A 57,671-nucleotide genomic window follows, 5' to 3' on the forward strand; every position below is an offset into this window, starting at 1 on the left:
TCGTCCGAGGACGTTAAGAATCCATGTCACTTTGAGTGCCCACACAGATTGTCTGATAAATTGTTAAAGAGCAGTGCAACGCGGCTTTCGCTCACCGTTGCGAGGTGGCGTATATTACGCTTTCCTCTTTCAGAGTCAACCCGTTATTTCAGGATTTTTTCTCTTCAACCGACCGGGCTGTTTGTGAAGAGATTCACATCCGCCGTGTCGATGGAGGCGCATTATAGGGAGCCGCCGAGGAATGACAAGCGGAAAAATGCATTTTTATTTCAACCGCTCACCTTTTCACCAAAAAGGCTATTTTTGGTGCTTTTTAATCTCTTTTGGCAGATCGGCCAGACTATTAATCACCCAATCCGCCGCATTCTCAGCCTCTGGCGTCACTGGCTTGCCGGTACGCACTAATATTTTAGTCCCTACACCCGCGGCTGCGGCTGCCTGCATATCTTCCAGTTTATCGCCCACCATATAAGAAGCCGCCATATCAATGTGCAGGAACTCCTGCGCAGAGATAAACATCCCCGGATGCGGCTTACGGCAATCACAGGTCTGACGATACGCTTCTACGGTTCCCTGCGGATGATGCGGACAATAGTAGATACCATCGAGATCCACACCGCGGTCGGCAAGTGACCAGTCCATCCATTCGGTCAGCGTCTCGAACTGCGCTTCGGTGAATTTACCGCGTGCAATACCAGACTGGTTCGTCACCACCACCAGCGCATAGCCCATCTCTTTCAGCTGGCGCATGGCATCTATTACGCCCTCGATAAACTCGAACTCATCAATCTCATGGACATAACCGTGATCCACATTAATAGTGCCGTCACGATCGAGAAAAATTGCGGGTACTGATTTTGCCACCGGTTTGCTCCTGAAAAAGGCATGTTCAGCTAGTATCTCATGAATCGCAGCGCAATAAAGTGCTCATCGTACAGAGTTGGATTGATTTAGACGTCTGGATGCCTTAACATCCGTTTTGTTTACGGTCATCACCCGTATCTGGCAGAAGAAAATGCCACGGCTAACTTACATACGATAAAAATAATCTAATGATTAAACTTTCCAATATCACCAAAGTGTTCCAGCAGGGGAACCGAACCATTCAGGCGCTGAACAACGTCAGCCTGCATGTTCCTGCTGGTCAAATTTATGGCGTCATTGGCGCATCGGGTGCAGGTAAAAGTACGCTGATCCGTTGTGTTAACCTGCTTGAGCGCCCAACCCAGGGCAGCGTAGAAGTTGGCGGCCAGGAACTTACCGCCCTTTCAGAAAAAGAACTCACCAAAGCGCGTCGTCAGATTGGCATGATCTTCCAGCACTTTAACCTGCTGGCTTCCCGCACCGTGTTCGGCAACGTTGCCTTACCGCTTGAGCTGGATAACACGCCGAAAGAAGAAGTGAAGCGCCGCGTCACCGAGCTGCTCGACCTCGTGGGTCTGGGCGACAAACAGGATAGCTACCCGGCAAATCTCTCCGGTGGGCAAAAACAGCGTGTGGCCATTGCCCGCGCGCTGGCAAGCAATCCTAAGGTGCTGCTGTGTGATGAAGCCACCAGCGCACTGGATCCGGCAACCACGCGTTCTATTCTTGAACTGCTGAAAGACATTAACCGTCGTCTGGGCCTGACGATCCTCCTTATTACGCACGAGATGGATGTGGTGAAACGCATCTGCGACTGCGTGGCGGTCATCAGTAACGGTGAACTGATCGAGCAGGACACGGTAAGCGAAGTGTTCTCGCATCCGAAAACCCCGCTGGCGCAGCAGTTCATCCAGTCCACGCTGCATCTGGATATTCCGGAAGACTATCTGGAACGTCTGAAAACAGAAGCAACAGCTGACAGCGTCCCGATGCTGCGCATGGAGTTCACCGGTCAGTCCGTTGATGCTCCCCTGCTTTCCGAAACCGCACGTCGCTTTAACGTGAATAACAACATCATCAGCGCGCAGATGGATTACGCCGGTGGCGTCAAGTTCGGCATCATGCTGACAGAAATGCACGGCACACAAGAAGAAACCCAGGCAGCCATTGCCTGGCTGCAAGAACATCACGTAAAAGTAGAGGTACTGGGTTATGTCTGAGCCGATGATGTGGCTGCTGGTTCGCGGCGTTTGGGAAACGCTGGCAATGACCTTCGTCTCTGGTTTCTTTGGTTTTGTGATTGGCCTGCCGGTCGGCGTGTTGCTGTACGTGACGCGTCCGGGTCAAATCATTGAGAACGCGAAGCTGTACCGTACGCTCTCTGCGCTGGTGAACATCTTCCGTTCTATCCCGTTCATTATTCTGCTGGTGTGGATGATTCCGTTTACCCGCGTGATCGTCGGAACGTCTATCGGTCTGCAGGCGGCGATCGTTCCGCTGACCGTTGGCGCTGCGCCGTTTATCGCCCGTATGGTGGAAAACGCCCTGCTGGAGATCCCAACCGGTTTGATCGAAGCGTCCCGCGCGATGGGCGCCACGCCGATGCAGATCGTCCGCAAGGTTCTGCTGCCTGAGGCACTGCCAGGGCTGGTGAATGCGGCAACCATTACGCTTATCACCCTGGTCGGTTATTCCGCGATGGGCGGTGCCGTAGGCGCGGGCGGTTTAGGTCAGATTGGTTACCAGTACGGCTATATTGGATATAACGCGACCGTGATGAATACCGTTCTGGTATTGCTGGTTGTTCTGGTTTACTTAATCCAGTTCTCTGGCGATCGCATCGTCCGGGCTGTTACGCACAAATAACGTTACACACAACATAAACTCTACGAGTTAAGGATAAAACATGGCGTTTAAATTAAAGACCTTCGCAGCAGTAGGCGCGCTGATCGGCTCTCTGGCACTGGTGGGTTGCGGTCAGGATGAAAAAGATCCGAACCACATTAAAGTGGGCGTTATCGTAGGTGCAGAACAGCAGGTTGCAGAAGTTGCTCAGAAAGTGGCGAAAGAGAAATATGGCCTGGACGTGGAGCTGGTGACCTTCAACGATTATGTTCTGCCGAACGAAGCGCTGAGCAAAGGTGATATCGACGCGAACGCCTTCCAGCATAAACCATACCTGGATCAGCAGATCAAAGATCGCGGCTATAAACTGGTGGGCGTGGGTAATACCTTCGTTTATCCAATTGCCGGTTACTCTAAGAAAATTAAATCCCTGGACGAACTGCAGCCGGGCTCTCAGGTTGCCGTCCCTAACGACCCAACTAACCTTGGTCGTTCCCTGCTGCTGCTGCAGAAAGTGGGCCTGATCAAACTGAAAGACGGTGTTGGCCTGCTGCCAACCGTTCTGGACGTCACCGAGAACCCGAAAAATCTGAAAATTGTTGAGCTGGAAGCACCGCAGCTGCCACGTTCTCTGGACGATGCGCAGATTGCCCTGGCCGTTATCAACACCACGTACGCCAGCCAGATTGGCCTGACCCCAGCTAAAGACGGTATCTTCGTTGAAGATAAAGACTCTCCATACGTAAACCTGATCGTGACGCGCGAAGACAACAAAGACGCGGAAAACGTGAAGAAATTCGTACAGGCCTATCAGTCTGACGAAGTTTACCAGGAAGCCAACAAAGTGTTTAACGGCGGCGCTGTTAAAGGCTGGTAATCTCACCTCAGTGTAATATCATCAGGACGGGCTTATGCCCGTCTTGTCATTTGTGCAGTCAACTGATTCAATATCTGACGTTTTGATTATCCATTGAGGAAATATTATGCGTGCTTTACCGATCTGTCTTTTAGCACTCATGCTGAGCGGCTGTTCTATGCTAAGCAGATCTCCCGTTGAACCTGTTCAAAGCACGGCAACCCCGCCAAAGACCGAGCCTGCGAAACCGAAAGTGGTTCGCCCTGCGCCGGTTCGCATTATCACGAAAGCGGATGAACTCGTCGGTAAACCGTTCCGTGAACTGGGCGAAGTGAGCGGCGAATCCTGTCAGGCGACCAATCAGGACTCACCACCGAATATCCCGACTGCGCGTAAACGCATGCAGATTAATGCCGCAAAAATGAAAGCCAACGCGGTCCTGCTGCACAGCTGTGAAGTCACCAGCGGCACGCCGGGCTGCTACCGTCAGGCGGTGTGCATCGGTTCTGCGCTGAACATCACGGCGAAATGAGTGCATTTCAGTTCGAGCAGATAGGCGTTATCCACTCTCCTTACAAAGAGAAGTTCGCCGTCCCCCGCCAGCCCGGTCTTGTCACCAGCGGACGCGGTGAGCTTCACCTGATTGCGCCTTACAATCAGGCCGATGCGGTACGCGGGCTTGAGGCGTTCAGCCACCTGTGGGTGGTGTTCGTGTTTCACCAGACGATGGAAGGCGGCTGGCGTCCTACCGTGCGTCCTCCTCGTCTTGGCGGCAATGCGAGAATGGGCGTCTTTGCGACACGCTCGACCTTCCGTCCAAACCCGGTTGGCATGTCGCTGGTTGAACTGAAAGGCATACGCTGCCAGAAAGATCGGGTGATACTGGAGTTAGGTAGCCTGGACCTGGTAGACGGCACGCCGGTGATCGACATCAAACCCTATTTGCCCTTCGCCGAAGCCCTTCCGGACGCGCGTGCAAGCTATGCTCAGGACGCCCCACAGGCGGACATGCCTGTATATTTTACGCCTGAGATAACCGCTCAGTTCGGCCAACTGGAGAAACGCTATCCTCGCTTACGGGATTTCATCACCGAAGTTCTGGCACAGGACCCGCGTCCGGCCTACCGTAAAGAAGAGGAAGCAGGTAAAACGTACGCCGTCTGGCTGCTGGATTTTAACGTTCGCTGGCGCGTCACCGGGGCAGGTTTTGAAGTGTTTGCCCTTGAACCCAGGTAATTTTGTTCTCCTCTCTTTTGGCATCTTTGCCACACTGGTAAACTAAACCACTTTTTTTGTGTCAGGCTGGTGTTTCAGCCTGTTCCAATCGTCGAAATGGAACCGTAACAACATGCGTACTAGCCAATATCTGCTCTCCACTCTGAAGGAGACGCCTGCCGACGCCGAAGTGATCAGCCATCAGCTGATGCTGCGCGCCGGGATGATCCGCAAGCTGGCCTCCGGGTTATACACCTGGCTGCCGACCGGCGTGCGCGTCCTGAAAAAAGTCGAAAACATCGTGCGTGAAGAGATGAACAACGCCGGTGCTATCGAGGTGTCCATGCCCGTGGTTCAGCCCGCTGACCTGTGGCAGGAGAGTGGCCGCTGGGAGCAATATGGTCCTGAACTGCTGCGCTTCGTCGATCGTGGCGAGCGTCCGTTCGTTCTCGGCCCAACGCATGAAGAAGTCATCACCGACCTGATTCGTAATGAGCTGAGCTCTTACAAACAGCTGCCGCTGAACTTCTTCCAGATCCAGACCAAGTTCCGTGACGAAGTTCGCCCGCGTTTCGGCGTCATGCGCTCTCGCGAATTCCTGATGAAAGACGCCTACTCTTTCCATACCTCTCAGGAATCCCTGCAAGAGACCTACGACGCAATGTACGCGGCGTACAGCAAAATTTTCTCCCGCATGGGGCTGGATTTCCGTGCTGTGCAGGCTGATACCGGCTCCATCGGCGGTAGCGCATCTCATGAATTCCAGGTACTGGCGCAGAGCGGTGAAGACGATGTGATCTTCTCTGACTCTTCCGATTACGCGGCGAACATCGAATTCGCAGAAGCGCTGGCACCAAAAGAACCACGTGCTGCGGCAACGCAAGAGATGACGCTTGTTGATACGCCAAACGCGAAAACCATTGCCGAGCTGGTTGAGCAGTTCAACCTGCCGATCGAAAAAACCGTGAAGACGCTGCTGGTGAAAGCCACCGAAGGGAGCGCTTACCCGCTGGTTGCCCTTCTGGTGCGTGGCGATCACGAGCTGAACGAAGTGAAAGCAGAGAAGCTGCCGCAGGTCGCCAGCCCGCTGACGTTCGCCACGGAAGCGGAAATCCGCGCCGTGGTCAATGCTGGCCCAGGTTCTCTCGGTCCGGTGAATATGCCGGTTCCTGTTGTTATTGACCGCACGGTAGCCGCGATGAGCGACTTCTCCGCCGGTGCGAACATCGACGGTAAACACTACTTCGGCATCAACTGGGATCGCGACGTGGCGACGCCGGAAGTAGCAGACATCCGTAACGTGGTCGCAGGCGATCCAAGCCCGGACGGTCAGGGTACCCTGATGATCAAGCGCGGCATTGAAGTCGGTCACATCTTCCAGCTGGGTGATAAATACTCTCGCGCGCTGAACGCCGCTGTTCAGGGTGAAGATGGCCGTAACCAGATCCTGACCATGGGTTGCTACGGTATCGGGGTGACGCGCGTGGTAGCTGCTGCCATTGAGCAGAACTATGACGAGCGCGGCATCGTCTGGCCAGACAACATCGCGCCGTTCCAGGTTGCGATTCTGCCAATGAACATGCACAAGTCTTACCGCGTGCAGGAGCTGGCCGAGAAGCTGTATGCCGAGCTGCGTGCGCAGGGTATCGAAGTGCTGATGGATGACCGTAAAGAGCGTCCGGGCGTGATGTTTGCCGATATGGAACTGATCGGTATCCCACACACCGTCGTGATCGGCGACCGTAACCTCGACAGCGACGAGATTGAATACAAATACCGTCGCAGCGGCGAAAAACAGATGATCAAGACCGGCGACATTCTTGATTACCTGGTGAAAGCCATCAAAGGCTAAACAAAAAACCCCGCTCAGGCGGGGTTTTTTAATGGCTCAGCGTCAGCTTATTTACTGTTACAGTCTTTACCCGCAACAAACTTCGCGTCTTTATCTGCCACCAGCGTTTTCACCATCTCGCCGCTATCCGGGTTTGGCTCCAGCGTAAAGTGACCGTCAACCGTCAGCAATACCGGCTTGCTGTCATTGCCGCGCGCAACCGCGTAATCACGCTCCAGCTGCGCATTGTTTGCTACGCTGACTTTCCTGCCGGTTGCGCAGTCGGTAAAGATCGCCGCGTCGGCCATATAGAAGTACATCCCCCGCATCGCCATCGGCGTCGCGGGCAGAGCCGCTTTTACCGGCGCCAGCGTGTAGTTGAACTGGGATTCAATTGGATTGCCTTCACGATCCAGCATCTCCATCCCCTCGCCTTTGGCGCGGAAATAAGTTTTCTCGCCAGCGGTATCCGTCAGAACCAGCTTCTCCGCCGTTCGCGCCCATGTTCCATAAGTTGCAAAAGAAGAAGGCTCTTTTGCGCCCTGATAGCGCTGGTTCATCACCCAGGTGCCGTCTTTTTGCAGGAACAGTGACGTTTCAATGCCTTCACAGTCCGCGCAAGGCAATACGCCGCGCCAGCTCTGCTGCATCGGTTTTAATTCTTCCGTCTGCGTGGGTTGTAAAACCTGCGTTTCGGAGCGGTTGTTACACCCGAAAAGCGCAAACAGCGTACTCACTGCCAGCGCTGACCATAATGCTTTTTTCACAATGAATTCCTTATGAAAAGTGTGTTCCCTTTCGTCACTCTGTGGGGCGACGAACTTTACCGCGTAGTGCTTTCACTGTGGATTTTTGGGCCTTCGAGGCCAGCCGACGCTCTTTCGATGCGCGGGTTGGCCGCGTTGCCCGGCGGCTTTTTTGTACTGCCGTTAATTCTTTGATGACCGCCACCAGCCTGGCGATGGCCGCTTCCCGGTTGAGCTCCTGGCTGCGGTATTCCTGGGCTTTGATCACCATCACGCCATCGCTGGTGATCAGGTGATGGCTGGCAGCAAGCAGACTTTCTTTATAATACTCTGGCAGGCTTGAGGCCCGAATGTCAAAACGCAAATGGATTGCCGTTGAGGCCTTGTTGACGTGCTGCCCACCTGCCCCCTGAGCACGGATGGCGGTGATCTCCAGCTCGTTGTCCGGAATGCTGACGTTTCGGGACAAGACGATCATGAGGCCGGTTGCCACGCCGTCAAATGAATTTCCAGATTATTCTGAGAATCAGAGAGCCAGATGGCACCGTCCTGAATCGTCGCCTGCAACACCATGGTCCGGCTGGCAAAGTCGCTCAGCTGCGCCAGTTGCTCATCATCCAGATACCAGACCGTGAGATTTTTAAACTGTCCGCACTTGCTTTTGTTTTGCTGCCACCAAATCTCCGCAGCGCGCTGATTATACGCGAATAAGGCCACTTCAGCGGACTGAGTGCAGGCCTTCTTAATTCTGCGTTCGTCCGGCAGTCCAAGTTCGATCCACAAATCAATACCCAGATGATCGTTGCGCAGCCAGGCTTCTGGCTCGTCTTCTGCGCTTAACCCACGGGTAAACTGCAGACGCTCGTCAGCGTACTTAATCCACGCCAGCAGGCGCAGCATCATGCGCTCCTGGGTTTCGGAGGGGTGGCGAGCCAGCGTCAGCGAGGCGTCCAGGAACTGGTTGCGATCGAGATCGGCCACATTGACCACTGCTTTATAAATTGTCGCTTTCAGCGCCATGAGAGAACTCCATTCGAATCAGGCGCTCATTGTAGCGAAAACCGCGGCAAAAGGCTGTTGTAGGGTGATAAATACACCGCTATCAAGGCGCTGATATTGCTTAAATGAGTATGGTATAGTCACCTTGCTAAACCGAGTTTATCTTCGTAGGCTTAATGATATCTCACAGTAAGTCAGTGCGCTGGCGGGAGGGGATGTGAATAATTATTGTGAGTTAATTCGCAAACGGTATGCGGAAATCGCCAGCGGAGATCTGGGGTATGTCCCGGACGCGTTGGGCTGTGTATTGAAAGTGCTTAATGAAGTGGCCTCTGATGAGAGCCTTTCAGAGTCGGTCAGGGAAAAAGCAGCGTATGCTGCGGCGAATTTACTGGTGAGCGATTATGTCGATGAATGATACTTATCAACCCATCAATTGTGATGACTATGACAACCTCGAACTCGCCTGCCAGCATCATTTATTACTGACGCTGGAGCTAAAAGATGGCGAAGTGTTGAAGGCGAAGGCCAGCGATCTGGTTTCACGTAAGAATGTGGAATACCTGATAGTGGAAGATGCCGGTGCGACGCGTGAGCTGCGCCTGGATAAAATAGCCAGCTTCAGCCACCCGCAAATCGGCACCGTCGTGGTGAGCGAATCCTGATGACATTAACGGGCAGCCTGGCTGCCCGTTACGCTTTCTGCCACTCAAACCTGACCCCCTCTTCCGCCCATCCCGCTTCCGTGATGAAAATGCCCGCAGCAGCAATCAATGTTTCACCATAGAACAGCAGCGGCGTGGTGTCGCGCAGCCACGGCGGCACGTTGCACTCCTGCCAGATTTTCTTCAGCTTGCGTCCCCCGTTGCGCCCGACAATATGCAGCATGCCGCCAGCCTTAAAGCGTACCGTTACCGGTTCTCCTGCCTCTGGCAGCCTCACATGACCAGACGGTATAAGAGAGACACGTCCTGCCTCACCGGGCAATATCAGCGGAAGCGCAGGAGAAAGCCAGTCGAGCACCACACTGGTCAGTGAGGACGTTGATTTTACCCACCAGAGTTCCCCTTTGTAGCGCCTTACATCAAAACCGTTCAGGTGGACGCACGGGGAAGCATCCTCCCGCGCCAGGGCAACCTCGTCCCAGATACGGTTTAGCATCGCCCGCGACGGCATCGCGGCGTGATGAGAGGCCAGCCAGCGCCGTATCAGTGCGGCGCGACGCACCGGGCTCATCGCTTTCAGCGGTGCAATCGCCAGCGCTCCGTCTTCAGAAATCAGTTCAGCCAGCTCGTCACTCAACAGCTCGTCCAGCAGCGATTCCTGTTCGGCGCACAGCATAGCACTTCTTGCCGTCGCGTCGGCGAAATGCGGCCAGCGCTCGCTCAATAGCGGGAGGACGCGCAGACGCAGAAAGTTACGGTCATAGCCATCATCCTGGTTGCTCTCATCTTCAATCCAGTTCAGCTGATGTTCTCGCGCCCAGGCCTCAAGCGAGGCGCGCGTCTCGCCAAGCAGCGGACGCAGTAACGTTGTACCGGCAAACTCAGAACGCTCAGGCATGGCTGAAAGCCCTGCCGGTCCGCTGCCCCGCTTAAGCGCCAGCAGAAAGGTTTCACACTGATCGTCCAGGTGCTGGGCCGTGACCAGCGCTTCTCCTGTACGCAATGCCCCGGCAAAGGCGGCATAGCGGGCTTTACGCGCCTGCGCCTCAATGCCCAGCCCTTCCTCTGCAAGCGTGACGCGCTCGACGAGAAGCGGGATCGCCCACGCCGCACACAAGGCTTCGCAGTGCGCCACCCACTCCTCTGCGTGAGGACTTAATCCGTGATGAATATGTATCGCCCGCAGCTGGACGTCAGGCTCCCGATCGCGCCAGCGCTTAAGGCGATGAAGCAGAACGGTGGAATCCAGGCCACCGCTAAACCCCACCAGCAACTGGCGGTACGGTGAAACGGCTTGCGCAATAGCGGGTAAGGTCATAGGGAATTACACATAAAAAATGCCCGAACTGAGCGGGCATTATCACACAGGATGGCGCTTACTGCTGATAAAGCTCCAGCGGCAGGCCGTCCGGGTCGTTGAAAAAGGTAAAACGCTTGTCGGTGAACGGATCGACGCGGATTGCTTCACACGTCACGCCGTGCGCTTCCAGATGTTTTACTGCGCTATCCAGGTCATCGACGCTGAAGGCAAGATGGCGCAGGCCACAGGCTTCCGGGCGGGACGGACGCGCAGGCGGAAAAGGAAAAGAGAACAGTTCAATCACATACTGCCCGTTTAACGCCAGGTCGCCCTTCCAGGAGTCGCGCTCCTCACGGTAGGCCTCGCTCAACAGCGTAAAGCCGAGAATGTCGCAGTAGAAGGCCTTACTCTTCGCGTAATCGGTCGCAATGATCGCAATATGATGAACAGCTTTTAAACCCAGCATAGCTTCTCCTTTTTATGATGCCTGAACGTTACAACCGAAAACCCGCACCTGGCAAGCGGTCACTCTTATTTTAGGACTCGCACCCAGTACACGCCGTTTTCGTCGCGCTTCGCACCGTGGATATCCGTCTCAAAACCGGGATAGTGACGCCCTACCGAACAGAGCATCAGCAGGAAATCGAGCACGGCCCGACTCTCTTCGGTAATCATCTCTCCCGGCATGAGGAGCGGTACGCCCGGCGGATACGGCAGGATCATGTTTGCCGATACGCGCCCAACCAGATTTTCCAGCTCGACGGTTTCGACCTCCCCCCTCACCTGGCGCTGCCACGCCTTGTGCGGGGTAAACTTCATCTCCGGCAACACATCGAACGCCTGTAGCATCAGACGCGGCAGATCGTGCTGACGGATCAGCCTGTGGATCCCCTGGGCCAGATCCTGAATACGCATATTGCGGTAGAAGTCAGGATCTTCCGCGTAGAGATCCGGCAGCATGTTCTTCACCCGCAGGTTGAGATCGTAGGCGCGCTTAAATTCCATCAGACCGCGCAGCAGCCCCATCGCCCGGGTTTTATCGATCCCGATGCTGAACAGAAACAGCAAATTATAGGGGCCTGTTTTCTCCACCACCACGCCGCGTTCATCAAGGAACTTCGCCACCAGCGCCGCCGGGATCCCTTCCTCACCCATCACACCCTGCTCATCCATACCCGGCGTCAGGATCGTCACTTTTACCGGGTCGAGGAACATATGGTCACTATCGGCATCCCGGAAGCCGTGCCAGTCTTCGCCGGGCGAAACCGGCCAGCATTCTGCTTCATCAATCTCTTCCGGCTGCCAGATATCAAAGAACCAGCCGTCGGCTTCCTCTTTCAGCCGCTGAACCTCTTTACGGAAATGCAGCGCGCGCTCCACAGAGCGATTGATAAGACGTTTACCGGGATTGCCGCGCAGCATCGCCGCAGCCGTTTCGATAGACGCCACCAGCGGATAGCTTGGTGAGGTGGTGGTATGCATCATAAAGGCTTCGTTGAAGGTCTCTTCGTCATATTCGCCTTTGATGTGAATCAGCGAAGCCTGGGAAAACGCGGCCAGCATTTTGTGCGTCGACTGCGTTTCGAAGAACACTTTACCCGGCACGCGTTCACCGCTCATGCCGCTTTTACCCGCGTAAATCGGATGGAAATTGGTGTACGGTACCCACGCGGAATCGAAGTGGATCGACGGCACGTCCAAAGTCTTTTTGATCCAGTCCGTGTTGTACAGCAGACCGTCATAGGTCGAGTTGGTGATCACCGCATGGACAGGCCAGCCTGCGCCGGGCACTGCCGCGACCTTGCGTTCAATGGCTTCATGCGTGAACTCCCGCCGCGGAATACCGCCAAGAATGCCGAGCGCGTTGCGCGTGGGCGACAGCCAGAGCGGTACAACGTCGCTCATCATCAGCAGGTGCGCCAGCGATTTATGGCAGTTACGGTCAATCAGCAGGGTGCTCCCCGCAGGCGCGGCATACATTCCGACGATTTTGTTCGAGGTCGAGGTGCCGTTGGTCACCATATAGCTCTGCTCGGCCCCAAAGGTGCGGGCGATATACTCTTCGGCTTCCAGATGCGGTCCGGTATGATCCAGCAGCGAGCCTAATTCGGTGACTGAAATGGACACGTCCGCTTTCAGCGTGTTGCCACCAAAGAAATCATAGAACAGGCAGCCCACCGGGCTTTTTTGGTAGGCCGTTCCCGCCATATGCCCAGGCGTACAGAAGGTATATTTCCCCTCTTTCACGTAGGTGAAGAGCGCCCGGGTAAAGGGCGGCGTAATGTTATCGAGATATTCATTCGTGTATTGCTGAATTCGGGTCGCAATGTCTTCCGCCACGCCGAGGGAATATTCAAAGAACCACAGCGCCATACGCATATCATTGGCGCTGACGTCCATGGTTGAGTGGGTATTAATAAACGCGTACAGCGGGAGATATTCGTTCAGCTTGTTGATATCGCTGCACAGTTCGAGGTCATATTCATCCCAGTCGAAGATCACGCCGCAGATACGCGGGTTATGCTCGATGAACTTCAGCAGATCGGCGCTGTTGTGCGGCCAGATTAGCTGATACCCGCGCGACTGCAGGGCGTGCTCCAGCTCCTTAATCGGCTCATCTTTATAAAAGACGCCGTGTGGCCCCATAACGGCAATGATATTCATGGGCTTCCTCCTTAAAAAACATTAGCTAAGCATAGTCCGGCTAAACCGCAGGTATAAAAAAAGCCGCAACATTGTGCGGCTTTTCAGATAATTGTGAAGCTTACGCGTAGCCGTAAGTCATCAGACGCTGGTAACGGCGGTTGAGCAGATCTTCTTTGCTCAGCACGTCCAGATCTGCCAGATCGGCCAGCAGCTGCGCTTTCAGGGACGCAGCCATCACTTCCGGCTTACGATGTGCACCACCCAGCGGTTCAGGGATGATGGAATCGATCAGCTTAAGCTCTTTCAGGCGTGGCGCAATGATGCCCATCGCTTCGGCAGCCAGAGGCGCTTTGTCAGCACTTTTCCACAGAATGGACGCACAGCCTTCCGGGGAGATAACGGAATAGGTGCTGTACTGCAGCATATTCACTTTATCGCCCACGCCAATCGCCAGCGCGCCACCGGAACCCCCTTCACCGATAACGGTACAAATGACCGGCACTTTCAGACGAGACATCTCGCGCAGGTTGCGTGCGATGGCTTCAGACTGACCGCGCTCTTCCGCACCCACGCCAGGGTAGGCACCCGGGGTGTCGATGAAGGTGATGATTGGCATGTTGAAACGCTCAGCCATCTCCATCAGACGCAGGGCTTTACGGTAGCCTTCTGGGGCTGGCATACCGAAGTTACGACGGATTTTCTCTTTGGTTTCACGACCTTTCTGATGACCAATGATCATCACCGGGCGTCCGTCCAGACGCGCGATACCGCCAACGATAGCTTTGTCGTCAGCGTATGCGCGATCGCCTGCCAGTTCGTCAAATTCGTCAAACGCCAGGCGGACATAATCCAGGGTGTACGGACGCTGTGGATGGCGTGCCAGCTGGGCCACCTGCCATGCGCCGAGATCGGCAAAGATTTTGCGCGTCAGCTCTACGCTTTTCTCGCGCAGACGATGCACTTCTTCGTCGATGTTAATATCCAGTTTTTCATCCTGACGGCTTACCGCTGTCAGAGAATCGATTTTCGCTTCCAGCTCAGCAATCGGCTGTTCGAAATCAAGGAAATTCAGACTCATAGTATTCCTGTATTAGTCAAACTCCAGTTCCACCTGCTCCGAACCAATGAGGCCACGGAGATCGTTCAGTAAACGATCGCTCGGAGAGACACGCCACGTTGCACCAAAGCGCAACCGCGCACGTGCATCCGCCCTCTGATAGTAGAGATGTACTGGAATTGTCCCCGAGCGGTGGGGTTCCAGAGACTGACGGAGTCGGTTTAAAAGCTGGTCATCAATTTGCCTGTCCGTCAGCGAGATAGCAAGCCCGCGAGCATATTTTTCCCGGGCTTCGTCAATGTCCATCACTTCGCGGGCGGTCATTTTAAGCCCCCCACTGAAGTCATCAAAGCTGACCTGTCCGCTGACGATAAGTATGCGGTCTTTTTCCAGCAATTGCTGGTATTTATCCAGCGCATCGGTGAACAACATCACCTCCAGACGCCCGGAACGGTCATCCAACGTACAGATGCCGATACGATTGCCGCGCTTGGTGACCATAACCCTTGCAGCAATCACGAGCCCCGCAGCCGTGGTGATTTTACCACGTTCTGTCGGATGCATGTCTTTTAGCCTGTGGCCGCCGACATAGCGCTCAATTTCTTTAATGTACTGGTTGATCGGGTGACCCGTCAGGTACAAACCTAACGTTTCACGCTCGCCGTCCAGCACCACCTGTTCTGGCCACGGCTGGCAGTTGGAATACGACTGCTCAATCTGCTCCGGCTCTTCCGCCAGCACCCCGAACATATCCGCCTGGCCAATGGCTTCCGCTTTTGCGTGCTGATCCGCCGCTTTCAGGGCGTCGCCCAGCGAGTTCATCAGCGCGGCGCGGTGCGGCCCCAGCCTGTCGAACGCGCCGGACATGATCAGTTTTTCCAGCACGCGGCGATTCAGCTTTTTGGTATCGGTACGGGCGCAAAGATCGAACAGCTCGCGGAAATACCCGCCGTTATTGCGCGCTTCGATGATCGCCTCGATCGGCCCCTCGCCCACGCCCTTGATCGCGCCGATCCCGTAAACGATCTCCCCGTCGTCGTTGACGTGGAAATGGTAGAGACCTGAGTTAATATCCGGCGGCAGGATCTTCAGCCCCATGCGCCAGCACTCATCCACCAGGCCCACCACCTTCTCGGTGTTGTCCATATCGGCGGTCATTACCGCCGCCATAAACTCCGCAGGATAGTGTGCCTTCAGCCACAGCGTTTGATACGACACCAAAGCATAGGCGGCTGAGTGAGATTTGTTAAATCCGTACCCGGCGAATTTCTCCACCAGGTCGAAGATTTTCATCGCCAGCTCGCCGTCGACGCCGTTTTTCTTCGCCCCGTCTTCAAAGATGGAACGCTGCTTGGCCATCTCTTCCGGCTTTTTCTTACCCATCGCACGACGCAGCATGTCCGCGCCGCCGAGCGTATAGCCGGAAAGCACCTGGGCGATCTGCATCACCTGTTCCTGATACAGGATGATGCCATAGGTTGGCTCCAGTACCGGCTTCAGGCTTTCGTGCTGCCACTGAACGTCCGGGTAGGAAATCTCTTCTCTCCCGTGCTTACGGTCGATAAAGTTATCTACCATCCCTGACTGCAAAGGGCCCGGACGGAACAGGGCCACCAGCGCGATCATATCTTCGAAGCAGTCTGGCTGCAGGCGCTTAATCAGATCTTTCATGCCACGGGATTCAAGCTGGAAGACGGCGGTGGTCTCCGAGCGCTGCAGCATGTCGAAACTTTTCTTGTCGTCCAGCGGGATGGCCGCGATATCCAGCGGCGGCTCGCCGTTCTTCTCGCGGCGGGCGTTGATCATCTCCAGCGCCCAGTTGATGATGGTCAGCGTACGCAGGCCAAGGAAGTCGAACTTCACCAGCCCGGCGTATTCTACGTCGTTCTTGTCGAACTGGGTGACCGGATGCTGGCCCGCTTCATCGCAATACAGCGGCGCGAAGTCGGTGATTTTGGTCGGGGCGATAACCACGCCCCCCGCATGCTTACCGGCGTTACGCGTGACGCCTTCCAGCTTGCGCGCCATGTCGATCAGCGCTTTGACCTCTTCGTCCGCTTCATAGATTTCCGGCAGCTGCGGTTCAGCCTCAAAGGCTTTTGCCAGCGTCATGCCCGGATCGGGCGGCACCAGTTTAGAGATGCGATCGACAAACCCGTAAGGGTGGCCCAGCACGCGGCCCACGTCGCGGATAACCGCTTTCGCCGCCATCGTACCGAAGGTAATGATCTGCGATACCGCATCACGACCGTACATGTCGGCCACGTGCTCGATCACCTGGTCACGTTTCTCCATGCAGAAGTCGACGTCGAAGTCGGGCATCGAGACACGTTCCGGGTTGAGGAAACGTTCGAACAGCAGGTCGAACTCCAGCGGATCGAGGTCGGTAATTTTCAGCGCGTACGCCACCAGCGAGCCTGCGCCGGAACCACGGCCCGGTCCAACCGGCACGCCGTTATCCTTCGACCACTGGATGAACTCCATAACGATCAGGAAGTAGCCCGGGAAGCCCATCTGGTTGATCACCTGGAGTTCAATGTCCAGGCGTTCGTCATACTCCGGACGACGCTTTTTACGCTCTTCTTCATCCGGGAACAGGAATTCCAGACGCTCTTCCAGACCTTCTTTCGATTTCATGACCAGGAAATCTTCCGTGGTCATGTCACCCGTCGGGAACTGCGGCAGGAAGTATTCGCCAAGGCGGACGGTGACGTTGCAGCGCTTGGCAATCTCTACGCTGTTTTCCAGCGCTTCGGGGATATCGGAGAAGAGCTCACACATCTCCTCCTCGCTGCGCATGTACTGTTGTGCGGAGTAATTGCGCGGCCGCTTCGGATCGTCGAGGGTAAAGCCATCGTGGATCGCCACGCGAATTTCGTGAGCGTCAAAATCGCCCGCCTCAAGGAACCGCACGTCGTTGGTGGCCACTACGGGCAACCCGCGCTCTTCTGCGAGCGCCACCGCGGCATGAAGATAGCTCTCTTCATCCTGACGGCCGGTACGGATCAACTCCAGGTAATAACGATTAGGGAAATATTCTTCATAGAACGAGACGCATTGTTCCACCAGCGCGCTGTTACCGCGCAGCAGGGATTTGCCGACGTCCCCCATCCGGCCGCCTGAGATCAGGAGCAGCCCTTCGTTCAGTTCAGCCAGCCAGTCGCGGTCGATCCACGGGCCCAGCGCACCATATCCGCGCTGATAGGCTTTTGAGATAAGCAGTGTGAGGTTTTGGTAACCCGTGTTGTTCATCGCCAGCACGGAGATTTGCGTCAGTTCATCCCCGATGAGGTCGCTCTGCACGTGGAAATCTGCGCCGACGATCGGCTTCATCCCCGCGCCGTGCGCCGTTCCGTAGAACTTCACCAGACCACACAGGTTGGTAAAATCGGTGATCGCCAGCGCAGGCATGCCAAGCGAGGCCGCCTTTTTTACCAGCGGCCCGGTCTTCGCCAGCCCATCGATCATGGAGTAGTCGCTATGCACCCGCAGGTGTACGAAACGTGGTTCAGCCATCTTCAGATTCCGCGTTACTTAATTGCTTGCGTAATGATTCAGGACACCCGTCCCAGGGCGCGTTTTACCGGGCCAAAACTGCGCCGATGGTGTTCGGTTGCGCCATGTTCAGCCAGCCTCTCCAGGTGGAAAGGTGTGGGATATCCCTTATGCTGGGCGAAACCATACTGAGGGTAAGTGAGATCCAGCGCGGCCATTTCGGCGTCGCGTGTCACTTTGGCAATAATAGAAGCTGCGCTAATTTCTGCGACCCGGCTATCGCCTTTGACCACTGCCATTGAAGGCATGGGCAATGCCGGACAGCGGTTGCCGTCAATCAGGACATATTCAGGGGAAATTTTCAGCCCCGCCACCGCACGCTGCATCGCCAGCATCGTGGCATGCAAAATATTCAGCTCGTCTATCTCATGCGGTTCAGCACGCCCGAGGCTCCAGGCCAGCGCTTTCTCCTGAATCTCACTAAACAGCGCCAGCCGGCGCTTTTCAGACAATTTTTTTGAGTCATTCAGCCCGACGATCGGCCGAGCCGGATCGAGGATCACCGCAGCGGTCACCACGGCTCCCACTAACGGACCACGACCCACTTCGTCCACACCCGCCACAAGGTGGGTGTGAGGATAAACAAATTCCATCATTTTGCTAACTCCAGCACCGCATCGGCCGCTTGCTCATCAGCATTACAGCGGATCAGTTGATGCAGTTCGCGGAAGGTATCGTGCATCTGGTGGCTGGTTTTACCGTTGGCGAGCAGCGGCAGCAGGGCCTCCGCCAGCGCCTGTGGCTGGCATTCATCCTGCAAGAGCTCTTTCACCAGCTCGCGACCCGCAAGCAGGTTTGGCAGGGAGACGTAATCTGTTTTCACCAGACGTTTTGCCAGCCAGAAGGTAAACGGCTTCATGCGGTAACCGACCACCATCGGGCATTTCGCCAGCATACACTCCAGCGCCGCCGTGCCGGAGGCCAGCAGTGCGGCATCGCTCGCATACATTGCTTCCCGCCCTTGCCCGTCCAGAAGACGGACGTGAAGATCCGGGGCGACGTCTGCTTTGATGCGCTCAAACTGCTCGCGGCGTTTGGCATTCACCAGCGGCACGACCACTTCGAGATCGGGGTACGTCTGGCGAAGAATTTGCGCTGTCTTGAGGAAATCAGCGCTCAGCATCTCAACTTCTGCGCCACGGCTGCCTGGCAGTAAGGCCAGACAGTGCACATCATGCGGGATGCCCAGCGCGTCGCGCGCCGCGTTTTTATCCGGATCCAGTGGCATCGCATCCGCCATGGTATGACCGATAAAACGGCACGGAACATTAAATCTGTCGTAAAACGCTTTTTCGAAAGGCAGGAAAGCCAGCACCAGGTGGGTGGACCGTCCGATTTTGAAAACGCGTTTCTGTCGCCACGCCCAGACGGACGGACTGACGTAGTGAATCGTCTTAATGCCCTGCTTTTTCAGATTCCCTTCGAGGGTAATGTTGAAATCAGGTGCATCGATACCGACAAACACATCGGGTTTGAGTTCGGTAAAGCGGCGGGTGAGATCGGCACGGATGTGCAGCAAACGGCGTAACCGTCCCAGCACCTCAACGATCCCCATCACGGCCAGCTCTTCCATTTCATACCAGGCTTCACAGCCTTCGGCCTGCATCAGCGGGCCAGCAACACCGACAAAGCGAGCATTGGGTACGCGAGCCTTAAGCGCACGGATGAGACCGGCACCAAGAATATCGCCGGAGGTTTCTCCGGCGACCAGGGCTATCGTAAGCGGACGACTGTCGACCATTAACGAATCAGACCCCTTGTTGAACGGTCAAAGAACTCCATGAACGCGTCCACTTCCGGGTGCTTTTTCGCCAGTTCGGCAATTTCCGGCTTCGCCTCTTCCAGCGTTTTACCGCTACGGTACAGCAGTTTGTACGCGTTGCGGATGGCAGTAATCGCTTCGCGACTAAAACCACGACGCTTGAGGCCTTCGATGTTCACGCCAAACGGCGTGGCATGGTTGCCCTGCGCAATCACATACGGTGGGACGTCCTGCGCCACACCGGAGCATCCGCCGACCATCACGTGCGCACCAATGATGCAGAACTGATGGACTGCGGTCATGCCGCCAATAATTGCGAAGTCATCAACTGATACGTGTCCTGCCAGCGTGGCATTGTTGGCAAGGATACAGCGGTCACCCACGGTACAGTCGTGCGCGATATGCGCATTCACCATAAACAGGTTATCGCTGCCCACCTTCGTCAACCCACCACCCTGTACTGTTCCACGATGAATGGTGACGCTTTCGCGAATACGGTTACGATCGCCGATTTCCACACGGGTCGACTCACCAGCATATTTCAGATCCTGGTTAACTTCGCCGATGGAGGCGAACTGATAGATCTCGTTATTGCAGCCAATGGTCGTGTGACCATTCACCACAACGTGAGATTTCAGCACTGTACCCTCACCAATTTCGACATGGGGTCCAACAATACAAAACGGGCCAATGTGGGCGTTAGCACCAACGATGGCACCCGTTTCCACAATGGCGGTAGGATGAATAAAGGCGGATTTATCAATCACGTATCAGGACTCCCGGCTACGAGCACACATCATCGTCGCTTCGCAAACAACTTTACCGTCAACCAGCGCTACGCCTTTGAAGCGAGTCAGGCCACGACGCGTTTTTTCAAAAGTGACTTCCATGATCATCTGATCACCAGGCACGACAGGGCGCTTAAAGCGCGCTTCGTCAATACCCGCGAAGTAATACAGCTCACCGGGTTCCAGTTTACCGACGCTTTTAAACGCCAGAATACCGGTAGCCTGAGCCATCGCTTCCAGAATCAACACACCCGGGAAGATAGGTTTACCAGGGAAGTGCCCCTGGAAGAACGGCTCATTCACGGAAACATTTTTCACTGCGCGCAGAAAACGACCTTCTTCAAAATCCAGCACACGGTCTACCAGCAGAAACGGGTAGCGGTGCGGCAGAAGTTCTAAAATCTCTTCAATATGCAGAGTATGAGTGTCAGTAGTCAAAATACTCTTCCTGTCAAAATGTACTGATAACAATAATAACACGGCCTGCCGGTTTATTAGAAAGCCGACAGGCCGGGAAAAATAGCGTTAAACGGATGACGCTTAGTCTTGTTGATCGATCTTGCGCTCAAGGGACTTGAGGCGCTTGCTCATATCATCAATGTTCATCACCAGAGCTGCTGTTTTACGCCATACCTTGTTGGGCTGGAGCGGAATGCCGGAGGAATAGACGCCAGGTTCAGTGATAGGACGCATTACCATGCCCATTCCCGTCACGGTCACCTTGTCGCAGATTTCCATATGGCCATTAATCACGCTCGCACCGCCAATCATGCAATAACGGCCAATTTTCAGGCTGCCCGCCATGATGACGCCACCCGCAACCGCGGTATTGTCGCCAATCACAACGTTATGCGCAATCTGGCACTGGTTATCGATGATAACACCATTGCCAATGATCGTGTCGTCAAGCGCGCCACGGTCAATGGTGGTACAGGCGCCGATCTCCACGCGATCGCCAATAATAACGCGACCAAGCTGCGGGATCTTAACCCAGTTACCGCGATCGTTAGCGTAACCAAAGCCATCAGAACCAATCACGGTGCTGGATTGGACGAGGCAGTTTTCGCCAATTTCAACGTCATGGTATACGGACACATTCGCCCATAAACGGGTCCCGGCGCCGATTTTCGTATTTTTCCCAACGAAGCAGCCCGGGCCAATGACGACGTTATCGCCCAGCTCGACGCCGGATTCGATAACCGCATTCGCACCAACGGCGACGTTGTTACCCAGCCTGGCCGTCTCATCAATCGCTGCGCTGGCAGCAATGTTCTGGGCCGGTTGCGGCGTGGTATCAAGAATTTGAGCCATGCGTGCATACGTCAGGTAGGGGTTTTTCACTACCAGCGCGCTTACAGTGGCAAATGGAAGATCGTCCTGCGTCAGAACAACAGCTGACGCCTGGCATTGAGCCAGTTGCTCACGGTACTTAGGGCTTACCATGAAGGTAATCGTGCCAGCTTTAGCAGATTGCATGGACGCAACAGCGGTGATGACGATATCGCCATCACCGTGTAATTCTGCATCCAACTGCTGAGCTAAATCAGCCAGTCGAATTGAAGGCATTACTTATTTAACCTGTTTCAGAACGTCAGCAGTGATGTCTTTAACATCTTTGCTGTTGAAAGCGACGGCGTTCGCATCAACAACCAGATCGATGCTCTGATCGGCAGCCACTGCTTTAACAGCGGTCTGAATGCGAGTCACCAGCTTGCCGCGTTCTTCGTTAGAACGACGCTGACGATCCTGCTCGAAAGCCTGCGCTTTCTGGGAGAACGCCTGGCGCTGAGCCATTACGTCTTTTTCCAGCTTGCTGCGGTCGCTTGCCTTCATGGTAGAACCATCACGCTGCAGACGCTGCATTTTGGACTGAAGATCGTTTTCCATACCCTGCAGTTCGCTTGCACGGCCTTTGAATTCGTTTTCCAGCGTCGCAGAAACACCTGTTTTCTGTGCAACCTGCTGGAACAAATTACCCATGTTGACGATTGCAATTTTGTCTGCTGCCTGAGCAGAAGTTGCCATCGCTAAACCGAGACCTGCAGCTAATAACCACTTTTTCACAATTAACTCCTTACCATCCCATTGGCACCAGAAGGTACCGTTCTTTGCGTGGCAAGGCGACCGTGTTACCGATCGCCAGTTGTCAGCGCTACACTGCCAACGCATTCCTTTGCAGCGGATTATTACCAGGTTTTACCAATGTTAAACTGGAATTGCTCCGCTTTGTCTCCATCATATTTCTTAAACGGCTGGGCGTAAGAGAAGACCAACGGCCCCAGCGGTGACATCCATTGTAATGCGATACCGGCAGACATGCGAATATTGCTCGGATCGCTGTAGTCAGGAACGCCAGCTGCACGCATCTGGGCAGTGTTCTCCCAGTTGGTATCCCACACCGTACCCGCATCCCAGAAGAAGGATGTACGGACGGAGTTCGCATATTTATCACTAATAAACGGCGTTGGCGTGATGAACTCCAGGCTGGCAACGGCCATAGCGTTACCGCCGACTGCGTCATCAGAACTACAGACTTCTGATGAGGAAGACTTATCGCAGTTATCTTTGTCGTTCCCGCCGTAGTAAACCGCTTTCGGACCAATGTTGTTGGACTGGAAGCCACGAACGGTACTGGAACCACCGGCATAGAAGTTTTCATAGAACGGCATCTCTTTGCCGCCTAAACCATCACCATAGCCCCAACGGGTACGACCCAGAACCACCCACTTGTGATCGTCATCGATCGGGAAGTAGGACGCAGTATCCAGCGTCACCTTATAGAACTCGTTATCGGAACCCGGGACGGTAACTTTACCGTTCAGGTTGACGCGAGAACCTTCCGTTGGGAAGTAACCACGGTCGAGACGGTTATAGGTCCAGCCGTAGTTGAAGGTGAAGTCATCTGCAGCGAAACCGTTGTTATCGCTGTTTTTGCTCGCCGACTGGCCAATAGAATCCAGGTAACGCCACATGGCCACCTGCGGTTGCATATTGGACAGGTCGTTATGCACGTAACCTAAGCCCGCTCGCAGGGTGTTGTATTCGTTAATCGGGAAGCCAAGCGTACCGTCCACACCGTAACTCTTGTTGGTGTAGGAGGACAGATCCGCATCGTCTGCTTTAAAGTCGTTGTAGAAGATACGACCGCCCAGGCTCACACCGTCAACGGTGAAGTATGGGTTCGTTACAGAGAACTCAGAGTAGGTCTGGTAGTCGTTTTTGGTACCGTTAATTCCGACAGAGTAACCCGTACCCAGCCAGTTATCCTGCTGCACGCCAACCTGGAAGCTGACGCCGCTTTCAGTACCGTAGCCCACACCAAAGTTAAAGCTACCGGTGTTACGCTCTTTCACTTTATAAACGACATCAACCTGATCCGGGCTGCCCGGTACGCGCTGGGTATCAGTATCAACCGTTTCAAAATAGCCCAGACGGTTCAGACGCTCTTTACCCTGATCAACGAGATCGCTACCTAACCATGCGCCTTCCATCTGACGCATTTCGCGACGCAGAACGGAGTCTTTGGAGGTGTCGTTACCGACGAAGCGGATCTTACGCACGTAGAAACGGTTACCCGCGTCAACATTCACGTGCAGCTTAACGGTTTTATCCGCGTCATTGATTTCCGGCTGAGTCTGTACGCGCGGATAGGCATAACCATAGCGGCCGAGCAGCTTCTTAATGCTGTCTTCCATTTTGGTGACTTTGGATCCGCTATAGAGATCGCCTGGCTGAATTTTGGTCAGCGATTCGATTTCAGCAGAATGCCCCGCCAGGTTACCACTCACCTCAACACCCGAAAGCTTGTACTGATCGCCTTCCGTGATGTTGATCGTAATGTAGATGCCTTTCTTGTCCGGCGTCAGGCTCACCTGCGTCGAGTCGATGTTGAAACGCGCGTAACCACGATCCAGATAGTAGCTGCGCAGGGTTTCAAGGTCGCCCGCCAGTTTCTGTTTCTGGTATTTGCGATCGCCCACCACGTTCCACCACGGCACTTCATCGCGCAGCTGGAAGGTGGAGATCAGCTCGTCGGTGCTGAACGCGTGGTTACCCACAATGTTGATCTGCTGGATCTTAGCAGAGACACCTTCCTGGAAAACCAGCTTCAGGTCAACACGGTTACGCGGCAGCGGAGTCACAACCGCTTTCACGCTGGCGCTGTATTTACCGACGCTGTAGTAGAAGTCTTCCAGACCTTTTTCAATGTCTGAAAGGGTTGTGCGGTCCAGAGACTCACCCACACGAACACCGGATGCTTCAAGGTTTTGCTTGAGCATGTCATCTTTCACCGACTTGTTACCGGAGAAAGTGATACTGGCGATCGTTGGACGTTCTTTTACCTGTACCAGCAGGGTATCACCATCACGCAGGACGCGGACATCCTCGAAGTTGCCGGTGGCAAACAGAGCACGGATGGTATTACTGATATCATCATCATTAACCGTATCGCCGGGGCGCACAGGCATACTGAGGAGGGCCGCACCAACGGCGACACGCTGAAGGCCTTCGAAATGAATGTCTTTCACTACGAACCCGTCAGCACCGTATACGGTGGCGCTGCTAAACAGCAGCGACGCTATGAGCAACTTTTTCATCGCCATCGTTATTATGCGTTCTTCCTAACTAACTCTCTTACAACCGAGAGAAATCATTGAAAAGTGCAAGCCCCATTAACAGCACCAGCAAAATCGAGCCAATGCGATAACTAAAGTCTTGAACTCGCTCGGATACCGGCCCGCCTTTTAGCTTTTCAATCGCTAAAAACAGCAGATGACCCCCGTCTAAAACGGGAAGCGGGAACAGGTTGATTATCCCAAGGTTCACGCTAATGAGCGCGAGGAACATGAGATAGTAAATCACCCCGAATTCCGCTGACATCCCAGCCCCCTGGGCAATCGAAATTGGCCCACTGAGGTTGTTCAGTTTCACATCACCGGTTATCAATTTCCCCAACATGTTGACCGTCAGCTTCATCAGTTGCCATGTTTTATCCGTGGCTTCAAGGATGGCGCTGAACGGCCCATACTGGCGTATTGTCTTGTACTCATCTGGCAGCGGGATCACTTTTGGCACAACGCCTGCAAACCCTTCTGCCTTCTTGCCGACCGACTTCGTATCCGGGATCAGCGTCAGCGAAAGCGGACTGCCCTGCCTTTCAACTTCCAGCGCGAGAGACGTACCCGGATTATCGCGCACCAGAGTAACAAAGGTCATCCACTCTGTTAATGGTTGACCATCGACTTTAACGATCCTGTCGCCTGCTTGCAAACCCGCTTTGCTCGCCGCCGAGTTTGCCTGTACTTCGGCTAATACCGGCTCGATCTGCGCGCCGCGCGGACGAATGCCCAGCGCAGCGACGGGATCCTCTTTGTCTGGCTCGAAACGCCATTGACGTAAATCGAGCACTTTGTCCTGACGGGCGTCTGACCCAAATGGCGATACGCTGATGGTGGTCTGCGGATCGCCAATTTTAGCAACCAGCTGCAGTCGCACGGCATCCCAATCAGGGGTTTCGATGCCATCAATCGCTTTAAGTTCCATCCCGGATGTAATTTGCGCACTCGCCGCGATGGAGTTGGGGGCAATGTCACCTACTACCGGACGCACGCCAGGGACGCCGATGATAAACACCAGCCAGTAAGCGAAAATCGCAAAGATGAAGTTGGCTACCGGTCCGGCAGCGATGATGGCGGCGCGTTGTCCAACGGTTTTATTGTTGAATGCGCTGTGTCGCAGTTCAGGCGCGACAGGCTCGACGCGTTCGTCGAGCATTTTGACGTAGCCGCCCAGCGGGATAAGGGCGATGACAAATTGCGTACCGTGGCGGTCGGTGCGCGTCCAGAGTGATTTACCAAAACCGATGGAAAACCGCTCTACGCGCACGCCACATCGGCGAGCAACCCAGAAATGGCCAAATTCATGCACGGTAATCAGTACACCCAGTGCAACTATGAACGCCGCCAGATTCCAGAGAATGCTCAGCATAAAACCTTCCGTTAAATCGTCCCGAATACCAGTAAAAGCAAACACGCAAACACTGGAACAGCCGCTGTCAGGCTATCAATGCGATCCAGTATACCGCCATGCCCTGGAATCAGGTGTCCACTGTCCTTAATCCCTGCTTCACGCTTGAACATACTTTCGGTTAAATCACCGAGCACGGAGGCAAGCGCAGCAAAAATCGAGCACACCAGCAGTATTGATGGTGCCACTTCAAGATTCGCCCAGACGCCGTAGCCCCAGGAGATGATCGCGGCCGTAAACAAACCGCCGATAAATCCTTGCCAGGTTTTGCCCGGAGAAACCTTCGGTGCCAGCTTATGTTTGCCAAATAGTTTACCAAACATATAGGCCCCGGAGTCAGCCCCCCAGACGAGAATCATCACATAAAGCAGCCAGATCGCACCGCTGTAGTGGTTTTCGTCGTAGTGCCAGGCGCGCAGCGCAACCATACCCCAGAAAAAAGGAATAATAGTGAGCAAACCAAAAATCAGTCGCAGCACTTTTGAATGACGCCACAACGCCGCGGAGCCGGGATAAAACAGCACCAGCAACAGCGCGGCAACCCACCAGGCCAACGATATCCACAAGGAACCAGCCACCAGAGGCTGATGAATATCATGATGATATTCAGGCAACGTGAACAGCATTACGGCCAGAATAAAGCCACAAAGTACCGCAAGCCATACTCGCTGCGTACGCGAGGTAAAGCCGCTAAACTGTCCCCATTCCCACGCGGCGAGCATGCACACCACCAGCGTAACAATAGCGAATCCCACCGGGGGCAGTAAAAACAGCGCCGCAATGACAATGGGTATTAATACAAAAGCGGAAATCAGGCGATACTTCAGCAAAAGCTACCCCCATCAGGCGTTGTCGCCACCAGGCTCGGTGCCGCCGAAACGACGCTCTCGATTGGCAAAGGCATGCAGCGCACCTTCAAAGTCTTGTTCATCAAAATCGGGCCAAAGAACATCTGTAAAGTAAAGTTCGGCATAGGCAATTTGCCATATCAAAAAGTTACTTATGCGATGTTCTCCCCCTGTCCTAATTACTAAATCCACAGGTGCCAGTTCATTCATGCAGATTTGCTTGCTCAGCGCTTCTTCATCAATTTGGTCGGGTCTCAATACCCCTTCCTGAACCTGTTCGGCGAGATGCCGAACGCCCTGGATAATATCCCAGCGTCCGCCGTAATTCGCCGCAATATTCAGCGTCAGACCGGTATTATTTTCAGTCAGCGCCTCTGCTTTACGAATCCGTTCCTGCAAACGTGAGTTAAAACGACTGGTATCGCCAATGATACGCAGGCGGACGTTGTGGCGGTGCAGGCTTTTTACTTCGCTGTCTAGCGCCCACACAAACAATTCCATCAACGCAGTCACTTCCTGCAGCGGTCGATTCCAGTTTTCACTGCTAAAAGCATAGAGCGTTAACGCATCAATGCCGTTATTGGCGGCAAAAGAAACGGCGCGGCGAACGGATTTCGCCCCAGCTTTATGCCCAAAGGCTCGTATCTTCCCTTGTCTTTTCGCCCAGCGGCCATTGCCATCCATAATGATTGCTACATGACGGCAGCCATGAGCTGGCAAGTTTTCGCTTATTGGTTGATTCGCAGACAACATAACGCGTTTTTTGTCCCTGAAAAGGATTTAACGGTACTCAGGAATACTGAAGCCGATACATAAAAAAGCCGTGTCAAACCACGGCTCACCTGACCACGTAAAGTCAAATACCTGCGATCAGGTGGCGCAGACTATATCACTGAAGCCCAACGCTAACAAATAGCACGACGACTAGTGGTTGCTTTATCACCAGCTTGCGAGACGTGTCACCTGTTGGCGCGCAATATTACGCGCAGCTGCATCCACCGTTAGCACCTCTTCCACGCTCTGTGGTTCGCGCAAATCCATCATCTCCAGTACCGATAAATTTAACGCCGCAATATCGGTAAAACGAATTTGCTGATTCAGAAATGCTTCAACGGTAATTTCATTGGCTGCATTCAGTGCCGTTGTCGCCGCCTGCCCCTGGTCAAAGGCCGTCATTGCAAGCTTCAGACAAGGGTAACGGTCATAGTCTGGTTCACTGAACGTCAGGGAACTTAGCTTGCAGAAATCAAGCGGCTTCACGCCGGACTTCACTCGATTCGGCCACGCCATGGAATGGGCAATCGGCGTACGCATATCAGGTTCGCCCAACTGCGCCAGCACGCTGCCATCCTGATAACGCACCATCGAATGAATCACCGATTGCGGGTGAATCAGAACTTCCATCTGTTTCGCTGACGCATTAAACAGCCAGCGCGCTTCAATGTATTCCAGACCTTTGTTCATCATGGTGGCAGAGTCAACGGAGATTTTACGCCCCATCGACCAGTTCGGATGACGGCACGCCTGATCCGGCGTCATCGCACGCAGTTCAGACAGTGGCGTTTCACGGAACGGGCCACCAGACCCGGTAAGCAGAATCGACACGACGCCATTCTGCTCCAGGTCAGCGTACCCCAGGTTCTGTTGAAAAGGTTGCGGTAAACTCTGAAAAATCGCGTTGTGCTCGCTGTCGACGGGCAAAAGACGCGCCCCGCGCTGCTTCACCGCCTCCATGAACAGGCGTCCGCAGGTGACCAGCGACTCTTTATTGGCCAGCAGAACGTCCTTACCGGCATCAATCGCGGCAAGCGTCGGCAATAATCCTGCCGCCCCGACAATGGCCGCCATCACCTGATCCACCTCATCCAGCGCCGCCATCTCGCAGGCCGCCTGTTGGCCACTCAGCACCTCGGTTCGACTGCCCTTCTCAAGCAGCTGTGCTTTCAGCAGGCGCGCGCTCTCTTCGTCATCCATCACCGCATAGCGGGGCGTAAACTCCAGGCACTGCTCAACCATTCGCTGCACATTCTTACCGGCCACCAGCGCTGTCACGGTGTAAAGTTCAGGATTATGGCGAACAACGTCGAGAGTGCTGCAACCGATAGAGCCGGTTGAGCCAAGGAGTGTTAAATACTTCATGAGATGCCCGAAAAGTTAGACCAGATAAAAGCAAAACGCCGCCAGCAAGACCCAAAGTCCCTCTGAACGGCGTTTATCAGTGTACGACAGAAATCAGAACTGCATCAGTTCCGCTTCTTTATCTGCCAGCGCCGCATCAATTTTCTTGATGGCAGCGTCAGTCATTTTCTGAATGTCGTCCTGGGAACGACGATCGTCATCTTCACTGATCTCTTTTTCTTTCAGCAGCGCTTTGACTTTATCATTCGCGTCGCGACGGACGTTACGCACGGATACACGACCCTGCTCAGCTTCGCCACGTACCACTTTGATCAGGTCTTTACGACGCTCTTCGGTCAGCGGTGGCAGTGGAACGCGGATGTCAGCCCCCGCAGAGCTTGGGTTCAGACCGAGGTCAGACGCCATGATCGCTTTCTCAACCGCCGGGCCCATAGAACGATCGAATACGTTGATTTTCAGCGTACGGGTATCTTCTACCGTCACGCTCGCCAGCTGACGCAGAGGGGTTGGCGTACCGTAGTACTCGACGATGATGCCATCCAGCAGGCTTGGGGAAGCACGGCCAGTACGGATTTTGCTGATTTGGGTTTTGAACGCTTCTACGCATTTTTCCATGCGTACTTCAGCATCTTTTCTGATGTCGTTAATCACGTTACGAATCCTTGAAAACTTGTCTCAGGCAGACTATCCGCCAGCACAGCGCTACAGGTGTGCTAAGTATAGTCGCGTTTAATTCATGACAACGCCAAAGGCGCGCCCGGGTAAGATACCACTACAAAATAAAGCGGAATCTTACCTGTATTTATCGTCAACGGAAATTATTCCGTGATCAAAGTGCCTTCTTTTTCGCCCATGACCACGCGACGCAGTGCGCCAGGTTTGTTCATGTTGAAGACACGAATTGGCAATTTGTGGTCGCGAGCCAGCGTGAAGGCGGCAAGATCCATCACTTTCAGCTCTTTATCCAGCACTTCGCTGTAGCTCAGCTGATCGTACATGGTGGCAGAAGGATCTTTTGCCGGGTCGGCAGTAAACACGCCATCGACTTTGGTCGCTTTCAGTACCACATCAGCTTCGATCTCGATACCGCGCAGGCAGGCAGCGGAATCGGTCGTAAAGAACGGGTTACCCGTACCGGCGGAGAGGATCACCACGCGGTTGTTGCGCAGCAGGCTGATAGCTTCTGCCCAGCTGTAATTATCGCATACGCCATTCAGGGGGATCGCGGACATCAGGCGGGCGTTCACATAGGCGCGATGGAGCGCATCACGCATCGCCAGGCCATTCATCACGGTTGCCAGCATACCCATGTGGTCGCCCACAACGCGGTTCATCCCCGCTTTCGCCAGACCAGCACCACGGAAAAGGTTGCCACCGCCAATGACCACGCCAACCTGGATGCCCAGTTCGACCAGTTCTTTGATTTCCTGTGCCATGCGATCAAGGATGCTTGCGTCAATACCGAAGCCTTCCGATCCCTGCAGCGCTTCGCCACTCAGCTTAAGCAGAATGCGTTTGTACACGGGTTTTGCATTGGTAGCCATGTTTCTTTCCTGAGACTGTCAACGATTAAGATGGGGGTTAATTCTGGCGACATGATATGCCGCAAATCAGTACAGCGATACTGGAGCCTGTCTGATTTCATGTGACGGGTGACAAAAAGAAGCCGCCCTCAGGCGGCTCCTTTTCAATCATTAAGACTGCTTGGACATTGCAGCAACTTCTGCTGCGAAGTCAGTCTCAACTTTCTCGATGCCTTCGCCCACTTCGAAGCGGATGAAGCCAGTTACGTCAGCGTTGTGCTCTTTCAGCAGCTGAGCAACAGACTTGCTTGGGTCCATTACGAATGGCTGGCCAGTCAGAGAAACTTCGCCGGTGAATTTCTTCATGCGGCCTTCAACCATTTTCTCTGCGATTTCTTTTGGTTTACCAGACTGCATCGCGATGTCCAGCTGAACCTGGTACTCTTTCTCTACCACTTCAGCAGACACGTCTTCTGGCTTAACGAATTCTGGCTTGCTTGCAGCGATGTGCATTGCCAGCTGTTTAACCAGCTCTTCGTCAGCGCCTTTAGCCGCAACCAGAACACCGATACGAGCACCGTGCTGGTAAGAACCCAGAACGTCGCCTTCCAGAGAAGCAACGCGACGGATGTTGATGTTCTCACCGATTTTAGCAACCAGCGCAACACGCTCTTCTTCGAACTGTGCTTTCAGAACTTCAACGTCAGTGATTTTGCCAGCAACCGCTGCGTCCAGAACTTTGTTAGCAAATGCCTGGAAACCACCATCTTTAGCAACGAAGTCAGTCTGGCAGTTAACTTCCAGAATGATGCCGTAGGTGCCGTCGATCTTAGTGATGATCACGCCGTCAGCAGCAACGTTGCCTGCTTTTTTAGCTGCTTTGATCGCACCGGATTTACGCATGTTTTCGATTGCCAGCTCGATGTCGCCGTTCGCTTCAGTCAGCGCTTTTTTGCAATCCATCATGCCTGCGCCAGTACGCTCGCGCAGCTCTTTTACCAGGGATGCGGTAATTTCAGCCATTCTTAAATCCTCGGGAGATGTGAACTGCCCGGCCGGGGGCCAAACAGTGTAAATTGAAAAAAGGGGCCGGTAATGGGCCCCTATTCATACACGGTACTAATAAGGGGTAAAACCTTATTATTCAGCTTCTACGAAGCTTTCTTCCGCCTGAGAAGCCAGATCCTGGGAACGGCCTTCACGAACGGTAGCAGCTACAGCGCTCAGGTACAGGCTAACAGCACGGATTGCGTCGTCGTTACCCGGGATAACGAAGTCAACACCGTCCGGATCGGAGTTGGTATCAACGATAGCGAATACCGGGATACCCAGGTTGTTAGCTTCTTTGATAGCGATGTGCTCGTGGTCTGCATCGATTACGAACAGCGCGTCTGGCAGGCCGCCCATATCTTTGATACCGCCCAGGCTGTTTTCCAGCTTGTCCAGTTCACGAGTGCGCATCAGCGCTTCTTTCTTAGTCAGCTTGTCGAAAGTACCGTCCTGAGACTGGGTTTCCAGATCTTTCAGGCGCTTGATGGACTGACGAACAGTTTTCCAGTTGGTCAGCATGCCGCCCAACCAGCGATGGTTCACGAAGAACTGGTCGCAGCTGTTAGCAGCATCTTTCACAGCTTCGCTTGCAGCGCGCTTAGTACCAACGAACAGAATCTTACCTTTACGGGAAGAAATCTTGTTCAGCTCAGCCAGGGCTTCGTTGAACATTGGTACAGTTTTTTCAAGGTTGATGATGTGAACTTTGTTACGTGCGCCGAAGATGAAAGGCTTCATTTTCGGGTTCCAGTAACGGGTCTGGTGACCAAAGTGAACACCAGCCTTGAGCATGTCGCGCATGGAAACAGTTGCCATGTTTAAAACCTCTATATTGAAAGTTGGGGTTATGCCTCCACGTATCCCATATTACCGACCCCGAAGGGCACCCCGGAATATGTGCCGATACGTGTGTGTTGTTACACAAAGTGAGATTTGTCGCTCCCGTCCAGCCTGTGTATCTGAGATGGATCGGAAGTCCGGCGCGCTTTATACCACAAAACACGACCAGAAACCAACAGTTGTTGGCGGAGTGTGCTGTTAATGATTCTCAATTTGGCACGGAGCGTGACTGACTGATACCATTGACGACACTTAGATTAGTATTGTCGAAAAAATCGACACCGATGGACAGATTACATGGCTATCTCTATTAAGACACCTGAAGAAATTGAAAAGATGCGCGTCGCCGGTCGTCTGGCCGCGGAAGTGCTGGAAATGATCGAGCCGTTCGTGAAGCCGGGCGTCAGCACGGGTGAACTGGACCGCATCTGTAACGACTATATCGTGAACGAGCAGCACGCGGTTTCCGCCTGCCTCGGCTACCACGGTTTCCCGAAATCCGTCTGCATCTCTATTAATGAAGTGGTGTGCCACGGCATTCCTGACGATGAAAAACTGCTGAAAGACGGCGATATCGTCAACATCGACGTGACCGTCATTAAAGACGAGTACCACGGTGATACCTCAAAAATGTTCATCGTTGGCAAGCCGACCATCCTGGGCGAGCGTCTGTGCAAAGTCACCCAGGACAGCCTCTACCTGGCGCTGAAAATGGTGAAGCCGGGTATTCGCCTGCGTACTATCGGCGCCGCAATTCAGAAATTTGTGGAAGCGGAAGGGTTCTCCGTGGTGCGCGAATACTGCGGTCACGGTATTGGCCGCGTCTTCCATGAAGAGCCGCAGGTTCTGCACTACGATGCAGACGACGGCGGCGTTGTGCTGCAAAAGGGCATGACCTTCACCATCGAGCCAATGGTCAACGCCGGTGACTACCGCATCCGCACCATGAAAGACGGCTGGACGGTGAAAACCAAAGACAGAAGCTTGTCTGCCCAGTACGAGCATACTATTGTGGTAACAGACAACGGCTGCGAAATTATGACGTTGCGCAAGGATGACACCATCCCGGCGATACTGACGAACATTGAGTGATAAGAAGCCGGCAAATGCCGGCTTTTTTAATGGCGATAGCTTTTTCTTATGGGTGGCGCACGATGAGTAATCTTTTACCCGAACAGTATGCTAACACAGCCCTTCCCACCCTCCCCGACCAGCCCGATAACCCGGGCGTCTGGCCGCCGCACGAACTGACCTGCGCGCATATTAAAGCCCATATGGATGTTTTCCATCGCTGGCTGGGTAGCGCGTTCGATGCAGGCGTGTCTGCCGAGCAGCTCATTGAGGCGCGCACCGAGTTTATCGACCAGCTCCTGCAGCGTCTGTGGATCGACTACGGTTTCGGGCAGGTTAGCGACGTCGCGCTGGTTGCCGTCGGGGGCTATGGCCGCGGTGAGCTGCATCCGCTTTCCGATATCGATCTCCTGATCCTAAGCCGCAAAAAGCTGCCGGACGAACAGGCGCAAAAAATCGGCGAGCTTCTGACCCTGCTCTGGGACGTGAAGCTGGAAGTCGGCCACAGCGTTCGCACCCTGGAAGAGTGTCTGCTGGAAGGGCTATCGGACCTGACCGTCGCCACCAACCTGATTGAAACCCGTCTGCTGATTGGCGACGTCGCGCTGTTCCTGGAGCTGCAAAAACACATCTTCAGCGACGGCTTCTGGCCGTCAGAAAAGTTCTTCGCCGCGAAAGTCGAGGAGCAAAACCAGCGCCACCAGCGCTACCACGGCACCAGCTATAACCTTGAGCCCGATATTAAAAGCAGCCCCGGCGGCCTGCGCGACATCCACACGTTACAGTGGGTCGCCCGTCGCCATTTCGGCGCCACCTCGCTGGACGAGATGGTTGGCTTCGGCTTTTTAACCGAGGCGGAGCGTAACGAGCTCAACGAGTGTCTGCACCTGCTGTGGCGCATCCGCTTTGCCCTGCATCTGGAGGTCACCCGCTACGATAACCGTCTGCTGTTTGACCGCCAGCTCAGCGTGGCGCAGCGCCTGAATTACCAGGGCGAAGGTAACGAGCCGGTTGAGCAGATGATGAAGGATTTCTTCCGCGTCACCCGCCGGGTCACCGAGCTGAACCAGATGCTGTTGCAGCTGTTCGACGAGGCCATTCTGGCCCTGACTGCCGACGAAAAGCCGCGCCCGATTGACGATGAATTCCAGCTGCGCGGCACGCTTATCGATCTGCGCGACGAAACGCTGTTCATTCGCGAGCCGGAAGCGATCCTGAGGATGTTCTACACCATGGTGCGCAACAGCACCATCACCGGGATCTATTCCACCACCCTGCGCCATCTGCGCCACGCGCGCCGCCATCTGACGCAGCCGCTGTGCTATATCCCGGAAGCCCGTTCGCTGTTCCTGAGCATGCTCCGCCACCCGGGCGCCGTCAGCCGTGGGCTGCTGCCGATGCACCGCCACAGCGTGCTGTGGGCCTATATGCCGCAGTGGTCGCACATCGTCGGGCAGATGCAGTTCGACCTGTTCCACGCCTACACGGTGGATGAACACACCATCCGCGTGATGCTCAAGCTGGAGAGCTTTGCCAAAGAAGAGACGCGCTCCCGCCACCCGCTGTGCGTCGAGCTGTGGCCGCGCCTGACCCATCCGGAACTGATCCTGATTGCCGCCCTGTTCCACGACATCGCCAAAGGCCGCGGCGGTGACCACTCGGTGCTGGGCGCCCAGGACGTGCTGAAATTTGCCGAGCTGCACGGCCTGAACTCACGTGAAACGCAGCTGGTGGCCTGGCTGGTGCGCCATCACCTGCTGATGTCGGTCACCGCGCAGCGTCGGGACATTCAGGACCCGGAAGTCATTAAGCAGTTCGCGGAAGAAGTTCAGACGGAAAACCGCCTGCGCTATCTGGTCTGCCTGACGGTGGCGGATATTTGCGCCACCAACGAAACCCTGTGGAATAGCTGGAAGCAGAGCCTGCTGCGCGAGCTGTACTTCGCTACCGAAAAACAGCTGCGTCGCGGGATGCAGAACACGCCGGACATGCGCGAGCGCGTGCGTCACCACCAGCTTCAGGCGCTGGCGCTGCTGCGGATGGATAACATTGATGAAGAGGCGCTACATCAGATTTGGGCCCGCTGCCGCGCCAACTATTTTGTCCGCCACAGCCCAAACCAACTGGCGTGGCACGCGCGGCATCTGCTCAAGCACGATCTGTCCCAGCCGATGATCCTGCTAAGCCCGCAGGCCACGCGCGGCGGAACGGAGATTTTCATCTGGAGCCCGGACCGGCCTTATCTGTTTGCTGCCGTCTGTGCCGAGCTGGACAGACGTAACCTGAGCGTGCATGACGCGCAGATTTTCACCACCCGCGACGGCATGGCCATGGACACCTTTATCGTGCTGGAGCCGGACGGCAGCCCGCTGTCGTCGGACAGGCATGAAGGGATACGTTTTGGTCTGGAGCAGGCGATTACCCAGCGCAGCTGGCAGCCCCCGCAGCCGCGTCGCCAGCCGGCGAAATTGCGCCACTTTACCGTGGATACCGAGGTCAATTTCCTGCCGACCCACACCGATCGTAAATCGTTCCTGGAGCTGATCGCGCTCGACCAGCCAGGGCTGCTCGCCCGCGTCGGCCAGGTTTTTGCCGATCTGGGAATTTCGCTTCATGGGGCCCGAATTACAACGATTGGCGAGCGAGTAGAAGATTTATTTATAATCGCCACCGCCGACCGGCGTGCCCTTAATAATGACCTGCAGCTTGAAGTGCAACAACGGTTGACAGCAGCCCTCAATCCAAACGATAAAGGGTGATATGTTTTTTAGTGAAATGGAAAGAGTAAACAATGCAGCAGTTACAGAACGTTATTGAGTCCGCTTTTGAGCGTCGCGCCGAGATTACCCCGGCAAATGTGGATACCGTGACCCGTGAAGCGGTAAACCAGGTGATTTCCCTGCTGGATTCCGGCGCACTGCGCGTGGCAGAAAAAATCGACGGTCAGTGGGTCACTCATCAATGGCTGAAGAAAGCCGTGCTGCTCTCTTTCCGCATCAACGATAACCAGGTTATCGACGGAGCAGAAAGCCGCTACTTCGATAAAGTGCCAATGAAGTTCGCTGACTACGACGAAGCGCGTTTCCAGAAAGAAGGTTTCCGCGTGGTGCCGCCTGCGGCGGTGCGTCAGGGTGCCTTCATCGCACGCAACACCGTGCTGATGCCATCCTACGTGAACATCGGTGCCTACGTTGATGAAGGCACCATGGTGGATACCTGGGCAACGGTTGGTTCCTGCGCACAGATCGGTAAAAACGTTCACCTGTCCGGCGGCGTGGGCATCGGCGGTGTTCTGGAGCCACTGCAGGCTAACCCAACCATCATCGAAGATAACTGCTTCATCGGCGCGCGTTCAGAAGTGGTGGAAGGCGTAATCGTGGAAGAAGGTTCCGTGATCTCCATGGGCGTTTACATCGGCCAGAGCACCCGTATTTACGACCGTGAAACCGGCGAAGTGCATTACGGTCGCGTTCCGGCGGGCTCCGTGGTGGTTTCCGGCAACCTGCCGTCCAAAGATGGCAAATACAGCCTGTACTGTGCGGTTATCGTGAAGAAAGTGGATGCGAAAACGCGCGGTAAAGTGGGCATCAACGAATTGCTGCGCACCATCGATTAATCGGGTATAACAAAAAGCGGGGGCAACCCCGCTTTTTTTATATCTGAGGGTGGCGAAAATAGATTTTTTCGTTAATTATTCAAAGGTTATGTTGAGATCAAGGGTACCGCTATGTACGATAATCTGAAAAGTCTGGGCATTACCAATCCTGATGAAATTGATCGTTACAGCCTCCGCCAGGAAGCCAATAACGATATTTTGAAAATCTATTTTCACAAGGACAAAGGAGAGTTTTTCGCCAAAAGCGTGAAGTTTAAATACCCACGCCAGCGTAAGACCGTTGTTGCTGACGGTGTAGGACAGGGATACAAAGAAGTACAGGAAATCAGCCCTAACCTGCGCTATGTGATCGATGAACTCGATCAGATCTGCCAGCGCGACCGCACCGAAGTCGATCTCAAGCGCAAGATCCTTGACGACCTGCGTCACCTTGAAAGCGTTGTTACCAATAAGATCAGCGAGATTGAAGCGGATCTTGAGAAGTTAACCCGCAACAAATAAGCCGTTTTATTGCCCGGTGGCGCTTCGCTTACCGGGCCTACAAACGCATGTAGGCCGGGTAAGGCGAAGCCGCCACCCGGCAAACAGCATCATCTCTGTTCATCCAACTGCAGCGCCACATACAGCAGCAGCCTGTCGTCGAAATTTCCCAGATCTAACCCCGTCAGCTCTGAAATTCGGTTTAACCGATACTCCAGGGTATTGCGGTGGATAAACAGCGCTTTTGACGTCGCCAGCGGCTGCACGTTATGACGGAACCACGCCTGCAGCGTCCGGCGCAGCAGGCCGTTATTGTCCATGGCTTTCAGGCGCGCCAGTGGCCGCGCCAGCTCATTGGCCTGCCAGCCACCGCGCAGGCTGTCGAGCAGCACCGGCAGCATCAGGTCCTGATAAAAATAACTGCGGCTTTCCGGCATTCGCTGCTTGCCCACCATCATGGTGGTTCGCGCGGTACGCCAGGAGCGGGCGATACTGCCCGGCCCGGTAAAGTAGTTGCCCAGCGCAACGCGAAAACGCAGCTGACCATTCTCTTTCATACGGGAAATTAACTGCTCCACGCGACGGCGATGATCGTCCGCATCCCAGCGGCCAAACGCATTGAGCGCCGGTTTGAGCACCACCATCTCCGTCAGAGAGACGATCGCCACCAGGTTGTCGCGCTCCGGCGTCGCCAGTGCATTTTGCAGCTGCTGCAGCTCGGCCATCGCGCTGTCTACGCCCAGCTGGCCGCTGTCGACCTCAATGACCGCCACCACGCGCGGCTGGTTCAGATCGATCCCCAGACGCTGCGCCCACTCGCTCAGCGCAGGCGTATGCTCTTCCGCCTGAATAAGGTTCATCACCAGCTCTTCGCGCAGGCGGCTGTCCTGAGCCAGCAGGTGCATCAGGCGAGACTGCTCCAGCATCATCTCCGCCGTCATGCAGACCAGCTCACCGTATTTTCGCAGTGACTCAGGCTCGCCGGTGAGGCCGATGACCCCCACAATCTCGCCTTCAAGGCGCAGCGGTAAATTGATGCCCTGACGGACGCCGTGCAGGTGTTTCGCTACCGCATCGTCTATATCAACCACGCGCCCCTGGGAGAGCACCAGCAGCGCGCCTTCGTGCAATTCCCCAATACGCTCGCGATCGCCACTGCCAATAATGCGCCCGCGGGCATCCATTACGTTGATATTGGTATCAATGATGCGCATGGTGCGCGCCACAATATCCTGCGCCATTTTGGTATCAAGATGCCAGCCAGCCATAGAACCCTCCCGTGAGCAGAGCTCAAGCATAGGGAAGTTCAGCGACGCCCGCATTGTGCAGATGCACAAAGAGAGAGGAAGAAGTGTGGACTTGTGTGAAAGGTCACAGAAACGAGAAAAGCCCCTGCGAACAGGGGCTTCAGAGGATTACTGCATCAGCAGGTAAATAGAGGTGTCACCACGCTGGATATTCAGCGCCAGCACGGAAGGTTTGCTGTCGAGGATCTTACGCAGTTCAGCGATGTTTTTCACCGGCTGCTGGTTAGCGCCCATGATCACATCGCCTTTTTTCAGGCCAATACGGGCTGCCGGTGAATTCGCCTTCACGTTATTCACCACTACGCCTTTATCTGCGCCTTTGTTGCTCATCTCGGCGCCTTCGATACCGCTGAAGATGGTGCTGGAGTCCACCTGATTCTGGCTGCTCTGCTGCAGCTCCAGGCTGACGTTAACCGCCTTACCGTCGCGCAGCAGACCAAGGGTCACTTTGCTGCCGATAGGCATAGAGCCGACTTCCGCACGCAGGGCGGCAAAGCTGCTGATCGGTTTACCGTTCAGGGAGGTGATCACATCCCCAGCTTTAATGCCCGCTTTAGCGGCAGAGGAGTTCGGCATCACCTGGCTGACGAATGCCCCGCGCTGGGCGTCAACTTTCATTGCCTTAGCCAGTTCGGAGTTCAGTTCCGTACCCAGGATACCCAGCTCACCGCGTTTCACCTGGCCATACTGCACCATCTGCGCGGTCAGGTTTTTCACCATGTTACTTGGGATAGCAAAGCCGATCCCGATGTTGCCGCCGTCCGGTGCCAGGATCGCGGTGTTGATACCGATCAGCTCGCCGTTCAGGTTCACCAGCGCGCCGCCGGAGTTACCGCGGTTGATCGCTGCATCCGTCTGGATGAAGTTTTCATAGTTTTCGGCATTGAGGCCGCTGCGGCCCAGTGCAGAGACGATACCCGAGGTCACGGTTTCACCCAGACCGAACGGGTTACCGATCGCCACGGTATAGTCACCCACGCGCAGCGCGTCGGAGTCGGCAATTTTAATCGCCGTCAGGTTTTTCGGATCCTGAATCTGGATCAGCGCGATGTCGGAGCGCGGGTCTTTGCCGACCACTTTGGCGTCAAACTTACGGCCATCGCTCAGTTGAACCTTAATGCTGCTCGCGTTATCAACAACGTGGTTGTTGGTGACGACGTAGCCTTTCGCTGCATCAATGATTACCCCCGAGCCAAGCGCCATGAATTTCTGTTGCTGGCCGCCGCCCTGGCTGTCATCCCCTGCGCCACCGCCCTGACAGAACGGAGAGCTCTGGAATGGCGAACCGTCCTGGCAGAACGGCGAGTTGTCGCCGAAGAACTGCTGGAAGTTACGCGGCATGCGCGGCGTATTGACGGTCGTGCTACCCTCAACGTTAATACTCACCACCGATGGCATCACTTTTTCGAGCATCGGTGCCAGGCTTGGCATCTGCTGCGCGGTTGCTGCCGACGACGCGGTCTCGGCTGCAGTAGCAGTCAGAGGAGACAGCGCTAAACCTAAACTCAGAGCCAGTGCACTCATTGCTAATGTGGTTTTTTTCATGTTTCTCAATCTCGATTTACAGGTAACGCAAAATTGCTGTGTAACTCAGATTCGTTTTATACCGCTTAGTTCCGGCGATAAGTTTATGGAAAAGGTAAAAATTTATTGGCCGTCTTTACAAAACTCCGGGTTATTCCACCGCCATCAGCTTGCGATATTCATCCCAGGCATACAAATCCGTCATGCCGCTGATATAGTCCTGGATAAGACGGCAGCGGTAATAATATTCCATCACTGGCCACTGCGGTGACTGGCGATCCAGCTTGCCAATCGCTTCGACATACGCCAGACGGTGTCGGGTAGAAAGTTTTTGATAAAGTCGTGATTCAATGGGAATACGGCGCACGCGCTCGTGTTCTACCAGCTCGCTGAATTCGTCGACCGACAGCTGGAGCAGCGGAGCATAAATTTCCAGTAACCCACTGATCACCCTATATCCCTGCAGCTCTAACTGTTCGACATCCGGATGGCTGAATACATGCCGCATCGCCACATGTTTATAAAGCTCGAGGAGCTGGCTGAAACTGCTGTCATCTTCCAGCAGGGCGTGGTTGAATTCCCCGCTGAAAATCAGCGGCAAATTATCAATAAAGCGTGACGCCGCGTACGGCACCAGCTTATTTAATGTATTGACCCGCAAATACATAAAGAACTGGTCTTCCGTACTGCGGCTTAATGTATTTGAGCGTGATTTTTCCCAGGCATTTTCGACAACCTGCGCAAACAGCGAGCCTTTTTCATGGGTGCCCCAGGCCGTATAAAGATGCTGATAAAGCTCCTCGACGCTGAAAATTCTTTTTTCAACGGCGTCTTCCAGATCGGCCACGCAATAGGAAATATCATCGGCGGCTTCCATAATCCAGGTCAATGGAAAACGGCCGTTTGGCGTCAATGAAAGTTCTTTACGTAACCGTTCAATATAAGCCTCTTCGGAAAGGTAATAGCCCGGTTTTTTCATTAAATAACTGTGGGACGCGGGCGTCTCCCCCATCCACCACGCGGGGCGCGTATATTTCAGAATGCAGCCGACCTGCGCCCAGGTCAGGTTCATACGCATCAGGGAATGCACCAGCCGGATCCCCTGCGCGTTACCCTCAAAGTGACAGAGGTCCTGGCGCACCTTGCGGCGCAGATCGTTCAGCCCTTCTTCCCCTTCACGCAGGCGTAAATCGCGTACGATGCAGCGGTCGTCGCTCAGCGGCTGGCTTACCGCATCCGAAGGGTAAAGCCGTTGCTTAAACCAGTCATTGATAGCCGCCTCTCCAAAGTGACCGAAAGGCGGGTTGCCGATGTCATGCATCAGGCAGGCCATCTCAACGATGCTCTCAAAAGGCCCCGTCAGCTCGTCCAGACCATAGGTTTCCAGTAAGCGCTGCTCTTTGAGACGGCTTAAAATCTCTTTGGCGATGTAGCGCCCGACCTGCTGCACCTCCATGGAGTGGGTTAAGCGCGTGCGCACCGCGGCGTTACGCTCCAGCGGAAAGACCTGGGTCTTTTGCTGCAGACGGCGGATGGCGGGCGAGTTAATGATCCGCCCGCGATCGCTTTCGAAGATACGCAGGATCTCATGTTCGCTCTTGTCGCCCTGCGGCGAACGGAAACGTCGGTGCCAGTTAATTTTGGTGCGAAAATCGATTGGTGACATGTGCTCCCCCGCGTGAGAATGCGTTTCCCCTTAACCGCATGATAGACTATGCATCTTAACAAGGCACATCGCGAGTAAATCTATGAAAATCGGCATTATTGGTGCAATGGAAGAAGAAGTTACGCTTCTGCGTGACAAAATTGAGAACCGTCAGACCCTCTCTCTGGGAGGTTGTGAGATCTATACCGGTCAGCTAAACGGTGTTGACGTGGCTCTGCTGAAATCAGGCATCGGTAAAGTCGCTGCGGCGCTGGGTGCCACCCTGCTGCTTGAGCGCTGCAAGCCCGACGTGATCGTGAATACCGGCTCTGCGGGCGGCCTGGCGCCGACGCTGAAAGTGGGTGACATCGTTGTTTCCGACGAAGCGCGCTATCACGATGCGGACGTCACCGCGTTCGGCTACGAGTACGGCCAGCTTCCGGGCTGCCCGGCAGGGTTTAAAGCGGACGACAAACTGATTGCGGCGGCAGAGACCTGCATTGCGGAGCTCAACCTCAACGCGGTACGCGGTCTGATTGTCAGCGGTGATGCGTTCATCAATGGCTCCGTCGGTCTGGCGAAAATCCGTCATAACTTCCCTCAGGCGGTGGCCGTTGAGATGGAAGCGACCGCGATCGCGCACGTTTGCCATAATTTCAACGTACCGTTTGTAGTGGTTCGCGCCATCTCTGACGTGGCAGATCAGCAGTCCCACATCAGCTTCGACGAGTTCCTGACCGTTGCGGCAAAACAGTCCACCGTGATGGTGGAACGCCTGGTGCAGAACCTGGCACGTGGCTAAACATACCTTCAGGGCGCTGGCCGCCCTGCTTCTGCTCGCACCGGCGTGGCTTTTTGCCGCGCCGCGTGTGATTACCCTCTCTCCCGCCAATACCGAACTGGCGTTTGCCGCCGGGATCACACCCGTTGGCGTGAGCAGCTTTTCGGATTATCCCCCTCAGGCGACAGGCATTGAACAGGTGGCAACCTGGCAAGGGATGAACCTTGAGCGCATCGTGGCGCTGAAACCGGATCTCGTGCTGGCCTGGCGCGGCGGAAACGCCGAGCGGCAGGTTAACCAGCTTACCTCCCTTGGCATCAAGATCATGTGGATTGATGCCGTCAGCATTGAGCAGGTCGCTCAGGCGCTACAGGCCCTGGCACCCTATAGCCCTACGCCCAAAAAAGCCGAGGCTGCAGCGAAACAGCTGCTCAGCGACTATGCCGCGCTGAAATCCCGATACGATACCCCTGTTAAAAAGCGCATCTTCCTGCAGTTTGGCAGCCAGCCGCTGTTCACCACCGGTAAAGGGTCGATTCAGAATCAGGTACTGGAAGTCTGTGGCGGTGAAAACATCTTTGCAGCCAGCCGGGTACCGTGGCCTCAGGTAAGCCGTGAGCAGGTTCTGGCGCGCCAGCCACAGGCCATCGTGGTGGTCGGAAATGCGAGCGAAATTCCCAAAATCGAGCAATTCTGGCAAAAGCAGCTAAAAATACCGGTAATACCCCTCAACAGCGACTGGTTTGAACGCGCCAGCCCGCGTATTATCCTCGCCGCAAAACAGCTCTGTGCCGCGCTGGCAGAGAGTCACTAACATAAGACCCTTTTCGAGGATTTAACGATGCTCGTTTATTGGCTGGATATTCTTGGCACAGCCGTTTTTGCTATCTCCGGCGTCCTACTCGCCGGAAAACTACGCATGGATCCGTTTGGCGTGCTGGTGCTGGGCGTGGTGACCGCCGTGGGCGGCGGGACTATCCGCGATATGGCGCTGGCCAATGGCCCGGTGTTTTGGGTGAAAGATCCGACCGACCTGGTGGTCGCGATGGTCACCTGTCTGTTAACCATTGTGCTGGTTCGCCAGCCCCGCCGATTACCAAAATGGATATTGCCGGTACTGGATGCCGTCGGTCTGGCCGTGTTTGTCGGTATTGGTGTCAATAAGGCGTTTAATGCGGGCACCGGTCCGATGGTGGCGATCTGCATGGGCGTATTAACCGGCGTGGGCGGCGGGATCATTCGCGACATTCTGGCGCGGGAGGTGCCGATGATCCTGCGTACTGAAATTTACGCGACGGCCTGTATTGCGGGCGGCATTGTCCACGCGACCGCGTATTACACCTTTGCCATTCCGCTGGAAAACGCCGCGATGCTGGGGATGATCGTGACGCTGGCGATACGTTTAGCGGCGATACGCTGGCACCTGAAGCTGCCGACGTTTGCGCTGGATGAAACTTCAAGATAGGCGTCGTTTATAAGCCCGGTGACGCTTCGCTTACCGGGCCTACAATCCGCATTCAGGCTTAAATGCTGAACGAAGACCCACACCCGCAGGTGCTTGTTGCATTCGGGTTGGTCACCACAAAGCGTGAACCTTCCAGACCTTCGGTGTAGTCGACCGAACCACCTACCAGATACTGCAGGCTCATCGGGTCAACCACCAGCGCGACGCCCTGTTTCTCAATGGTCATATCGCCATCGTTAACCTGATCGTCAAAAGTAAAACCGTACTGGAAGCCGCTGCAGCCGCCACCGGTAATATAGACACGCAGTTTCAGATCCGGATTGTCTTCGTCGGCAATCAGGGTTTTCACTTTGTTGGCTGCTGCTTCGGTAAATTCCAGCGGCACAGCTACGTCATCACTCATCTTATGCTCCCATGAATACTGCTATTGGGTAAAATTCACCCAATTCTTTTCGTCATTATCTAATACCCTGGTAATTCATTCAAGTATTCTGCGCGGCGGCCCGCTCCGCCTCTTGTTTTGCCAGGGTACGCGCGAGGATGGTGGAGTATAGCGGTTTTCCACCCAGGAACTGGGCTAATAGTGTCGCCCCGAGACAGGTAATGATCATTGGCAAAATGAGCTGGTAATTGTCCGTCATCTCCAGCACCAGCACGATCCCGGTCAACGGCGCGCGCAGGGAGGCGGCCAGCAGCGCCCCCATTCCGGCTACCGCAAAGGTCCCTGCATCAAGGTGATAGGCGGGAAAGCCCGCTTGAGCCGCCATACCAAACGCGGTGCCCAACAAGGTTCCCAGCGCCAGCATCGGGGCGAATATCCCGCCGGGCGCGCCGGAGGAGAAGCACAGCACCGTCGTGATGACGCGGGAGATAAACATAAACAGCAGCAGACCCACGCTGAAGTTCCCCGCCGCCGCAATGGGGATCAGCCCGAAGCCGCCGCCCGCGGCATTTGGCTCGATAAACCCGAGCACGCCACAGATTCCGCCAAGCAGGCCGCCCATCAGCACCCATTTAGTCGTATTCCCACCGTGAATACGCTGGAACATATCCTGAGCGCGCAGGATAAAGGTGTTAAACAGCGGTCCCACCACGCCAAAAATCATGCCGAGGATCAGGTAAAGCCACAGGGTGTTAACCGGCGCGTTGGTCAGTTTACCCACCTCAATGACCGCCCCTTCGCCATTAAAGAGGCGAAACACGATGCTCGACATAATGACGCCGGTAAACACCGCTTTAATGGAGATCAGGTTGTAGCGAAACTGCGCGCGCATCTCTTCGATGATAAACAAAATGCCCGCCAGCGGCGCGTTAAAGGCCGCCGATAGCCCCGCCGCCGCACCGGTAGCCAGCAGCGTATGGCGCGCTTCGGCGCTGCGCATCCGAAACAGATCGCCCACCATGCGGCCGACGTTCCCGCCCAGCTGAACCGTGGGCCCTTCCCTGCCGAGCACCATTCCCGCACCCAGCGTACCCATGCCGCCGATAAATTTCACCGGAATGACTCGCCACCAGCGCACAGGACGCAGCTCCTCCAGCGCCCCTTCAATTTCCGGGATGCCGGACCCGCCCGCCTCCGGCGCGAATTTACGCACCAGAAAATACCCCACCATGGCGAACAGCGCCGACAGCCCGAACGCCGCAACCCAGACCAGCCATCGGCTGTCGGCGAAACCGGCCACGGTTCCCACTCGCCAGTTGAGTACGGCATTAACCGCTTTTTCAAACGCCACGCCCACCAGACCGGCGAGCGTTCCCACCACGGCAGCGGCCAGCAGGATCGCCAGCGGCGTTTTATCGCGATTGAGCAGCCGACGAATACTGATTCGATGCTGGGCGCGCGTAAACTGTTGTTCTTCAAAAGACGGAGAATCTGATTTCATGTCCTGTACTTATTCGTCATACAAAAGCCGCGTGGATTTTACCAGAGACTGCCCCACCGTCTCCTGAAAATTACTTAACAAATCTTAAAGCATTACCCGGCTAAAAATTTCATAACCTTCCCCGAATCACTTAGAATAGTGGGCTTAATCATTTTATACGAACCAGGAACGACGCCATGAGCAAGTCTGAAAACCTCTACAGTGCAGCCCGCGAGCTTATTCCGGGTGGCGTGAACTCACCTGTGCGCGCCTTTACCGGCGTGGGCGGCACGCCGCTGTTTATCGAACGTGCTGACGGCGCGTATCTGTATGATGTCGATGGCAAAGCCTATATCGATTACGTCGGCTCCTGGGGCCCGATGGTGCTGGGTCACAACCACCCGGCCATTCGTAACGCGGTAATTGAAGCCGCCCAGCGCGGCCTGAGCTTCGGTGCGCCTACCGAAATGGAAGTGAAGATGGCGGAACTGGTCACCGAGCTGGTCCCGACCATGGACATGGTGCGCATGGTGAACTCCGGTACCGAAGCCACCATGAGCGCCATCCGCCTGGCGCGCGGTTTTACCGGCCGCGATAAAATCATCAAGTTCGAAGGCTGCTACCACGGCCACGCGGACTGCCTGCTGGTGAAAGCAGGTTCCGGCGCGCTGACGCTCGGCCAGCCAAACTCGCCTGGCGTACCTGCGGATTTCGCGAAGCATACCCTGACCTGTACCTACAACGATCTGAACACCGTTCGCGCGGCGTTCGAGCAGTATCCGCAGGAGATCGCCTGCATCATCGTTGAGCCGGTTGCGGGCAACATGAACTGTATCCCACCGCAGCCTGACTTCCTGCCGGGCCTGCGCGCCCTGTGCGATGAGTTCGGCGCGCTGCTGATCATCGACGAAGTGATGACCGGCTTCCGCGTGGCGCTGGCGGGCGCCCAGTCTTATTACGGCGTGGAGCCGGACCTCACCTGCCTGGGTAAAATCATCGGCGGCGGCATGCCGGTCGGCGCGTTCGGTGGTCGTAAGGACGTCATGGAAGCGCTGGCACCAACCGGCCCGGTTTACCAGGCGGGCACGCTCTCCGGTAACCCTATCGCCATGGCGGCGGGCTTTGCCTGCCTGACCGAAGTGGCTCAGCCAGGTATTCACGAAACCCTGACCGACCGGACCACGCAGCTGGCAAACGGCCTGCTGGAAGCGGCAGAAGAGGCCGGCATTCCGCTGGTGGTTAACCACGTAGGCGGGATGTTCGGGATTTTCTTCACCGAGGCGAAAACCGTGACCCGCTATCAGGACGTGGTGAAGTGCGACGTTGAACGCTTCAAGCGCTTCTTCCACCTGATGCTGGAAGAAGGCGTGTACCTGGCACCGTCCGCATTCGAGGCGGGCTTTATGTCCGTGGCGCACAGCGAAGAAGATATCAATAACACCATTGACGCGGCGCGTAAGGTGTTTGCCAAGCTCTAAGGGCATTGCCGGGTGGCGCTAACGCTTACCCGGCCTACGGTGTTCTCCCTCTCCCCGTGGGAGAGGGAATAAGGCCGCATCTGATTACCGACTCTGCTTTCTCAACAGATAAATAAAATACGGCGCACCAATAAAGGTCGACAGCAGCCCCGCCGGGATCTGATACGGGAACAGCACCATTCTTCCGCACCAGTCTGCAAACACCAGCATCACGCCGCCCGTGAGGGCCGACATGACAATATGCGGCATCGTCCGGCGGAACCCCATCATTCTGGCGATATGCGGCGCCATTAACCCCACAAAACTCAGCGGGCCAATCGTCATGGTGGCCGTCGCCGTCAGGCACGCGGCGAGCAGCAGCAGCGCTACACGTGCTGGCGTCAGCGCCATTCCCACCGCACGTGCGGTTTCACCGCCGAGCGGCAGAATAGTCAGCCAGCGTCGGCACAGCGGCACCATCGCCAGCAGCACGACCATCACGATCCCGGACCCGATCGCCTGGCTGCCGGTCGCGCCGTACGTTGAGCCGGATATCCAGGTCAGGATCTTCGCCATACGCGGATCGCCGCTTGCCTGCAGCATCATCAGCAGCATGGTGAACGCGGTGCTGAGCGCCATCCCGGCCAGCAGCATACGGTGCGGTGAAAACCCGCCGCGACCAGCGGCAATCAGGATAATCAGCAGCGTAACGGCCGCACCGAGACTGCCGGCAGGCATCAGCCAGCCAAACGCATTGCCCGGCACAAAGAACAGCATCAGCACCACGCCAAAGGCGGCGCCAGAGCTGATCCCAAGCACTTCCGGGCTCGCCATCGGGTTGCCGGTCAGACGCTGAATAATGCACCCCGCCACCGCCAGCATTACCCCTGCGATCAGCGCAGCAAAGATACGCGGCCAGCGCCACTGCAGCAGATCGTTGAGTAAATCGCCCGTTGCCCAGTGCCAGCCTGCGGCATCGCGACCGAATGAGAGCGCCGCGAACGAGGCAATAATCAGCACCGCCAGCCCGGCAAGGCTAAACCACAGTACCGACTGACGTTCAGCATGGACTTTATCGCCCGCATCCATCGCCGGTGCGCTCATGCTGCGCAGACGCGGCAGCAGCCAAAGCAGCAGCGGCGCACCGATAAGCGCCGTGACCGAGCCGGTAGAGACTTCCCGCCACACCCGCGCCAGCCAGAGAATAAGCTGATCGGAAAGCCAAAGGATCAACGCCCCAATCAGCGAGGCCAGCAGCAGACGCGCCAGCAAACGGCGCGCCCCAAGCATTTTCGCCAGCAGCGGCGCAAACAGGCCGATAAACCCGATGATGCCAACCGCATTCACCAGCAGGGCGCTCAATACAATCGCCAGCGTCAGCGCCGCCAGGCGAGCCAGCGACAGCGCCAGCCCCAGGTTACGCGCCACGCCATCATCCAGTCCCATCAGCGTCAGGGGACGCAGGAGCAGCAGCGTCAGCACGACACCGCCAGCCAGCTGCGGCCACAGGCGCAGCACAACGCTCCAGTCGGTTTGGGTGAGCGTACCGGTACTCCACAGGAACATGCTTTGCAGGCGATCGTGGTGGAAAAGCACCAGCAGCTGGTTAATCGCGCCACAGTAGAGGCTCACCACCAGTCCGGCCAGAATGAGCGTCACAGGGGAAAGGCGTTTGCCCCAGGCCACGCCAAAGACCAGTGCGCCCACTACGCACGCCCCCGCGAGTGCCGCAAACTGCGAGGTTAACGCTCCCGGCAGCGCCCACAGCGTGGTGATAGTGATCCCAAGCTGTGCGCCGGTCGCGACGCCGAGCGTGGTTGGCTCCGCCAGCGGGTTACGTAACACCTGCTGGAACAGCACGCCCACCAGCCCTAAGCCGGCACCGACTAAAAGGGAGATTGCCAGACGCGGCAGCAGGCTGTAGTGGAACAGCATCTGCTGAATATTGTCGATATCCGGCGAGGCCAGCGCGGCTCCCCATTGCGCGCGCGGTAACGCGGCAGAGAGGTTGAACCCGGTTAACGCCAGCGCGGCAAGAAAAATCAGCATCAGCAGAAGCGCCGGGAAACGGGCAATACGCGTACTCATGCTTTACCTCCCAGGGCGTTATCCAGCACGCGGGCAAAATGCATCGCCGACAGCGTCGCGCCGTAGAACCAGACCGCCGGAGCGCGCTGGAAGCGCCGCTCGCGCACAAACGGCATCGCCTGCCAGAGCGGAGTCGCCATCAGGGTTTGCATGTCGCGCTCGTTGCCGTGATCGAAGCACAGCACATCCACATCGCGAAACGCCGCGAGGCGATCGATACCCACAGCGGTACTGCCCCAGAACGTCATCTCCCCTTCCCAGGCGTTGCGAATGCCGAAGCTGTCCAGCACCTCCTGGAACAGGCAGTTTTTACCAAAGACCAGCATATGGCGGGCATCCAGCAGCGTCACCATCAGCAGCGGACGATCGCCCCGGTGAGCAAAACGCGGCTTCAGGGAGTCGATCAGGGCATCAAATTCGTCGAGATGCCGTTTGGCCTCCGCTTCCCGGTTAAGGAAATGCGCCATCTCGCCAATCGAATTTTTCGCTACGGCCAGCGGTTTTTTACCGTCGCTGAAAGCGAATCCGCGCCCGGGCGCAATGCGCGCCATCACCTCTTCTGACGGACCGTAGCCCGCGGACCAGAACAGGAACGAAGGTTTCATCTGGGTGAGCAGCTCGAGGTTTGGCTCCGTACGCAGGCCGACGTCGATCACCGAGTCCGGCAGCTTCGGCTCATTCACCCAAAGGTTATAGTTGGGAATGTCCGCGACGCCGTAGGGCGTAACGCCGAGCGCCATCATCAGCTCGACCGGCAACCACTCCAGCGCCACTATGCGGTGCGGATCGACGGCGGCGGCACGCGCCGTATTCATTTTTAACAGCAGCGGTGAGAGGGCCATCGCCGTCAGCAGGCGACGGCGGCTAATGCGCATGTTGTCCAGCATCAGTACACGAAGCTCACCGGTGCAGCCCCGGCCGGGTGAGGCAGAATACCCATCGGAATACCATAAATCTGTTCCAGCGTTTCGCTGCGCATCAGCTCGGACGGCGTTCCCTGCGCAATCATTTCGCCGCCGCGCAGCGCAACAAGGTAATCGCAGTAGCGTGCCGCCATGTTGATATCATGCAGCACCGCAATCACCGTCAGACCGCGCTGCTGGCTTAAGCGGTGCACCAGCGCCAGAACATCGACCTGATGGGCGATATCAAGTGCGGAGGTGGGTTCGTCGAGGAGCAGGCAGCGGCTGTCCTGGGCCACCAGCATTGCAATCCACGCGCGCTGGCGTTCACCGCCGGACAGGCTATCCACCAGACGGTGCGCCAGCGGCTTAAGCCCGACCAGCGCAATCGCCTCTTCCACTTTCTCTCTGTCGGCCACGCCAAAGCGTCCAAGCGCGCCATGCCACGGATAACGCCCAATCGCCACCAGCTCTCGCACCGTCATCCCCTCCGCCTGCGGCAGCTGCTGCGGCAGATACGCCACTTTGCGGGCAAAGGCTTTACTGCTCCAGCTCTCCAGCGGTTGGTCATCCAGCAGAATGTCGCCTTCTGACGGCGGCTGATGTCGTCCCAGCATCTTGAGCACCGTGGACTTACCGGAACCGTTGTGACCAATCAGGCCAGTGACTTTACCTGCGGGAAACGTCAAAGAGAGCGGATGCAGCAAGGTGCGCCCGGGTACGCGAAAGGAGAGATGGTTGAGCGTAAAGGTGGTGTCGGGTTGCGTTTGATTATCCTGCATATCAGCCAACTTAAATAAAAAGGGCACGGCGAACCGTGCCCGAAGAGAGATTAGAAGCGGAAGGTCGCGGTAGCAACAACCTGACGTCCTGCTCCCCAGTAGCAGGCATATTCGCTGTAGCAGCTGGAGACGTATTCGCGATCGAAGATGTTGTTCACGTTGACGCCGACAGAAGAGCCGGGAAGTCCAAAGCGTGCCAGATCGTATTTCACGGTGGCATCCGCCAGGGCATAGCCCGCGACGTTGAATGACTGGTAGGCTTTTGGCGACGAGGCAGAGTAATAGGACACGGTGTTACCAATGTAACGGGTGCCAGCCCCTACCGTCAGACCGCTCAACGCCGTCTCGTGGAAGGTATAATCTGCCCACAGAGACGCCATATTGCGCGGCACTTCCGCCGGACGACGGCCTTCATACCAGGTATCGTGTGTGTATTTCGCATCAGTAAAGCTATAGGAAGCCGTCACGTTCACGTTGGCAGAGACGGCAGCTTTCGCTTCCAGTTCGAAACCGCGAGAGCGAATTTCACCGCCCTGCACGCTAAAGCCGCTGGTCGGGTTCGCCGGATCGGCCGTCAGGTTGTTGTTTTTGGTTAACTGATAAACAGCAGCCGTGACCACAACAGGCAGGTCTTTCGGTACGTACTTCACGCCCGCTTCATACTGCTTGCCGCGTGCAGGATCGAACGGTTTGCCGCCCTGAGTGGTACCTGAAATCGGTTCGAACGATTCGCTATAGCTGAAATAAGGCGTGATGCCGTTGTCGAACAGGTAGTTAATCCCGCCGCGCCACGTGAATGCCTGATCGTTGATTTCCGCGGTAGTACCGGTTGTACGCGTCAGTGCTGAGGTTTTCGCAAAGTCATAGCGGCCACCCATTGTGAGTACCCACTTATCCCATTCAGCCTGATCCTGCGCATAAAGGCCGGTTTGTTCCTGACGGTTGAGCACTTTGTAAAGGTAGTAAACGTCGACATTTGGATTGCCGTACGCAGGCTTCGTCATACTGATGGGATCGGCCGTGCCGTAGTCAGCATCAATATCATTACGCATGCGGAGGTAATCAACGCCCGTCAACAGGGTATGATCCACTGCACCCGTCGCGAATTTGGACTGAAGCTGAGTATCAACGGTAAACGAGTTGAGGTCCTCATCGGAGCGCACATACGCGCGGCTGATCTGAGCCGGTGCAATATAGCCGTTACCGTAGACGGAACGGTAAAGCGTATTGATTTTGGTGTAACGCAGGTTTTGACGCACGGTAAAGGTGTCATCAAACTGATGCGAGAAGCTGTAACCCACCATTTTCTGACGACGGGAGATCTTGTTATCTTCTTCACCTTCGTTGAAATCGGTCGGCAGCTTGTGTGCTTTGCCGTTGGCATCGTAGTAAGGCACAACGGTACCTTCCCGCGGCAGCCAGCCGTAATAGCCTGCATCCGGATCGCTCTGGAAGTTGCTCAGGAAAGTAAAATCGGTTTTATCGTCAGGACGCCAGCTGAAAGCAGGTGCAATGGCGTAGCGGGAAGATTTCACCATCTCCTGCTGCGCATTTTCGCTGCGCCCCAGACCGGTCAGACGGTATGACCACACGCCGTCATCATCAATCGCATCGCTGAAATCAAACCCGGTCTGCCACAGGTTATCGGTACCCATTTTGAACTGAATTTCTTTCAGTGGCTCGGTGGTTGGGCGCTTGCTGACCATGCTGACCACGCCGCCCGGGTGGCTTTTACCGTACAGAACGGACGTTGGGCCACGCAGCAGCTCGACGCGCTCAAGGAAATACGGATCCATGGACGCTTCAGAATAGTTATCTCCCTGCAGCTTCATCCCGTCCAGATACTGGTTAGTATTCACGGTACTGGAAGTGGTGAACCCACGAATAGAAACAACATCATACGTTGTAGACGCCCCGCGTGTTGCGAACACGCTCGGCGTATAGGCCAGCGCCTGTTTAACCGTCCCCGGCTGCTTCATGTCCATCTCTTCACGGGTGACGACAGAAATAGACTGCGGGGTTTTCTCAATCGGGGTATCGGTCTTGGTCGCGGTGGCGGTGCGTTTAGCCGCAATCGTGGGTGCCGGTCCCCAGGCACTTTCCTGTGCCGCAGGTGCTGCGGTTACCGTAATGGTTTCTTCTTTTTTCGGGGTTTCGGCAGCATGTGTATAAGCCGACATGCCGGCAACCGCTGTGGCGACGACGACCGCGATTTTACGCAGCGACGTATTGATTGGCTGAGCAGTATTGGAAAGCGCCATGGTGTATCTCTGATGGAAAAGTGAATGATAACGTAAACGAGAATTATTATTATGACCGCAGCATAATAGGCGAAACGCTGACTGCATAGCAAGCAGTAAGCGGCCCTACGAGAATTAAGGGTTTAAGAAATAACCAGGAGAGAACGAAGGGTTAATCAATATTAAAAAGAGGGTTAAAAAAAGGGGGGGAATGGGTAAAAAAATCCCCCCTTGCGGGGGGACCTTACGCGGTTAGTTACCGCCGAACATATCTTTAATCCAGCCTGCGACACCATCGCTGTCTTTCTTCTCGTTCTGCTGCTGCGGCTGTTGCTGCTGCGGCTGCTGTGGCTGAGAAGACTGCTCAAACGGGTTACCCGTTGGCTGTTCTGGCTGGCTTTGCTGGCACAGGGAATCCGGGTTGGTTGTCCAGACCGGCAGAGTACGCATTCCGCCGCCGCAGACGAAGTTACCGGAGCTGTCCACGCCCATATCGACGATATCTTCCGGCGCAACCAGGTTCAGCGGCACCGGGGACTGATTCGCCAGATAGCGCTGGTAAATCGACATCGCCCCGCTAGCGCCGTACAGTTTCGTCGGCTGGTTGTTGTCGCGGCCTACCCAGGTGATCACCACTTCACGACCATCAATACCGGCAAACCAGGTGTCAACGTTGTTGTTGGTGGTCCCGGTTTTACCCGCCAGATGCAGGCCCGGATACTTCGCTCCCAGCTGACGGCCGGTACCGCGCTGCACCACCTGCTGCATCGTCCACAGCGTCATATAGGCTGCCTGCGCAGGAACGGCACGTTCCGCCTGCGGGAAGCTCTGATACAGCACGGAGCCATCTTCAGCAATCACCGAACGCAGGGCGGAGAGCGGCGCGCGGTTACCGCCGCTGGCGATCGTCTGGAACGCCTGCGCCACTTCGATCGGCGTCAGGTTGAGCGCCCCCAGGATCATCGCCGGGACCGGGTGCAGCTGATCTTTCGCCACGCCCAGCTTCTGCCAGGTATCGACAATCGCTGGCAGACCCAGCGACATGCCCAGGTTCACCGTCGGCACGTTCATGGAGCGCGTCAACGCATCCACCAGCATCACCTGACCGCTAAACTGCTTGTCGTCGTTCTGCGGTGACCACACCTGGCCGTTAGGCTGGCGCAGGGAGATCGGCGCATCCGCAATCCAGGTATTCAGACGATACTGGTTTGGCTGACTCAGGGCAGTGAGATAGGTCGCCGGTTTTGCCAGAGAGCCGATCGAGCGACGCGCCTGCATGGCACGGTTATAGCCAGCAAACTGCGGCTCGGCACCGCCCACCATCGCACGAACTTCGCCGGAGTTACGGTCAACCACCACCATCGCGGTTTCAAGATCGGAGAGCTTACGCTGTTTCTTCAGCGCCGGAATGCCTTCCACCGCCGCTTTTTCTGCCGCATCCTGCGCCACGGAGTCAAAGGTCGTAAAGATCTTCACGCCGGAGAGATCTTTCACTTTATCACCCAGCTTGCTCTGCAGCTCCTGACGCACCAGCTGCATAAACGCAGGCTGAGGCGAGATCACCCCACCGCGCGGCTGCACGCCAAGCGGACGTGCGCTCAGCATGTCGTACAGCTCCTGGTCAATCACCTGCTGTTGTTGCAGCAGACGCAGCACCAGGTTACGACGCTCCAGGGCCAGTTTCGGGTTACGCCACGGGTTATAAATGGACGCCCCTTTCACCATGCCCACCAGCAGCGCCTGTTGATCCAGGCTCAGCTCTTCCACCGGACGACCAAAGTAGTACAGACTCGCCAGCGGGAAGCCGCGGATTTCGTTATCGCCGCTCTGACCGAGATACACCTCGTTCATATACAGCTCAAGGATACGATCCTTGCTGTAGCGCGCATCCATCAGCACGGCCATATACGCTTCGTTCGCTTTACGCCAGTAAGAGCGCTCGCTGGAGAGGAACAGGTTCTTCACCAGCTGCTGGGTCAGCGTACTTGCCCCCTGCACGGTACGGCCCGCGGTCAGGTTAGCCAGGACCGCACGGCCAATCGAGTAGAGGCTGATGCCGTCATGCTCGTAGAAGTGGCGGTCTTCGGTTGCCAGCAGGGTATCAACCAGCAGATCCGGGAAGCCGTTACGCGCCACGAACAGACGCTGTTCGCCGTTCGCCGACGAGAGCATGGTGATCAGGCGGGGATCGAGACGGAAGAAACCGAACTGACGGTTGTTATCCATGTTCTCGATGGTATCCAGACGATCGCCGTCAAAGGTCAGACGCGCGCGCACCTGCCCCTCTTTGCTGTCCGGGAAATCAAACGGACGGCGGATCATCTCAATGCTGTTGGCCTGCACGGTAAATTCGCCAGGGCGCGTCATTTTTGACACCTGACGATACTGGGTGGCTTCCAGCAGTTTTACCATTTCGTTTTTCGTGATGGACATATCTGGCTCAAGGTTCACCATACGGCCATACACGGCCGCAGGTAACTGCCAGACTTTACCGTCGATACGGCTGCGGATCTTCTGATCCAGATAGACGCCGTAAATTGCCATCAGCACAACAAAAACAATAAAGAGCTTCAGCAGCAGCCAGAACCAGCCGCGTTTGCCCCGAGGCTTGCGCCCTTTGCCTTTCCCTTTACGCGGCATCGGTTCTTCATCCTCATCATCGTCTTCATAGTCATCGTCATAGTCCTCATCTCTGAGGCGACGACGGCTTACCTTTTCTTTCGCCGGACGCGTTGGTCTTCCCTTACGTCCTATTGGCTCGCGGTCATTCCCCGCCATGCTTTTTCTCCGCAACTTTCAGGCGCAAAGGCCCGATTCTCTTTTCTTCCACCGGTCTGTGAAAGAAGAAATCTCTCAAAATTAGTTCTCCCTCTCCCTGTGGGAGAGGGCCGGGGTGAGGACATCAGGCCGCACATCCCTATCAGGAATACTTCTTCGTCCGCTTCGTCGGCGCCGTATTCGCCGGATCGTCCGGCCAGACGTGTTTGGGGTACCGCCCTTTCATCTCTTTTTGCACGTCACGGTAGCTCCCCGCCCAGAACGCCCCCAAATCGCGAGTGATCTGCAAGGGTCGATGCGCAGGCGACAGCAGTTCAAGCACCAACGGCACGCGCCCTTCAGCGATAGACGGCGTGGTTGCCTCACCAAACATCTCCTGCATTCGAACCGCCAGCGCCGGCGGATTATCCTCATGATAACGGATGGCAATCCGGCTTCCGGTCGGCACAGTGTAATGCCCTGGCAGTTCACTATCCAGACGTTGACGCAATGACCAGTCCAGTAAATTCTGTAACGCGACCTTAACATCAAGCGCTTTCAGCGCCCGCAGGGAGTGTACGCCGCTCATCTGCGGCAGTAGCCAGGTCTCCAGCGACGCGAGTAACGTTTCGTCATCCACCGCTGGCCAGGCGTACTCCGGCAACCAGCGAGCGGCGCAGTGCAGGCGAATGCGGTACTGCTCAGCCTCCGGTGTCCAGTTCAGCACGCTCAGCCCTTTTTCCCAAATGCCGTTCAGCATAGCCTGATGGAGCTCGTCTTCCGACGGCTTCGCCAGCGGCTTCGTTCCGAGTGTCAGTTTGCCAATCTGGCTGCGACGAAACGCCTTCAGCGTGCCCTGGGCGTCATCCCACTCGACGATGTCCGATTGCTGGAGCAGATGCGGACAGGTACGGGTCAGGGCGTCAATATCGACGGCAATCGCCTGCAGGATACGCGCATCCGGGGAGTTGCTCCCCTGCAGCAGGAGCGGCGCAATCAGCCACTCATGACGCGTCAGGGCATCATCGCTGTCCAGCATCGCCCCCATACCGTTTGCCAGCTGGTAGCGACCGTCCAGCCCGCGCCGACGCGCAATCCGGTCCGGAAACGCCTGCGCTAACAGCCGGGAGAGGCTCTC

General features: G+C 55.7%; 51 protein-coding genes (1 of these 51 running past the window's edge). 16 read left to right on the forward strand and 35 right to left on the reverse strand.

Annotation, left to right across the window (positions count from 1 at the left end; translation table 11 throughout):
• Positions 1-297: 297 nt before the first annotated feature.
• On the reverse strand, positions 298-864 hold the full coding sequence (gene gmhB, locus C6A40_RS02425; RefSeq protein WP_008501879.1) for a D-glycero-beta-D-manno-heptose 1,7-bisphosphate 7-phosphatase: 567 nt from the start codon (positions 862-864) through the stop codon (positions 298-300).
• A gap of 188 nt (positions 865-1,052) precedes the next feature.
• Between gmhB and metN the strand changes: the two genes are divergently transcribed.
• The 6 genes from metN (at position 1,053) to proS (ending at position 6,632) form a co-directional block, all read left to right on the forward strand.
• Positions 1,053-2,084 (forward strand): methionine ABC transporter ATP-binding protein MetN, encoded by a 1,032-nt coding sequence (gene metN / locus C6A40_RS02430; RefSeq protein WP_008501880.1) that lies wholly within the window; start codon positions 1,053-1,055, stop codon positions 2,082-2,084.
• The gene (locus C6A40_RS02435; RefSeq protein WP_003856130.1) at positions 2,077-2,730 is read left to right on the forward strand and encodes a methionine ABC transporter permease MetI; all 654 of its coding nucleotides are present in this window, start codon (positions 2,077-2,079) and stop codon (positions 2,728-2,730) included. The genes metN and C6A40_RS02435 overlap by 8 nt, the downstream gene beginning before the upstream one ends.
• A gap of 40 nt (positions 2,731-2,770) precedes the next feature.
• A complete protein-coding gene (gene metQ / locus C6A40_RS02440) occupies positions 2,771-3,586 on the forward strand; it encodes a methionine ABC transporter substrate-binding lipoprotein MetQ (RefSeq protein ID WP_014168729.1) in 816 nt (271 codons plus the stop codon).
• A gap of 106 nt (positions 3,587-3,692) precedes the next feature.
• On the forward strand, positions 3,693-4,097 hold the full coding sequence (gene rcsF, locus C6A40_RS02445) for an Rcs stress response system protein RcsF (RefSeq protein ID WP_008501883.1): 405 nt from the start codon (positions 3,693-3,695) through the stop codon (positions 4,095-4,097).
• Entirely contained in the window at positions 4,094-4,801 is a 708-nt protein-coding gene (gene tsaA, locus C6A40_RS02450) for a tRNA (N6-threonylcarbamoyladenosine(37)-N6)-methyltransferase TrmO (protein ID WP_032675982.1), read from the forward strand. Before rcsF ends, tsaA begins: the two co-directional genes overlap by 4 nt.
• A gap of 112 nt (positions 4,802-4,913) precedes the next feature.
• Positions 4,914-6,632 carry a proline--tRNA ligase gene (gene proS, locus C6A40_RS02455; protein ID WP_025912202.1) on the forward strand — a complete coding sequence of 573 codons (1,719 nt, stop codon included), beginning with the start codon at positions 4,914-4,916 and terminating at the stop codon, positions 6,630-6,632.
• 47 nt (positions 6,633-6,679) lie between these two features.
• Here proS and nlpE read toward each other — a convergent pair whose 3' ends face one another.
• The 3 genes from nlpE to C6A40_RS02470 are packed head-to-tail and all read right to left on the reverse strand — an operon-like array spanning position 6,680 to position 8,377.
• A complete protein-coding gene (gene nlpE, locus C6A40_RS02460; RefSeq protein ID WP_045335718.1) occupies positions 6,680-7,378 on the reverse strand; it encodes an envelope stress response activation lipoprotein NlpE in 699 nt (232 codons plus the stop codon).
• 34 nt (positions 7,379-7,412) lie between these two features.
• Positions 7,413-7,835, reverse strand: coding sequence for an alternative ribosome rescue aminoacyl-tRNA hydrolase ArfB (arfB, locus tag C6A40_RS02465; RefSeq protein WP_008501887.1), 423 nt, complete (start codon positions 7,833-7,835; stop codon positions 7,413-7,415).
• Positions 7,832-8,377, reverse strand: a complete 546-nt coding sequence (locus tag C6A40_RS02470; RefSeq protein ID WP_021240481.1) for a YaeQ family protein — start codon at positions 8,375-8,377, stop codon at positions 7,832-7,834. Before C6A40_RS02470 ends, arfB begins: the two co-directional genes overlap by 4 nt.
• A 196-nt stretch (positions 8,378-8,573) precedes the next feature.
• Here C6A40_RS02470 and C6A40_RS02475 point away from each other — a divergent pair, with 196 nt between their 5' ends.
• Positions 8,574-8,774 (forward strand): YaeP family protein, encoded by a 201-nt coding sequence (locus C6A40_RS02475; RefSeq protein WP_008501889.1) that lies wholly within the window; start codon positions 8,574-8,576, stop codon positions 8,772-8,774.
• Positions 8,761-9,021 carry a Rho-binding antiterminator gene (rof, locus tag C6A40_RS02480; protein WP_008501890.1) on the forward strand — a complete coding sequence of 87 codons (261 nt, stop codon included), beginning with the start codon at positions 8,761-8,763 and terminating at the stop codon, positions 9,019-9,021. The genes C6A40_RS02475 and rof overlap by 14 nt, the downstream gene beginning before the upstream one ends.
• A gap of 28 nt (positions 9,022-9,049) precedes the next feature.
• Here rof and tilS read toward each other — a convergent pair whose 3' ends face one another.
• The 20 genes from tilS to rpsB form a co-directional block, all read right to left on the reverse strand.
• On the reverse strand, positions 9,050-10,339 hold the full coding sequence (gene tilS, locus C6A40_RS02485; protein WP_045335716.1) for a tRNA lysidine(34) synthetase TilS: 1,290 nt from the start codon (positions 10,337-10,339) through the stop codon (positions 9,050-9,052).
• Between the two features lie 58 nt (positions 10,340-10,397).
• Complete coding sequence (locus C6A40_RS02490; protein ID WP_008501893.1) at positions 10,398-10,787, reverse strand: VOC family protein; 390 nt, start codon at positions 10,785-10,787, stop codon at positions 10,398-10,400.
• Positions 10,788-10,852: 65 nt separating this feature from the next.
• Positions 10,853-12,985 (reverse strand): lysine decarboxylase LdcC, encoded by a 2,133-nt coding sequence (locus C6A40_RS02495; RefSeq protein WP_045335714.1) that lies wholly within the window; start codon positions 12,983-12,985, stop codon positions 10,853-10,855.
• Between the two features lie 100 nt (positions 12,986-13,085).
• Complete coding sequence (accA, locus tag C6A40_RS02500; RefSeq protein WP_008501895.1) at positions 13,086-14,045, reverse strand: acetyl-CoA carboxylase carboxyl transferase subunit alpha; 960 nt, start codon at positions 14,043-14,045, stop codon at positions 13,086-13,088.
• Between the two features lie 12 nt (positions 14,046-14,057).
• A complete protein-coding gene (dnaE, locus tag C6A40_RS02505; RefSeq protein ID WP_045335712.1) occupies positions 14,058-17,540 on the reverse strand; it encodes a DNA polymerase III subunit alpha in 3,483 nt (1,160 codons plus the stop codon).
• 38 nt (positions 17,541-17,578) lie between these two features.
• Positions 17,579-18,175, reverse strand: a complete 597-nt coding sequence (gene rnhB / locus C6A40_RS02510; protein WP_008501897.1) for a ribonuclease HII — start codon at positions 18,173-18,175, stop codon at positions 17,579-17,581.
• Positions 18,172-19,320: a lipid-A-disaccharide synthase gene (gene lpxB / locus C6A40_RS02515; protein WP_023293232.1), complete on the reverse strand. Its 1,149-nt coding sequence runs from the start codon at positions 19,318-19,320 to the stop codon at positions 18,172-18,174. The genes rnhB and lpxB overlap by 4 nt, the downstream gene beginning before the upstream one ends.
• Positions 19,320-20,108 (reverse strand): acyl-ACP--UDP-N-acetylglucosamine O-acyltransferase, encoded by a 789-nt coding sequence (lpxA, locus tag C6A40_RS02520; RefSeq protein ID WP_008501899.1) that lies wholly within the window; start codon positions 20,106-20,108, stop codon positions 19,320-19,322. The genes lpxB and lpxA overlap by 1 nt, the downstream gene beginning before the upstream one ends.
• 3 nt (positions 20,109-20,111) lie before the next feature.
• Positions 20,112-20,567 (reverse strand): 3-hydroxyacyl-ACP dehydratase FabZ, encoded by a 456-nt coding sequence (gene fabZ / locus C6A40_RS02525; protein WP_010426706.1) that lies wholly within the window; start codon positions 20,565-20,567, stop codon positions 20,112-20,114.
• Between the two features lie 102 nt (positions 20,568-20,669).
• Positions 20,670-21,695, reverse strand: coding sequence for a UDP-3-O-(3-hydroxymyristoyl)glucosamine N-acyltransferase (gene lpxD, locus C6A40_RS02530; RefSeq protein WP_008501901.1), 1,026 nt, complete (start codon positions 21,693-21,695; stop codon positions 20,670-20,672).
• 3 nt (positions 21,696-21,698) lie between these two features.
• Positions 21,699-22,193 carry a molecular chaperone Skp gene (skp, locus tag C6A40_RS02535; protein ID WP_008501902.1) on the reverse strand — a complete coding sequence of 165 codons (495 nt, stop codon included), beginning with the start codon at positions 22,191-22,193 and terminating at the stop codon, positions 21,699-21,701.
• A gap of 122 nt (positions 22,194-22,315) precedes the next feature.
• A complete protein-coding gene (bamA, locus tag C6A40_RS02540; RefSeq protein WP_008501904.1) occupies positions 22,316-24,733 on the reverse strand; it encodes an outer membrane protein assembly factor BamA in 2,418 nt (805 codons plus the stop codon).
• Positions 24,734-24,764: 31 nt separating this feature from the next.
• Positions 24,765-26,117, reverse strand: a complete 1,353-nt coding sequence (rseP, locus tag C6A40_RS02545; protein ID WP_008501905.1) for a sigma E protease regulator RseP — start codon at positions 26,115-26,117, stop codon at positions 24,765-24,767.
• Between the two features lie 11 nt (positions 26,118-26,128).
• Positions 26,129-26,986 (reverse strand): phosphatidate cytidylyltransferase, encoded by an 858-nt coding sequence (cdsA, locus tag C6A40_RS02550; RefSeq protein ID WP_008501906.1) that lies wholly within the window; start codon positions 26,984-26,986, stop codon positions 26,129-26,131.
• Between the two features lie 12 nt (positions 26,987-26,998).
• Positions 26,999-27,757 carry a (2E,6E)-farnesyl-diphosphate-specific ditrans,polycis-undecaprenyl-diphosphate synthase gene (ispU, locus tag C6A40_RS02555; RefSeq protein WP_032635546.1) on the reverse strand — a complete coding sequence of 253 codons (759 nt, stop codon included), beginning with the start codon at positions 27,755-27,757 and terminating at the stop codon, positions 26,999-27,001.
• 186 nt (positions 27,758-27,943) lie between these two features.
• Complete coding sequence (gene ispC / locus C6A40_RS02560; RefSeq protein ID WP_045335709.1) at positions 27,944-29,143, reverse strand: 1-deoxy-D-xylulose-5-phosphate reductoisomerase; 1,200 nt, start codon at positions 29,141-29,143, stop codon at positions 27,944-27,946.
• Positions 29,144-29,236: 93 nt separating this feature from the next.
• A complete protein-coding gene (gene frr / locus C6A40_RS02565; RefSeq protein ID WP_008501909.1) occupies positions 29,237-29,794 on the reverse strand; it encodes a ribosome recycling factor in 558 nt (185 codons plus the stop codon).
• 167 nt (positions 29,795-29,961) lie between these two features.
• Positions 29,962-30,687, reverse strand: a complete 726-nt coding sequence (gene pyrH / locus C6A40_RS02570) for a UMP kinase (RefSeq protein ID WP_008501910.1) — start codon at positions 30,685-30,687, stop codon at positions 29,962-29,964.
• Positions 30,688-30,837: 150 nt separating this feature from the next.
• Complete coding sequence (tsf, locus tag C6A40_RS02575; protein ID WP_014830708.1) at positions 30,838-31,689, reverse strand: translation elongation factor Ts; 852 nt, start codon at positions 31,687-31,689, stop codon at positions 30,838-30,840.
• A 117-nt stretch (positions 31,690-31,806) separates the two neighbouring features.
• A complete protein-coding gene (rpsB, locus tag C6A40_RS02580) occupies positions 31,807-32,532 on the reverse strand; it encodes a 30S ribosomal protein S2 (RefSeq protein WP_003856207.1) in 726 nt (241 codons plus the stop codon).
• A gap of 321 nt (positions 32,533-32,853) precedes the next feature.
• On the opposite strand from rpsB, the gene map reads away from it, so the two are divergent.
• From map to C6A40_RS02600, 4 genes are all read left to right on the forward strand, one after another.
• Positions 32,854-33,648 carry a type I methionyl aminopeptidase gene (map, locus tag C6A40_RS02585; RefSeq protein ID WP_008501913.1) on the forward strand — a complete coding sequence of 265 codons (795 nt, stop codon included), beginning with the start codon at positions 32,854-32,856 and terminating at the stop codon, positions 33,646-33,648.
• A 62-nt stretch (positions 33,649-33,710) separates the two neighbouring features.
• Positions 33,711-36,386, forward strand: a complete 2,676-nt coding sequence (glnD, locus tag C6A40_RS02590) for a bifunctional uridylyltransferase/uridylyl-removing protein GlnD (RefSeq protein WP_023345458.1) — start codon at positions 33,711-33,713, stop codon at positions 36,384-36,386.
• 32 nt (positions 36,387-36,418) lie between these two features.
• Positions 36,419-37,243, forward strand: coding sequence for a 2,3,4,5-tetrahydropyridine-2,6-dicarboxylate N-succinyltransferase (dapD, locus tag C6A40_RS02595; protein ID WP_008501915.1), 825 nt, complete (start codon positions 36,419-36,421; stop codon positions 37,241-37,243).
• A gap of 111 nt (positions 37,244-37,354) precedes the next feature.
• On the forward strand, positions 37,355-37,744 hold the full coding sequence (locus C6A40_RS02600) for a DUF3461 family protein (RefSeq protein WP_008501916.1): 390 nt from the start codon (positions 37,355-37,357) through the stop codon (positions 37,742-37,744).
• A gap of 89 nt (positions 37,745-37,833) precedes the next feature.
• Here the strand turns inward: C6A40_RS02600 and cdaR are convergent, their stop codons facing one another.
• The 3 genes from cdaR to dgt all read right to left on the reverse strand — a co-directional run bounded on the left by cdaR (position 37,834) and on the right by dgt (position 42,220).
• On the reverse strand, positions 37,834-38,991 hold the full coding sequence (cdaR, locus tag C6A40_RS02605; RefSeq protein ID WP_008501917.1) for a DNA-binding transcriptional regulator CdaR: 1,158 nt from the start codon (positions 38,989-38,991) through the stop codon (positions 37,834-37,836).
• Positions 38,992-39,138: 147 nt separating this feature from the next.
• Positions 39,139-40,575: a serine endoprotease DegP gene (degP, locus tag C6A40_RS02610; RefSeq protein WP_008501918.1), complete on the reverse strand. Its 1,437-nt coding sequence runs from the start codon at positions 40,573-40,575 to the stop codon at positions 39,139-39,141.
• A 130-nt stretch (positions 40,576-40,705) separates the two neighbouring features.
• On the reverse strand, positions 40,706-42,220 hold the full coding sequence (gene dgt / locus C6A40_RS02620) for a dGTPase (RefSeq protein ID WP_008501919.1): 1,515 nt from the start codon (positions 42,218-42,220) through the stop codon (positions 40,706-40,708).
• Positions 42,221-42,302: 82 nt separating this feature from the next.
• On the opposite strand from dgt, the gene mtnN reads away from it, so the two are divergent.
• The 3 genes from mtnN to C6A40_RS02635 are packed head-to-tail and all read left to right on the forward strand — an operon-like array spanning position 42,303 to position 44,445.
• Entirely contained in the window at positions 42,303-43,001 is a 699-nt protein-coding gene (mtnN, locus tag C6A40_RS02625) for a 5'-methylthioadenosine/S-adenosylhomocysteine nucleosidase (RefSeq protein WP_008501920.1), read from the forward strand.
• Entirely contained in the window at positions 42,994-43,794 is an 801-nt protein-coding gene (gene btuF, locus C6A40_RS02630; protein ID WP_045335707.1) for a vitamin B12 ABC transporter substrate-binding protein BtuF, read from the forward strand. Before mtnN ends, btuF begins: the two co-directional genes overlap by 8 nt.
• A 27-nt stretch (positions 43,795-43,821) precedes the next feature.
• Complete coding sequence (locus C6A40_RS02635) at positions 43,822-44,445, forward strand: TRIC cation channel family protein (RefSeq protein WP_008501922.1); 624 nt, start codon at positions 43,822-43,824, stop codon at positions 44,443-44,445.
• Between the two features lie 58 nt (positions 44,446-44,503).
• Here C6A40_RS02635 and erpA read toward each other — a convergent pair whose 3' ends face one another.
• Both erpA and clcA read right to left on the reverse strand, forming a co-directional pair.
• A complete protein-coding gene (gene erpA, locus C6A40_RS02640; RefSeq protein WP_008501923.1) occupies positions 44,504-44,848 on the reverse strand; it encodes an iron-sulfur cluster insertion protein ErpA in 345 nt (114 codons plus the stop codon).
• 79 nt (positions 44,849-44,927) lie between these two features.
• A complete protein-coding gene (clcA, locus tag C6A40_RS02645; protein WP_008501924.1) occupies positions 44,928-46,328 on the reverse strand; it encodes a H(+)/Cl(-) exchange transporter ClcA in 1,401 nt (466 codons plus the stop codon).
• A gap of 176 nt (positions 46,329-46,504) precedes the next feature.
• Here clcA and hemL point away from each other — a divergent pair, with 176 nt between their 5' ends.
• Positions 46,505-47,785: a glutamate-1-semialdehyde 2,1-aminomutase gene (hemL, locus tag C6A40_RS02650; protein WP_008501925.1), complete on the forward strand. Its 1,281-nt coding sequence runs from the start codon at positions 46,505-46,507 to the stop codon at positions 47,783-47,785.
• 84 nt (positions 47,786-47,869) lie between these two features.
• Here the strand turns inward: hemL and fhuB are convergent, their stop codons facing one another.
• The 6 genes from fhuB to hrpB all read right to left on the reverse strand — a co-directional run.
• A complete protein-coding gene (gene fhuB / locus C6A40_RS02655) occupies positions 47,870-49,852 on the reverse strand; it encodes a Fe(3+)-hydroxamate ABC transporter permease FhuB (RefSeq protein WP_021240493.1) in 1,983 nt (660 codons plus the stop codon).
• Positions 49,849-50,739 carry a Fe(3+)-hydroxamate ABC transporter substrate-binding protein FhuD gene (gene fhuD, locus C6A40_RS02660; RefSeq protein ID WP_023293241.1) on the reverse strand — a complete coding sequence of 297 codons (891 nt, stop codon included), beginning with the start codon at positions 50,737-50,739 and terminating at the stop codon, positions 49,849-49,851. Before fhuD ends, fhuB begins: the two co-directional genes overlap by 4 nt.
• Positions 50,739-51,536 (reverse strand): Fe3+-hydroxamate ABC transporter ATP-binding protein FhuC, encoded by a 798-nt coding sequence (gene fhuC, locus C6A40_RS02665; protein ID WP_045335705.1) that lies wholly within the window; start codon positions 51,534-51,536, stop codon positions 50,739-50,741. Before fhuC ends, fhuD begins: the two co-directional genes overlap by 1 nt.
• 50 nt (positions 51,537-51,586) lie before the next feature.
• Positions 51,587-53,797, reverse strand: coding sequence for a ferrichrome porin FhuA (gene fhuA / locus C6A40_RS02670; protein ID WP_021240495.1), 2,211 nt, complete (start codon positions 53,795-53,797; stop codon positions 51,587-51,589).
• A gap of 231 nt (positions 53,798-54,028) precedes the next feature.
• Positions 54,029-56,554, reverse strand: coding sequence for a bifunctional glycosyl transferase/transpeptidase (gene mrcB, locus C6A40_RS02680; RefSeq protein WP_008501930.1), 2,526 nt, complete (start codon positions 56,552-56,554; stop codon positions 54,029-54,031).
• 142 nt (positions 56,555-56,696) lie between these two features.
• Positions 56,697-57,671, reverse strand: partial view of an ATP-dependent helicase HrpB gene (gene hrpB, locus C6A40_RS02685; protein ID WP_045335703.1) — the 3' portion only. It continues 1,455 nt past the right edge of the window; the window shows 975 of its 2,430 coding nt (coding positions 1,456-2,430); its start codon lies beyond the right edge, outside the window; its stop codon occupies positions 56,697-56,699.

The sequence above is a fragment of the Enterobacter sp. GER_MD16_1505_Eko_090 genome (assembly GCF_003331015.1).
GTDB lineage: Bacteria > Pseudomonadota > Gammaproteobacteria > Enterobacterales > Enterobacteriaceae > Enterobacter > Enterobacter roggenkampii.

Bases quoted from the DNA above. Each gene is read 5' to 3' on its own strand.
- metN (WP_008501880.1), top strand. From the start codon at position 1,053: ATGATTAAACTTTCCAATATCACCAAAGTGTTCCAGCAGGGGAACCGA.
- C6A40_RS02435 (WP_003856130.1), top strand. From the start codon at position 2,077: ATGTCTGAGCCGATGATGTGGCTGCTGGTTCGCGGCGTTTGGGAAACG.
- metQ (WP_014168729.1), top strand. From the start codon at position 2,771: ATGGCGTTTAAATTAAAGACCTTCGCAGCAGTAGGCGCGCTGATCGGC.
- rcsF (WP_008501883.1), top strand. From the start codon at position 3,693: ATGCGTGCTTTACCGATCTGTCTTTTAGCACTCATGCTGAGCGGCTGT.
- tsaA (WP_032675982.1), top strand. From the start codon at position 4,094: ATGAGTGCATTTCAGTTCGAGCAGATAGGCGTTATCCACTCTCCTTAC.
- proS (WP_025912202.1), top strand. From the start codon at position 4,914: ATGCGTACTAGCCAATATCTGCTCTCCACTCTGAAGGAGACGCCTGCC.
- arfB (WP_008501887.1), bottom strand. From the start codon at position 7,835: ATGATCGTCTTGTCCCGAAACGTCAGCATTCCGGACAACGAGCTGGAG.
- C6A40_RS02470 (WP_021240481.1), bottom strand. From the start codon at position 8,377: ATGGCGCTGAAAGCGACAATTTATAAAGCAGTGGTCAATGTGGCCGAT.
- rof (WP_008501890.1), top strand. From the start codon at position 8,761: ATGTCGATGAATGATACTTATCAACCCATCAATTGTGATGACTATGAC.
- tilS (WP_045335716.1), bottom strand. From the start codon at position 10,339: ATGACCTTACCCGCTATTGCGCAAGCCGTTTCACCGTACCGCCAGTTG.
- C6A40_RS02490 (WP_008501893.1), bottom strand. From the start codon at position 10,787: ATGCTGGGTTTAAAAGCTGTTCATCATATTGCGATCATTGCGACCGAT.
- C6A40_RS02495 (WP_045335714.1), bottom strand. From the start codon at position 12,985: ATGAATATCATTGCCGTTATGGGGCCACACGGCGTCTTTTATAAAGAT.
- accA (WP_008501895.1), bottom strand. From the start codon at position 14,045: ATGAGTCTGAATTTCCTTGATTTCGAACAGCCGATTGCTGAGCTGGAA.
- dnaE (WP_045335712.1), bottom strand. From the start codon at position 17,540: ATGGCTGAACCACGTTTCGTACACCTGCGGGTGCATAGCGACTACTCC.
- rnhB (WP_008501897.1), bottom strand. From the start codon at position 18,175: ATGATGGAATTTGTTTATCCTCACACCCACCTTGTGGCGGGTGTGGAC.
- lpxB (WP_023293232.1), bottom strand. From the start codon at position 19,320: ATGGTCGACAGTCGTCCGCTTACGATAGCCCTGGTCGCCGGAGAAACC.
- lpxD (WP_008501901.1), bottom strand. From the start codon at position 21,695: ATGCCTTCAATTCGACTGGCTGATTTAGCTCAGCAGTTGGATGCAGAA.
- bamA (WP_008501904.1), bottom strand. From the start codon at position 24,733: ATGGCGATGAAAAAGTTGCTCATAGCGTCGCTGCTGTTTAGCAGCGCC.
- rseP (WP_008501905.1), bottom strand. From the start codon at position 26,117: ATGCTGAGCATTCTCTGGAATCTGGCGGCGTTCATAGTTGCACTGGGT.
- ispU (WP_032635546.1), bottom strand. From the start codon at position 27,757: ATGTTGTCTGCGAATCAACCAATAAGCGAAAACTTGCCAGCTCATGGC.
- ispC (WP_045335709.1), bottom strand. From the start codon at position 29,143: ATGAAGTATTTAACACTCCTTGGCTCAACCGGCTCTATCGGTTGCAGC.
- pyrH (WP_008501910.1), bottom strand. From the start codon at position 30,687: ATGGCTACCAATGCAAAACCCGTGTACAAACGCATTCTGCTTAAGCTG.
- tsf (WP_014830708.1), bottom strand. From the start codon at position 31,689: ATGGCTGAAATTACCGCATCCCTGGTAAAAGAGCTGCGCGAGCGTACT.
- rpsB (WP_003856207.1), bottom strand. From the start codon at position 32,532: ATGGCAACTGTTTCCATGCGCGACATGCTCAAGGCTGGTGTTCACTTT.
- map (WP_008501913.1), top strand. From the start codon at position 32,854: ATGGCTATCTCTATTAAGACACCTGAAGAAATTGAAAAGATGCGCGTC.
- glnD (WP_023345458.1), top strand. From the start codon at position 33,711: ATGAGTAATCTTTTACCCGAACAGTATGCTAACACAGCCCTTCCCACC.
- dapD (WP_008501915.1), top strand. From the start codon at position 36,419: ATGCAGCAGTTACAGAACGTTATTGAGTCCGCTTTTGAGCGTCGCGCC.
- C6A40_RS02600 (WP_008501916.1), top strand. From the start codon at position 37,355: ATGTACGATAATCTGAAAAGTCTGGGCATTACCAATCCTGATGAAATT.
- cdaR (WP_008501917.1), bottom strand. From the start codon at position 38,991: ATGGCTGGCTGGCATCTTGATACCAAAATGGCGCAGGATATTGTGGCG.
- degP (WP_008501918.1), bottom strand. From the start codon at position 40,575: ATGAAAAAAACCACATTAGCAATGAGTGCACTGGCTCTGAGTTTAGGT.
- dgt (WP_008501919.1), bottom strand. From the start codon at position 42,220: ATGTCACCAATCGATTTTCGCACCAAAATTAACTGGCACCGACGTTTC.
- mtnN (WP_008501920.1), top strand. From the start codon at position 42,303: ATGAAAATCGGCATTATTGGTGCAATGGAAGAAGAAGTTACGCTTCTG.
- C6A40_RS02635 (WP_008501922.1), top strand. From the start codon at position 43,822: ATGCTCGTTTATTGGCTGGATATTCTTGGCACAGCCGTTTTTGCTATC.
- erpA (WP_008501923.1), bottom strand. From the start codon at position 44,848: ATGAGTGATGACGTAGCTGTGCCGCTGGAATTTACCGAAGCAGCAGCC.
- clcA (WP_008501924.1), bottom strand. From the start codon at position 46,328: ATGAAATCAGATTCTCCGTCTTTTGAAGAACAACAGTTTACGCGCGCC.
- hemL (WP_008501925.1), top strand. From the start codon at position 46,505: ATGAGCAAGTCTGAAAACCTCTACAGTGCAGCCCGCGAGCTTATTCCG.
- fhuB (WP_021240493.1), bottom strand. From the start codon at position 49,852: ATGAGTACGCGTATTGCCCGTTTCCCGGCGCTTCTGCTGATGCTGATT.
- fhuD (WP_023293241.1), bottom strand. From the start codon at position 50,739: ATGCTGGACAACATGCGCATTAGCCGCCGTCGCCTGCTGACGGCGATG.
- fhuC (WP_045335705.1), bottom strand. From the start codon at position 51,536: ATGCAGGATAATCAAACGCAACCCGACACCACCTTTACGCTCAACCAT.
- fhuA (WP_021240495.1), bottom strand. From the start codon at position 53,797: ATGGCGCTTTCCAATACTGCTCAGCCAATCAATACGTCGCTGCGTAAA.
- mrcB (WP_008501930.1), bottom strand. From the start codon at position 56,554: ATGGCGGGGAATGACCGCGAGCCAATAGGACGTAAGGGAAGACCAACG.